Annotated in this window: 53 protein-coding genes (2 of these 53 running past the window's edge); 18 read left to right on the top strand and 35 right to left on the bottom strand. The window is 70.8% G+C overall.

The features are described 5' to 3' along the window. The 3 genes in view from ABT078_RS11430 to ABT078_RS11420 are tightly spaced (at most 43 nt apart) and all read left to right on the top strand, a layout consistent with a single transcriptional unit that may run on beyond the window. On the top strand, positions 1 to 528 hold the final stretch of the coding sequence (locus tag ABT078_RS11430; RefSeq protein ID WP_351226316.1) for a magnesium transporter MgtE N-terminal domain-containing protein. Its footprint begins 744 nt before the window's first position; the window shows 528 of its 1,272 coding nt (coding positions 745-1,272); its start codon lies beyond the left edge, outside the window; the stop codon is at positions 526 to 528. After that, positions 518 to 1,156, top strand: coding sequence for a DUF1003 domain-containing protein (locus tag ABT078_RS11425; RefSeq protein WP_351226314.1), 639 nt, complete (start codon positions 518 to 520; stop codon positions 1,154 to 1,156). Before ABT078_RS11430 ends, ABT078_RS11425 begins: the two co-directional genes overlap by 11 nt. Positions 1,157 to 1,199: 43 nt before the next feature. Then, a complete protein-coding gene (locus ABT078_RS11420; protein WP_351226312.1) occupies positions 1,200 to 2,333 on the top strand; it encodes an Mrp/NBP35 family ATP-binding protein in 1,134 nt (377 codons plus the stop codon). A gap of 43 nt (positions 2,334 to 2,376) precedes the next feature. Here the strand turns inward: ABT078_RS11420 and ABT078_RS11415 are convergent, their stop codons facing one another. The 5 genes from ABT078_RS11415 to sigE form a co-directional block, all read right to left on the bottom strand. Then, positions 2,377 to 3,063, bottom strand: a complete 687-nt coding sequence (locus tag ABT078_RS11415; RefSeq protein ID WP_351226310.1) for a hypothetical protein — start codon at positions 3,061 to 3,063, stop codon at positions 2,377 to 2,379. 129 nt (positions 3,064 to 3,192) lie between these two features. Further along, positions 3,193 to 3,633, bottom strand: coding sequence for a sec-independent translocase (locus tag ABT078_RS11410; protein WP_351226308.1), 441 nt, complete (start codon positions 3,631 to 3,633; stop codon positions 3,193 to 3,195). A gap of 187 nt (positions 3,634 to 3,820) precedes the next feature. After that, entirely contained in the window at positions 3,821 to 5,581 is a 1,761-nt protein-coding gene (locus ABT078_RS11405) for a S1C family serine protease (protein ID WP_351226306.1), read from the bottom strand. 105 nt (positions 5,582 to 5,686) lie between these two features. Next, entirely contained in the window at positions 5,687 to 6,514 is an 828-nt protein-coding gene (locus ABT078_RS11400) for an anti-sigma factor family protein (RefSeq protein ID WP_351226304.1), read from the bottom strand. After that, complete coding sequence (gene sigE, locus ABT078_RS11395; protein WP_351226302.1) at positions 6,511 to 7,272, bottom strand: RNA polymerase sigma factor SigE; 762 nt, start codon at positions 7,270 to 7,272, stop codon at positions 6,511 to 6,513. Before sigE ends, ABT078_RS11400 begins: the two co-directional genes overlap by 4 nt. Before the next feature lie 141 nt (positions 7,273 to 7,413). Here sigE and ABT078_RS11390 point away from each other — a divergent pair, with 141 nt between their 5' ends. After that, positions 7,414 to 8,079, top strand: a complete 666-nt coding sequence (locus ABT078_RS11390) for an O-methyltransferase (protein ID WP_351226300.1) — start codon at positions 7,414 to 7,416, stop codon at positions 8,077 to 8,079. A gap of 228 nt (positions 8,080 to 8,307) precedes the next feature. On the opposite strand, the gene ABT078_RS11385 is transcribed toward ABT078_RS11390, so the two are convergent. After that, positions 8,308 to 8,475 carry a DUF3117 domain-containing protein gene (locus ABT078_RS11385; protein ID WP_003966491.1) on the bottom strand — a complete coding sequence of 56 codons (168 nt, stop codon included), beginning with the start codon at positions 8,473 to 8,475 and terminating at the stop codon, positions 8,308 to 8,310. Positions 8,476 to 8,805: 330 nt separating this feature from the next. On the opposite strand from ABT078_RS11385, the gene chcB reads away from it, so the two are divergent. Beyond that, positions 8,806 to 9,606, top strand: coding sequence for a 2-cyclohexenylcarbonyl CoA isomerase (gene chcB / locus ABT078_RS11380; RefSeq protein ID WP_351226298.1), 801 nt, complete (start codon positions 8,806 to 8,808; stop codon positions 9,604 to 9,606). Between the two features lie 81 nt (positions 9,607 to 9,687). Here the strand turns inward: chcB and ABT078_RS11375 are convergent, their stop codons facing one another. Together ABT078_RS11375 and ABT078_RS11370 are read right to left on the bottom strand one after the other, a co-directional pair. Continuing rightward, positions 9,688 to 10,275 (bottom strand): DNA-3-methyladenine glycosylase I, encoded by a 588-nt coding sequence (locus ABT078_RS11375; RefSeq protein ID WP_351226296.1) that lies wholly within the window; start codon positions 10,273 to 10,275, stop codon positions 9,688 to 9,690. Beyond that, positions 10,272 to 10,730 carry a DivIVA domain-containing protein gene (locus ABT078_RS11370; RefSeq protein ID WP_351226294.1) on the bottom strand — a complete coding sequence of 153 codons (459 nt, stop codon included), beginning with the start codon at positions 10,728 to 10,730 and terminating at the stop codon, positions 10,272 to 10,274. Before ABT078_RS11370 ends, ABT078_RS11375 begins: the two co-directional genes overlap by 4 nt. A 109-nt stretch (positions 10,731 to 10,839) precedes the next feature. Between ABT078_RS11370 and folP the strand changes: the two genes are divergently transcribed. Then, positions 10,840 to 11,712, top strand: coding sequence for a dihydropteroate synthase (gene folP, locus ABT078_RS11365; RefSeq protein WP_351226292.1), 873 nt, complete (start codon positions 10,840 to 10,842; stop codon positions 11,710 to 11,712). Between the two features lie 120 nt (positions 11,713 to 11,832). Here folP and ABT078_RS11360 read toward each other — a convergent pair whose 3' ends face one another. After that, a complete protein-coding gene (locus ABT078_RS11360; protein WP_351226290.1) occupies positions 11,833 to 12,615 on the bottom strand; it encodes an LOG family protein in 783 nt (260 codons plus the stop codon). Between the two features lie 117 nt (positions 12,616 to 12,732). Beyond that, a complete protein-coding gene (gene dapE, locus ABT078_RS11355) occupies positions 12,733 to 13,812 on the bottom strand; it encodes a succinyl-diaminopimelate desuccinylase (RefSeq protein ID WP_351226288.1) in 1,080 nt (359 codons plus the stop codon). A 97-nt stretch (positions 13,813 to 13,909) separates the two neighbouring features. Between dapE and ABT078_RS11350 the strand changes: the two genes are divergently transcribed. Together ABT078_RS11350 and ABT078_RS11345 are read left to right on the top strand one after the other, a co-directional pair. After that, a complete protein-coding gene (locus ABT078_RS11350) occupies positions 13,910 to 14,875 on the top strand; it encodes a VldE C-terminal domain-containing protein (RefSeq protein ID WP_351226286.1) in 966 nt (321 codons plus the stop codon). 572 nt (positions 14,876 to 15,447) lie between these two features. Next, positions 15,448 to 15,948 carry an ATP-binding protein gene (locus ABT078_RS11345; RefSeq protein ID WP_351226284.1) on the top strand — a complete coding sequence of 167 codons (501 nt, stop codon included), beginning with the start codon at positions 15,448 to 15,450 and terminating at the stop codon, positions 15,946 to 15,948. A 69-nt stretch (positions 15,949 to 16,017) separates the two neighbouring features. Here the strand turns inward: ABT078_RS11345 and ABT078_RS11340 are convergent, their stop codons facing one another. Together ABT078_RS11340 and fdxA are read right to left on the bottom strand one after the other, a co-directional pair. After that, entirely contained in the window at positions 16,018 to 17,112 is a 1,095-nt protein-coding gene (locus tag ABT078_RS11340) for a bifunctional succinyldiaminopimelate transaminase/glutamate-prephenate aminotransferase (RefSeq protein ID WP_351226282.1), read from the bottom strand. A gap of 77 nt (positions 17,113 to 17,189) precedes the next feature. Next, the gene (fdxA, locus tag ABT078_RS11335; RefSeq protein WP_010474859.1) at positions 17,190 to 17,510 is read right to left on the bottom strand and encodes a ferredoxin; all 321 of its coding nucleotides are present in this window, start codon (positions 17,508 to 17,510) and stop codon (positions 17,190 to 17,192) included. Between the two features lie 139 nt (positions 17,511 to 17,649). Here fdxA and ABT078_RS11330 point away from each other — a divergent pair, with 139 nt between their 5' ends. Then, positions 17,650 to 18,654: a GNAT family N-acetyltransferase gene (locus ABT078_RS11330; RefSeq protein ID WP_351226280.1), complete on the top strand. Its 1,005-nt coding sequence runs from the start codon at positions 17,650 to 17,652 to the stop codon at positions 18,652 to 18,654. A gap of 17 nt (positions 18,655 to 18,671) precedes the next feature. Further along, positions 18,672 to 19,514, top strand: coding sequence for a transglutaminase family protein (locus tag ABT078_RS11325; RefSeq protein WP_351226278.1), 843 nt, complete (start codon positions 18,672 to 18,674; stop codon positions 19,512 to 19,514). Positions 19,515 to 19,807: 293 nt separating this feature from the next. Here ABT078_RS11325 and pip read toward each other — a convergent pair whose 3' ends face one another. The 8 genes from pip to ABT078_RS11285 all read right to left on the bottom strand — a co-directional run bounded on the left by pip (position 19,808) and on the right by ABT078_RS11285 (position 26,474). Continuing rightward, entirely contained in the window at positions 19,808 to 20,767 is a 960-nt protein-coding gene (gene pip, locus ABT078_RS11320; protein ID WP_351226276.1) for a prolyl aminopeptidase, read from the bottom strand. Beyond that, positions 20,760 to 20,969, bottom strand: a complete 210-nt coding sequence (locus ABT078_RS11315; protein ID WP_351226274.1) for a DUF397 domain-containing protein — start codon at positions 20,967 to 20,969, stop codon at positions 20,760 to 20,762. The genes pip and ABT078_RS11315 overlap by 8 nt, the downstream gene beginning before the upstream one ends. Continuing rightward, complete coding sequence (locus ABT078_RS11310) at positions 20,956 to 21,312, bottom strand: DUF5753 domain-containing protein (RefSeq protein WP_351226272.1); 357 nt, start codon at positions 21,310 to 21,312, stop codon at positions 20,956 to 20,958. The genes ABT078_RS11315 and ABT078_RS11310 overlap by 14 nt, the downstream gene beginning before the upstream one ends. Before the next feature lie 176 nt (positions 21,313 to 21,488). Further along, complete coding sequence (locus ABT078_RS11305; RefSeq protein WP_351226270.1) at positions 21,489 to 22,472, bottom strand: NADP-dependent oxidoreductase; 984 nt, start codon at positions 22,470 to 22,472, stop codon at positions 21,489 to 21,491. A gap of 141 nt (positions 22,473 to 22,613) precedes the next feature. Continuing rightward, entirely contained in the window at positions 22,614 to 24,752 is a 2,139-nt protein-coding gene (locus ABT078_RS11300; RefSeq protein ID WP_351226268.1) for a hypothetical protein, read from the bottom strand. Positions 24,753 to 24,938: 186 nt separating this feature from the next. Next, positions 24,939 to 25,340, bottom strand: a complete 402-nt coding sequence (locus ABT078_RS11295) for a DUF6113 family protein (RefSeq protein WP_351226266.1) — start codon at positions 25,338 to 25,340, stop codon at positions 24,939 to 24,941. Beyond that, positions 25,337 to 26,230 (bottom strand): N-acetyl-1-D-myo-inositol-2-amino-2-deoxy-alpha-D-glucopyranoside deacetylase, encoded by an 894-nt coding sequence (gene mshB, locus ABT078_RS11290; protein ID WP_351226264.1) that lies wholly within the window; start codon positions 26,228 to 26,230, stop codon positions 25,337 to 25,339. Before mshB ends, ABT078_RS11295 begins: the two co-directional genes overlap by 4 nt. Positions 26,231 to 26,279: 49 nt before the next feature. Beyond that, entirely contained in the window at positions 26,280 to 26,474 is a 195-nt protein-coding gene (locus tag ABT078_RS11285; protein WP_351226262.1) for a hypothetical protein, read from the bottom strand. Between the two features lie 164 nt (positions 26,475 to 26,638). Here ABT078_RS11285 and ABT078_RS11280 point away from each other — a divergent pair, with 164 nt between their 5' ends. Continuing rightward, a complete protein-coding gene (locus ABT078_RS11280) occupies positions 26,639 to 28,819 on the top strand; it encodes a S9 family peptidase (protein WP_351226260.1) in 2,181 nt (726 codons plus the stop codon). A 339-nt stretch (positions 28,820 to 29,158) separates the two neighbouring features. Here the strand turns inward: ABT078_RS11280 and ABT078_RS11275 are convergent, their stop codons facing one another. Continuing rightward, a complete protein-coding gene (locus tag ABT078_RS11275; protein WP_351226258.1) occupies positions 29,159 to 29,887 on the bottom strand; it encodes a siderophore-interacting protein in 729 nt (242 codons plus the stop codon). A gap of 66 nt (positions 29,888 to 29,953) precedes the next feature. On the opposite strand from ABT078_RS11275, the gene ABT078_RS11270 reads away from it, so the two are divergent. Both ABT078_RS11270 and ABT078_RS11265 read left to right on the top strand, forming a co-directional pair. After that, on the top strand, positions 29,954 to 32,029 hold the full coding sequence (locus tag ABT078_RS11270) for a penicillin acylase family protein (RefSeq protein WP_351226256.1): 2,076 nt from the start codon (positions 29,954 to 29,956) through the stop codon (positions 32,027 to 32,029). Continuing rightward, entirely contained in the window at positions 32,019 to 32,618 is a 600-nt protein-coding gene (locus tag ABT078_RS11265) for a GNAT family N-acetyltransferase (protein ID WP_351226254.1), read from the top strand. The genes ABT078_RS11270 and ABT078_RS11265 overlap by 11 nt, the downstream gene beginning before the upstream one ends. 152 nt (positions 32,619 to 32,770) lie before the next feature. Here ABT078_RS11265 and ABT078_RS11260 read toward each other — a convergent pair whose 3' ends face one another. The 13 genes from ABT078_RS11260 to ABT078_RS11200 all read right to left on the bottom strand — a co-directional run bounded on the left by ABT078_RS11260 (position 32,771) and on the right by ABT078_RS11200 (position 51,031). After that, positions 32,771 to 33,886 carry an ABC transporter ATP-binding protein gene (locus ABT078_RS11260; protein ID WP_351226252.1) on the bottom strand — a complete coding sequence of 372 codons (1,116 nt, stop codon included), beginning with the start codon at positions 33,884 to 33,886 and terminating at the stop codon, positions 32,771 to 32,773. Continuing rightward, complete coding sequence (locus ABT078_RS11255) at positions 33,879 to 34,853, bottom strand: ABC transporter ATP-binding protein (RefSeq protein WP_351226426.1); 975 nt, start codon at positions 34,851 to 34,853, stop codon at positions 33,879 to 33,881. Before ABT078_RS11255 ends, ABT078_RS11260 begins: the two co-directional genes overlap by 8 nt. 16 nt (positions 34,854 to 34,869) lie before the next feature. Next, complete coding sequence (locus tag ABT078_RS11250) at positions 34,870 to 35,877, bottom strand: ABC transporter permease (protein ID WP_351226250.1); 1,008 nt, start codon at positions 35,875 to 35,877, stop codon at positions 34,870 to 34,872. Next, positions 35,870 to 36,793, bottom strand: a complete 924-nt coding sequence (locus tag ABT078_RS11245) for an ABC transporter permease (RefSeq protein ID WP_351226248.1) — start codon at positions 36,791 to 36,793, stop codon at positions 35,870 to 35,872. Before ABT078_RS11245 ends, ABT078_RS11250 begins: the two co-directional genes overlap by 8 nt. A gap of 48 nt (positions 36,794 to 36,841) precedes the next feature. Next, on the bottom strand, positions 36,842 to 38,470 hold the full coding sequence (locus ABT078_RS11240; RefSeq protein ID WP_351226247.1) for a peptide ABC transporter substrate-binding protein: 1,629 nt from the start codon (positions 38,468 to 38,470) through the stop codon (positions 36,842 to 36,844). A 309-nt stretch (positions 38,471 to 38,779) separates the two neighbouring features. Next, entirely contained in the window at positions 38,780 to 39,730 is a 951-nt protein-coding gene (locus tag ABT078_RS11235) for a GNAT family N-acetyltransferase (RefSeq protein ID WP_351226245.1), read from the bottom strand. 148 nt (positions 39,731 to 39,878) lie between these two features. After that, positions 39,879 to 41,027, bottom strand: a complete 1,149-nt coding sequence (locus ABT078_RS11230; protein ID WP_351226243.1) for an ABC transporter ATP-binding protein — start codon at positions 41,025 to 41,027, stop codon at positions 39,879 to 39,881. Then, positions 41,020 to 42,078: an ABC transporter ATP-binding protein gene (locus ABT078_RS11225; protein WP_351226241.1), complete on the bottom strand. Its 1,059-nt coding sequence runs from the start codon at positions 42,076 to 42,078 to the stop codon at positions 41,020 to 41,022. The genes ABT078_RS11230 and ABT078_RS11225 overlap by 8 nt, the downstream gene beginning before the upstream one ends. A gap of 11 nt (positions 42,079 to 42,089) precedes the next feature. Continuing rightward, complete coding sequence (locus tag ABT078_RS11220) at positions 42,090 to 43,052, bottom strand: ABC transporter permease (RefSeq protein WP_351226239.1); 963 nt, start codon at positions 43,050 to 43,052, stop codon at positions 42,090 to 42,092. Beyond that, on the bottom strand, positions 43,045 to 43,974 hold the full coding sequence (locus tag ABT078_RS11215; RefSeq protein WP_351226237.1) for an ABC transporter permease: 930 nt from the start codon (positions 43,972 to 43,974) through the stop codon (positions 43,045 to 43,047). The genes ABT078_RS11220 and ABT078_RS11215 overlap by 8 nt, the downstream gene beginning before the upstream one ends. Before the next feature lie 132 nt (positions 43,975 to 44,106). After that, positions 44,107 to 45,723: a peptide ABC transporter substrate-binding protein gene (locus tag ABT078_RS11210; RefSeq protein ID WP_351226235.1), complete on the bottom strand. Its 1,617-nt coding sequence runs from the start codon at positions 45,721 to 45,723 to the stop codon at positions 44,107 to 44,109. Positions 45,724 to 46,207: 484 nt separating this feature from the next. After that, entirely contained in the window at positions 46,208 to 48,115 is a 1,908-nt protein-coding gene (gene typA / locus ABT078_RS11205) for a translational GTPase TypA (RefSeq protein WP_351226233.1), read from the bottom strand. A 354-nt stretch (positions 48,116 to 48,469) separates the two neighbouring features. Further along, positions 48,470 to 51,031 (bottom strand): ABC transporter substrate-binding protein, encoded by a 2,562-nt coding sequence (locus ABT078_RS11200; RefSeq protein ID WP_351226424.1) that lies wholly within the window; start codon positions 51,029 to 51,031, stop codon positions 48,470 to 48,472. A gap of 294 nt (positions 51,032 to 51,325) precedes the next feature. On the opposite strand from ABT078_RS11200, the gene ABT078_RS11195 reads away from it, so the two are divergent. From ABT078_RS11195 to ABT078_RS11180, 4 genes are read left to right on the top strand one after another with little or no spacing between them, the layout of a single operon-like run. After that, positions 51,326 to 51,556, top strand: coding sequence for an Rv0250c family protein (locus tag ABT078_RS11195; protein ID WP_351226231.1), 231 nt, complete (start codon positions 51,326 to 51,328; stop codon positions 51,554 to 51,556). Positions 51,557 to 51,565: 9 nt separating this feature from the next. Further along, positions 51,566 to 52,384, top strand: coding sequence for a succinate dehydrogenase subunit SdhC (gene sdhC, locus ABT078_RS11190; protein WP_351226229.1), 819 nt, complete (start codon positions 51,566 to 51,568; stop codon positions 52,382 to 52,384). 15 nt (positions 52,385 to 52,399) lie between these two features. Continuing rightward, a complete protein-coding gene (locus ABT078_RS11185) occupies positions 52,400 to 54,358 on the top strand; it encodes a fumarate reductase/succinate dehydrogenase flavoprotein subunit (protein ID WP_351226227.1) in 1,959 nt (652 codons plus the stop codon). Beyond that, on the top strand, positions 54,355 to 55,131 hold the full coding sequence (locus ABT078_RS11180) for a succinate dehydrogenase/fumarate reductase iron-sulfur subunit (protein ID WP_351226225.1): 777 nt from the start codon (positions 54,355 to 54,357) through the stop codon (positions 55,129 to 55,131). Before ABT078_RS11185 ends, ABT078_RS11180 begins: the two co-directional genes overlap by 4 nt. A gap of 344 nt (positions 55,132 to 55,475) precedes the next feature. Here the strand turns inward: ABT078_RS11180 and ABT078_RS11175 are convergent, their stop codons facing one another. Continuing rightward, a complete protein-coding gene (locus tag ABT078_RS11175) occupies positions 55,476 to 56,147 on the bottom strand; it encodes an SMI1/KNR4 family protein (RefSeq protein ID WP_351226223.1) in 672 nt (223 codons plus the stop codon). Positions 56,148 to 56,288: 141 nt separating this feature from the next. Here ABT078_RS11175 and ABT078_RS11170 point away from each other — a divergent pair, with 141 nt between their 5' ends. Next, positions 56,289 to 56,372 carry the beginning of a TPM domain-containing protein gene (locus ABT078_RS11170; RefSeq protein WP_351226423.1) on the top strand. The gene runs 1,971 nt beyond the window's last position, so 84 of the gene's 2,055 nt are visible here — the first part of the coding sequence; its start codon is at positions 56,289 to 56,291; the stop codon falls past the right edge of the window.

Here is a 56,372-nt window from a genome sequence, read left to right as displayed (position 1 = left end):
GAACTGCCGGAGGAGGACAAGGAGCGGCTCCTCCGGCTGATGCGGCCGGACGACGCCGCCGACATGCGCCGGCTGATGTCGTACGAGGAGAGGACCGCCGGCGGCCTGATGACGACCGAGCCGATCGTGCTGCGCCCGGACTCGACGGTCGCGGACGCGCTGGCGCGGGTGCGCCAGCACGAACTCTCCCCGGCGCTCGCGGCCCAGGTGTACGTGTGCCGGCCGCCCGACGAGACACCGACGGGCAAGTATCTGGGCACCGTCCACTTCCAGCGGCTGCTGCGGGACCCGCCGTTCACGCTGGTCGCCTCGATCGTCGAGAGCGATCTGCCACCGCTCCCCCCGGACACCCCGCTGCCCGCGATCACCAGCTATCTCGCCGCGTACAACATGGTCGCCGCACCGGTCGTGGACGAGAGCGGCTCGCTGCTGGGCGCGGTAACCGTCGACGACGTGCTCGACCATCTGCTGCCGGAGGACTGGCGCGAGGCCGAGTTCGAGGGAACGGTGACCGCCGATGGGAAGTGAGTACGGGCTCAGCAAGCGCGGTGAGGGCCGCAAGGAGGGCAGGGAGCAGGAACGGGAACGGGAACGGGAGCGGGAACGGGAACGGGAACGGCTGAGTGGGGGGCCGCGGCCGCGCAACCGGCTCGACGTGCCGCGGGCCCCGCGGCGGAAGGTGCTGCCGGAGTACGACCCCGAGGCCTTCGGGCGGTTCTCCGAGAAGATCGCCCGCTTCCTGGGGACGGGACGCTTTCTGGTCTGGATGACCGTGACCATCGCCGCCTGGGTCCTGTGGAACGTCTTCGCGCCGGCCGGGCTGCGCTTCGACCCGTACCCGTTCATCTTTCTGACGCTCATGCTGTCGCTCCAGGCCTCGTACGCCGCCCCGCTGATCCTGCTCGCGCAGAACCGCCAGGCGGACCGCGACCGGGTCGAGATGGAACAGGACCGGGCGCAGAACGAGCGCTCCATCGCGGACACGGAGTATCTGACGCGGGAGATCGCGGCGCTGCGGATGGGGCTCGGCGAGGTCGCCACCCGCGACTGGATCCGCTCCGAGTTCGAGGATCTGCTGAAGGAGCTGGGAAACCGGGAACACGAGCCCGTATTCCCGCCCGGCTCCCCACGCCGACGTGACGAAGGCGACCGCTGACGCACGTCCCCGGGGTGGTATCCGGCGCCGTACCATCGTCCGTATGGCTACGGAAGACTCGGTGCGCGAGGCACTGGCGACGGTGAACGACCCCGAGATCAACAAACCGATCACCGACCTGGGCATGGTCAAATCGGTGGAGATCGGGGAGGACGGCGCCGTTGCCGTCACGGTCTATCTCACCGTCTCGGGCTGTCCGATGCGCGAGACCATCACCCAGCGGGTCACGGATGCGGTCTCCCGCGTCGCAGGCGTCTCCCGCGTCGATGTGTCGCTGGACGTGATGAGCGACGAGCAGCGGCGCGAACTCACGGCCTCGCTGCGCGGCACCAGCGCCGAGCGTGAGGTTCCGTTCGCCAAGCCCGGCTCGCTGACCCGCGTCTACGCGGTGGCGTCCGGCAAGGGCGGCGTCGGCAAGTCCTCCGTGACCGTGAACCTGGCGGCCGCGATGGCGGCCGACGGCCTGAAGGTCGGTGTCGTCGACGCCGACATCTACGGCCACAGCGTGCCGCGCATGCTGGGCGCGGACGGCCGTCCGACCCAGGTCGAGAACATGATCATGCCGCCGTCGGCGAACGGTGTGAAGGTCATCTCGATCGGCATGTTCACCCCGGGCAACGCGCCGGTGGTGTGGCGCGGGCCGATGCTGCATCGCGCGCTGCAGCAGTTCCTCGCGGACGTGTACTGGGGCGACCTGGACGTCCTCCTGCTCGACCTGCCCCCGGGCACGGGCGACATCGCGATCTCCGTGGCCCAGCTGGTGCCGAACGCGGAGATCCTGGTCGTCACCACCCCGCAGCAGGCCGCGGCCGAGGTCGCGGAGCGGGCCGGCTCCATCGCCGTACAGACCCACCAGAAGATCGTCGGCGTCGTCGAGAACATGTCGGGCCTGCCGTGCCCGCACTGCGACGAGATGGTCGACGTCTTCGGCACGGGCGGCGGTCAGAGGGTCGCCGAGGGCCTGACGCGGACGACCGGCGCGACGGTGCCGGTGCTGGGTCAGATCCCGATCGACGTGCGCCTGCGCGAGGGCGGCGACGAGGGCAAGCCGGTCGTCCTGACGGACCCCGACTCCCCCGCGGGCTCGGCCCTGCGCGCCATCGCCGACAAGCTCGGCGGCCGCCAGCGCGGCCTCGCGGGCCTGAGCCTGGGCATCACCCCGCGCAACAAGTTCTGAGCCCGACCGTGGGCAGAGCTTCCGCAGAGGCTCTGCCCACCCGTCAGCCGCCCGGGCCGCGCTCCTGGAGCGCGTAGTCCCCGAGGTCCCGCACGACCGAGAACCCGAGCCCGTACGCGCTCATCCCGCGCCCGTACGCACCCACGTGCACCCCGCTCCCCGTGGAGCCGGCCAGCACCCACCCGAATTCCGACTCCCGGTAGTGGAACGGCATCGGCACCCCGTCCACCGGCAGCGACAGCTCCGACCACGCCGGGCCGTCCATGTCGTCCGCGAGCTCGAACGCGGTCTCGGTCTGCTGGTCCAGCCAGTCGTCCCGCAGCGAGTGGTCCAGCTGCCCGGGCCAGGTGTACGCCAGCAGACCCGAACCGGCCAGCCACGCCGCCGAGGCGACCGTCGTCGCGTCCAGCATGCCCGTACCGTCGCTGGTGCGCCGCACGGGGCTCGCACCGACCGTCACGACGACCGCGAAGCGCTCCTTCTCGGCCCCCGCGGCGTCGGACTTTATCGACGGCTCGTCGCCGTGACCCATGGAACCGTGCTGCACCGTGCCGTCCGCCGTGGTGGCGACCTGCATCAGCCAGCGCGGTCCCGTGAAGGCCTCGTCCAGTCCGTACCACGGGAAGGACGCGCGCAGATAGCCGTCGACCGTACGCCGGGCCACGGGCACCCCCTCAGCAGCAGATGCGCTGGGCGTGCTCTGCGTCCCTACCCGACTCGTCGTCTCCATCTAGCCGGCCGCCTCCTCGATCCTGTGGTCCGGAACGGCCCACCCCCCGCGGGCGTCCTCGTTTCCGGACAGATGGAGAGGATAGCCATCTCGCACCGGCTCGTTGGGATTGGTGGCGCTCCGGGGCACTCAGGTGGCGTCTGCGTCGAAGGGCGGGCGCTCGCCCTGATCGACGGTTTCGCGCTTCTTGAGCAGGTCGGGGGCGGCGCCGGGCGAGCCGTTGACGGCGGCCGGGACGGAGGTCTCGGGTTCCTTGCCGTTGACCGCGTCCGCGACGTCGTTGATTTCCTTCTTCAGGTCGAAGCTGCTCCGGATTTCCTTGAGATCCTCGTTGTCGGAGAGCTGCTTGCGGATGAAGCTCTTGGGATTGAGGTCCTCGAACTCGAAGTCCTTGAATTCCGGGCCGAGTTCGCTGCGAATGTCGTGCTTCGCGTTGTCGGAGAATTCCCGGACCTTGCGCACGAACCGCGAAACGTCCTGGATGACCTTCGGCAGCTTGTCCGGGCCGAAGACGAGCACGGCGAGGACCACGAGCGTCATGAGCTCGAGCGCGCCTATGTCATTGAACACCCTGCTGCTCCTTGTGTTCGCGTTCTCCGTGCCCGCCGGTCATGGGTGCGGTGCGACCCGCTCCACGGTACCCGGCCAATCTGTCCTGGCGGTACCTTCGGGTGTCTCTTCGGGTGTCACTCCGAAGGGCCTGGCGGGCGACCTGCCCGGGCCTGCCGGGCCCCGGCAGGGGGCGGTGCGACGTCCGTCACGAGCCGCTCGACGAGCCGAGCGTCAGCGTCTTGGTCTGCTCCTTGCCGTCCCGGAGCAGGGTCAGTTCCAGCCGGTCGCCGGGGCGGTGCGCGCGGATCTTGACGATGAGCTCCTCGCCGCTGTGCACCCGCTGACCGTCGACCTTGGTGATGACGTCGCCGGGACGGATGCCGGCCTTGGCGGCGGGTCCTCCGGAGGTGATGGGCGGGGTGCCGTCCCTGCCCTTCTCGCCGACCCGGGCGCCGTCGCCCGTGTACTTCATGTCGAGACTGACGCCGATGACGGGGTGGGTGGCCTTGCCGGTGTTGATGAGCTCCTCTGCGACGCGCTTGCCCTGGTTGATGGGGATGGCGAAGCCGAGGCCGATGGAGCCGGCCTGACCACCGTCGGGGCCGGCGCCGCTGTCGGCGGCGCGGATGGCGCTGTTGACGCCGATGACGCGGGCCTTGGAGTCGACGAGCGGGCCGCCGGAGTTGCCGGGGTTTATCGGGGCGTCGGTCTGCAGCGCGTCGACGTAGCTGATGTCGCTGCCGTCGCCCTTCTCGCCGCCCGCGGTGATCGGACGCTCCTTGGCGCTGATGATTCCGGCGGTGACGGTGTTCTGCAGGTCGAAGGGGGCGCCGATGGCGACGACCGGGTCACCGACACGGACGTTGTCGGAGTTGCCGAGGGGCAGGGGCTTGAGCCCGGACACGCCGGTGACCTTGACGACGGCGAGGTCGTAGCCGCTGTCCTTGCCGACGAGCGTGGCGCGGGCGGTCTCGCCGCCGCTGAAGGTGACGGAGATGTCGCCGGAGCTGCCGGCCGGGTCGACGACGTGGTTGTTGGTGAGGATGTGGCCCTGCTTGTCGAGGACGAAGCCGGTGCCGGTGCCCTGCTCACCGCCGCCGCTGACGTGCAACGTCACCACACTGGGGAGGGCGCTGGCGGCGATTCCCGCGATGCTCTCGGGGGCGCGGCCGGAGTCCTCGGGGCCGGTCTGGGGCAGCTCGACCGTGGTGATGCCGCCGTTCCGCTCCAGGTACGCGCCGACGCCGCCACCGAGCACCCCGGTGAGCAGTGCGAAGAGCAGGGCGCCGACGAACGCGGTGCCGCGCCGGGACTTCTTCTTCGACGGCTCCCCGGCCTGGCTCAGGGAGACCGTCCCGGGGGCGCTCCAGGGGTCGTACTGCGCCCACTGGACCGGCGTCGCAGGCGCAGGCGCGGGGGCCGGCACAGGCGCAGGAGCGGCTGCGGCCATGGATGCGGGGGCCGGAGCCGGGACAGGGTACCCGTTGCCGTTGTTCACGTGGTGCTGCGCCGGGACGGGCGTCCCGTGCGCCGGAGTGCCCACGGGCCGCTGTACGGGCGGGGCCGGGGCCCACGGCCCGGGACCTCCGTAGGGCGGCGTCCGGTACTCGTCGGGCTCGTGCAGCGGCTGTACGCGGGCACCCTGCGGCGGGGCGGCATCGGCCACCGCCTCGTCCACCGGGTCGGCATGTGCGCGCTCACGAGCGGGTGCCGCAGCCACGGCGGCGGGAGCAGGTACGGGCGTCGCCTCCGGAGCATCCGCAGGAACCGGCGCGGCCAGCGTGTACTCGGACCGGTCGTCGGTGATGGTGGCGGAAGCAGGCTCCGGAGCAGCCGGTGCGGCGTCCGTCCGGGGAGCGTCGGATCCGTGCTCTGCGGGGGCCGGGGGCGTCTCCGGCGTTGCGCTGTGGCGGGGAGGCCGGCTCCACCACTTCGGCTTGGGATCCGTCTGCTTCCCGTTCTCCATGCTCTCCCCGCAACTGGCCGATCCACGCGCCCCGCCGGGCACCCCTCCCTGGATTCAACCAGGTTTGCGGAAGGCATCACACAGCGCGGCGGGCGCCGCTCGGCGTCAGCGCCCGGTCGGGGCCGCGAGCTGGGTCGGGTGCGGGGTGGCCGTAGCGGTCGGGCCTGGCGCGGTGGCCGGCTGGAACGCCGAGCCCGTGGGTCGTATCCACGCCGGGGGCGCGCCCGTGAGCAGGCTCGACGCCGCGAACGGGTGCGTCTGCATCAGGGCGGGCGAGACCACGCCCACGGTCTGCTCGCTGGTCGCACCACCGCGGCGCCTCCCGGCGTCCGCGCTCGACGCGGCCGACGTGGAGGCGCTTCGCTGGGGCGTCACATTGTTCCCCCGCTGGTCACCGCGGGCGGCGGTGTCGCCCCCTGCGCCGAGCGGCAGCGTCCCGCCGAGGGCGATCGCCGCGAACGACACCGCGCTGGCAGCCGTGAGCGCGAATCTGCGTCCACGCCACACCGAGCGCTCGGCCTCCTGGCGCCCCACGTCGTGGATGCGGAATCCGGAACCGTGCTGCCCGGGACCGGGTGCGTACCCGAAGCCCTCCGGTGTTGTCATACCGAAGACGCCGTCGCCGAAGCGTCCCCCTCCGGCGCCGAACGGGCCGCTTCTGTCGTCGTCACCGCTGGCGGGCGGCCCTCCGGGCGGCCCGCCGGGCAAGCCCTGCAGCCGGGCGAGGAACCCTTCGGACGGCGGCGGCGGGGCGGTCGCCGCGAACACGCTCTTCAGCCGGCGCTGGGCGTCGGCCTCGGCCTTGCATTTGGAACAGGTCGCCAGGTGCGCGAGCACCCGGTCACGCACGTCGTGTTTCAGCTCGCCGTCGATCAGAGCAGCGAGCCGGTCCCCCAGGTGCTGCTCCGCGGGGGTCGGTCCGATACCGCTCACGCCGAACCGCCCTCCCCGGCCACGCCCGCCATGGTGCGCTGCTCGGCACGCGCCTCCGGAGAGCGGTGCTGAAGGGCCTTGCGCAGATGCGAGCGGCCGCGGTGAATACGGCTGCGGACCGTGCCGAGCTTGACGCCGAGCGTGGCCGCGATCTCCTCGTACGACAGTCCCTCGATGTCGCACAGCACCACGGCGGCGCGGAACTCGGGCGCCAGGGTGTCCAGCGCCTGCTGCACGTCGGCGTCGAAGTGCGTGTCGTGGAAGACCTGCTGCGGGGACGGCTCACGGCTGGGCAGCCGCTCGGCGGCGTCGTCGCCGAGCGCGTCGAAACGGATCCGCTGCTTGCGGCGGACCATGTCCAGGAAGAGGTTCGTCGTGATCCGGTGCAGCCAGCCCTCGAACGTCCCCGGCGTGTATGTCGAAAGGGAGCGGAAGACGCGGACGAAGACCTCCTGGGTGAGGTCCTCCGCGTCGTGCTGGTTTCCGGTCAGACGGTAGGCGAGACGGTAGACCCGGCCGCTGTGCGTGCTGACGATGTCCTCCCAGGAGGGAGGCGTCCACGCCTGCGATTCCGCATCCGATGCGAACGTCGCGGTGGGCACGGAGTCGGTTTGGGCGGAACGGGCGTCAGCGGTGTCTGTCACGGATTTCGGCTCACCCATCGATCCGAGGAGGCGCCTCAGCACCCCTCTCCGATCCACAGGCGCAGCCGCACCTCCCCTATCGGCTCTGGTGGAGTCCAGTGGAGTCCCTACCATAGCCACCTCGCCCGTTAGCTCCGGATAAGAATCTTTACGCGAATTTGGGTGCGGCCGACGGTCACCCGCACGTTTCTCCCCGCCCCTCGATAACGCCCGGTCCCATCTGCGGGTTCCCGGGCGCAGCGGATACAGTCACCGTTGCGCCAACTACGGGGACAGGAGAGGGTCATTACCGCCAACCGGCAGACGAGCTGGGCGTTCGCCGACGCCTTTGTCGCCGAGGACGAAGCGCTGCGCTGGGCCCGTGAGCGGGCCCGGGAATCAGCGCTGCCCTCGGTGTCGCCAGGCACCGGCGCCGCGCTGCGACTGCTGGCCGCGACGGCCGACGCCAAGGCGGTGGCGGAGATCGGTACCGGCACCGGCGTCTCGGGGATCTATCTGCTGCAGGGCATGCGGCCCGACGGGGTGCTGACGACCGTGGACCCGGAGCCGGAGCGTCAGGGCTTCGCGCGGGAGGCGTTCCGCGCCGCGGGCTTCGCGGGGAACCGGGCGCGGTTCATCCCCGGCCGCGCCCTGGACGTACTGCCCAGGCTCGCGGACGGCGGGTACGACCTCGTTTTCTGCGACGGCGACCGCCTGGAGTCACTGGACTACCTCGCTGAATCGTTGCGCCTGCTGCGACCTGGGGGTCTTGTCTGCTTCGAGGGCGTCTTCGCGGACGGCCGCACGGTCGACTCGGCGGCTCAGCCGGCCGAGGTGCTGCGGATCCGCGAGCTGCTGCGGGCGGCACGGGAGAGCCAGGAACTGCTGCCGTCGCTGCTGCCGGTGGGCGACGGGCTGCTGTGCGCGGTGCGCCGCGGCTGATCGGCGGCCGCCGAGCAACCTCAGCGACCGGGCGACCGAGCAACTTCAGCGGCTGAGCAACCGAGCAACCTCAGCGACCGGCGACCGAGCGGCTGAGCGGCTGAGCGGCTGAGCGGCTGAGCGGCTGAGCGGCTGAGCGGCTGAGCGGCTGAGCGGCTGATTCACAACTCTGCCCCGGCACGGTCGTACCGTGCCGGGGCAGTGCAGAAAGTGAGGGCGCTCTTCGCGTCAGCCGACGACCTTCTTGAGGGCGTCGCCCAGTGCGTCGGCCTCGTCCGGAGTCAGCTCGACGACAAGCCGACCGCCGCCTTCGAGCGGAACGCGCATGACGATGCCCCGCCCCTCCTTGGTCACCTCGAGCGGGCCGTCGCCCGTCCGCGGCTTCATGGCCGCCATGCTCGTTCCCCTTCCTGAAACCAGCTCATCGTCAGCCGACAGCCCCTTGGGTGGGCACACGTCACCGGCATCGAACACATTCCTTCCCAGCCATTATCCCGCATGGCGGGACCCGATGACCAACATCGGTCGGCATCGCTTGCGCAACGCGCTTTCGCAAAACCACCCAATTCGGCGATCCGCCTGCGATACTTCGCCACCGCGCTCACACAAGTGACCCACAATTCTTTGACGCACGTCACATACCAGGGCGTATGTCAGGCCTCGGCGATCTCCGCCATGCTGGGCCCGACACGATCGCATCGCCCGAGCCGCAAAGGGGACCCTGCCATGGCCGACACCGTTCTGTACGAAGTGAAGGACGGACTCGCGACCATCACGATCAACCGGCCCGATGCCATGAACGCGATGAACGTCGAGGCCAAGGAGGCCCTCCGGGACAGCGTCCAGGCCGCCGCGGCCGACGAGGCCGTAAGGGCGGTGCTGCTGACCGCGACGGGCCGGGCGTTCTGTGTGGGCCAGGACCTGAAGGAGCACGTCTCTCTGCTGCTCTCCGACAAGGAGGCGGGCACCAGCCACACGATGAACACGGTGCGTGACCACTACAACCCCATCGTGCGGGCCATCACCGAGATGCCGAAGCCGGTCGTGGCGGGCGTGAACGGGGTCGCCGCGGGCGCGGGCCTCGGCTTCGCCCTCGCCGCCGACTACCGGGTCGTCGCCGACTCGGCGAAGTTCACGACGTCCTTCGCCGGGGTCGCGCTGACCGCCGATTCGGGCGTCTCCTGGACTCTGCCGCGGCTGATCGGTGCGAGCCGCGCCGCGGATCTGCTGCTCTTCCCGCGGTCGATCTCGGCTCAGGAGGCGTACGACCTGGGCATCGCGAACAAGCTCGTGCCGGCGGAGGAGCTCGCCGCCGAGGCCGCGGCGGTCGCCCGCGCACTCGCCGAGGGCCCGACCGTCGCGTACGCCGCGATCAAGGAGTCCATGGCGTACGGCGCCGGGCACTCGCTCCACGAGACGCTCGAGAAGGAGGACGAGCTGCAGACCAGGGCCGGAGCCTCCGAGGACCACGGGATCGCGGTCCAGGCCTTCCTCGAGAAGGCGAAGCCGAAGTACCTGGGGCGGTAGGGCCCGGTCCGGAAGACAGGCCTGGTCCGGACCCTCGGTCCGGACAGGCCTGGTCTCGACGCCCGGTCCTCGGTGCCTGGTCTACTCGGCCGCGCCGCGGGCCACGCAGTCGGCCAGATGGTCGTCGACCAGGCCGCACGCCTGCATCAGGGCATAGGCCGTCGTGGGGCCGACGAAGCGCAGGCCGCGCTTCTTGAGGTCCTTGGAGAGGGCCGTGGACTCGTCCGTGACCGCCGGGACCTCCGCGAGGGTGCGCGGCGCCGGGCGGGCGGCCGGGTCCGGGGCGTACGACCAGATCAGCGAGTCCAGCTCGCCGGCCGACCAGTCCGCGAGCACCCGCGCGTTGGCGAGCGTCGCATCGATCTTCGCGCGGTTGCGGATGATCCCCGGGTCGGCGAGCAGGCGCTCCCTGTCGGCGTCCGTGAAGGCCGCCACCGACGCGATCTTGAACTGGTCGAACGCCTGCCGGAAGCCCTCGCGGCGGCGCAGGATCGTGATCCAGGACAGCCCGGACTGGAAGGCCTCCAGACAGAGCCGCTCGAACAGCGCGTCGTCCCCGTGGACCGGGCGGCCCCACTCCGTGTCGTGGTACGTCACATAGTCCTCGGTGGACAGACCCCAGGGGCAGCGCAGCCGCCCGTCCGGACCTGCGATCGCTCCGTCGCTCATCGCTCCCCCTCGGAGTCCGGCTCCGGCCCCGCTCCAGGTCCCGGCCGCTCGTCCCCGGAACGCTCGACGGACCGCTCATCGGGGCGCTTGTCGAAGAAGCCACCGGGCCGGTCGCCCCGATGGTCACCGAACAGCTCGGACGGCTGCCCCGTCTCCGTCGCGTGCCGCCCGGCCAGCGCCGACTCCAGCTCGGCGATGCGCGCGTCCCGCTCCGCGAGCTCCGCGCTCAGCCGGTCGAGGACGTCGTCGACATCCGCCATCCGGTAGCCCCGCGGCGACACCGGCAGCCGCAGCGCGTCGATGTCCGCACGGCAGACCGGCCGCGCGGCCGGCAGCGGGTCCACCAGCTGCTCGGGCGCCACCTCCGGGAGAACCGCGCGCTCACCGCCGCCGACCACCGCCAGGGTGACTGCGGCCACCACCACGACCATCGCGATCAGCAAGAACCAGAACACAGCGCCTCTCCCCGGAGCAGGAAACCATCCGCTGCCGATCGTGCCATGCGCCACCGACAGTTAAGGTCGCAGGCGACCGATCGCGAGGAGGAAACAGCAGATGCAGGGGATGCGCAGCGGGACTCTGCGACTGGGGCGGCGCGAATTCGGCGCACACGAGCCGGTGATCATGGCCATCGTGAACCGGACCCCGGACTCCTTCTACGACCAGGGCGCAACGTTCCGCGACGAGCCCGCCCTGGCCCGCGTCGAGCACGCGGTGTCGGAGGGGGCCGCCATCATCGACATCGGTGGCGTGAAGGCCGGTCCCGGGGAGGAGGTGACGGCCGAGGAAGAGGCTCGTCGCACGGTCGGCTTCGTCGCCGAGGTGCGCCGGCGCTTCCCCGATGTGGTGATCAGCGTCGACACCTGGCGGCACGACGTGGCCGAAGCCGTCTGCGAGGCCGGTGCGGATCTGCTGAACGACGCGTGGGGCGGCGTGGACCCGCAGCTGGCCGAGGTGGCGGCCCGCTACGGGGTGGGTCTGGTGTGCACGCACGCCGGCGGAGCGGAGCCGCGCACGCGCCCGCACCGCATCGCTTACGACGACGTCATGGCGGACATCCTCCGGGTGACCACGGGCCTGGCCGAGCGCGCGGCGGAACTCGGGGTGCGCCGGGACGGCATCCTCATCGACCCCGGTCATGACTTCGGGAAGAACACCCGCCACTCGCTGGAGGCGACCCGCCGGCTCGGCGAGATGGTGGACACGGGCTGGCCGGTGCTGGTGTCCCTGTCGAACAAGGACTTCGTCGGCGAGACGCTCGACCGCCCGGTGAAGGAGCGGGTGATCGGCACGCTCGCGACGACCGCGGTGTCGGCGTGGCTGGGCGCCCAGGTGTACCGCGTCCACGAGGTCGCGGAGACCCGGCAGGTCCTGGACATGGTGGCCGCCATCGCCGGCCATCGGCCTCCGGCGGTCGCCCGCCGGGGCCTGGCCTGAGGTCGGCCGGCGCGAACCGGCACGGGTGCGGCCTTGGGCGGGGCCGGGCCCGTCCCGGCCCGAGGCGGTGGGACCGGTACGCGGACGGGCCCGGAGTGAGCCCGTCCGGAAGCCGGGACCCTACGCCTCGTAGCCCTCGAACGGGATGGGCGGCGGGGGGCCCGTCTCCTTCGTGACCAGCTTGACGGCCTCCTCCACGTCGTCCGTGACGTGGAAGAGCAGCATGTCGCGCTCGGACGCCTTGCCCTGTGCGACCACCGTGTGACGCAGCCAGTCGACCAGGCCGCTCCAGTACTCCGAACCGAACAGCACGATCGGGAAGCGGGTCACCTTGCCGGTCTGGACGAGGGTGAGTGCCTCGAAGAGTTCGTCCAGGGTGCCGAGCCCGCCGGGCAGGACGACGAAGCCCTGGGCGTACTTCACGAACATCGTCTTGCGGACGAAGAAGTAGCGGAAGTTCACGCCGATGTCGACGTGCGGGTTGAGCCCCTGCTCGAAGGGCAGCTCGATGCCGAGCCCGACGGAGATGCCCCGGGCCTCCCGTGCGCCCCTGTTCGCGGCCTCCATCGCGCCGGGCCCGCCGCCCGTGATCACGGCGAAGCCCGCGTCGACGAGGGCCCTGCCGATACGGACTCCGGCCTCGTACTCGGGGCTGTCGGGAGCGGTCCGCGCGGAGCCGAATACGCTGATGGCACTGGGCAGTTCGGCCAGCGCTCCGAAGCCCTCGACGAACTCCGACTGGATGCGCATGACCCGCCAGGGATCCGTGTGCACCCACTCGGAGTCGCCCTCGGTGTCCAGCAGTCGCTGGTCTGTGGTGCCGGCCTGGATCTGCTCTCTGCGGCGCAGCACGGGTCCCAGCCGCTGTTCCTCCGGCCTCCGTGCTTCGTCGGGGTTGCCCATGACCTGCTCCCTCCGCTGCGGTGCTCGTTCCAGGTCAGCGTAGGTCCAAGGAGATGGACGGGAGCGAAATTCCCGAGGTCGGGCAGTGAGAGGTCCGGCGGTGGGGCCGCTGCGAGGTCAGGCGGTGAGCCAGTCCCGCAGCCGCACCTCGCAGTGCGTGATCTTGTCGACGGCCACGTGCTCGTCGCGCTTGTGGGCGTAGATCGCGTCGCCGGGTCCGTAGTTCACCGCGGGGACGCCCAGCGCACTGAACCTCGAAACGTCGGTCCAGCCGAACTTCGGCCGCGCCGTGCCGCCGACGGCCTCCATGAACGCGGCGGCCGCCGGGTGCGAGAGCCCGGGCAGCGCCCCGCCCGCGTGGTCGTCGACGACGAGCTCGGTGATCTCGCAGTCCGCGAAGACCTCGCGGACATGGGCCTCGGCCTCCGCCATGCTGCGGTCCGGTGCGTAGCGGTAGTTGATCACCACGGTGCACTCGTCGGGGATGACGTTGGTGGCGACGCCGCCCTCGATCGCGACGGCGTTGAGCCCCTCGTGGTACTGGAGCCCGTCGATCACCGGGCGGCGCGGCTCGTACGCGGCGAGGCGGGCGAGGATCGGGCCGGCGGCGTGAATGGCGTTGGACCCCATCCAGCTGCGCGCGGAGTGTGCGCGCTCCCCCTTCGTACGAAGCAGGACTCGCAGTGTGCCCTGGCAACCGCCCTCGACCTGGGCGTCGGACGGCTCCAGCAGGACGGCAAAGTCCCCCTCCAGCCAGTCGGGGTGGGCTTCTGCCACATGCCCCAGTCCGTTCAGGTGTCCGGCGACCTCTTCGTTGTCGTAGAAGACGAAGGTCAGGTCGCGGTTCGGGGCCGGGACGGTCGCGGCGATCCGCAGCTGGACGGCGACGCCCGACTTCATGTCCGAGGTGCCGCAGCCCCACAGGATGCCGTTGCCGTCCAGCTTGGAGGGGACGTTGTCGGCGATCGGCACGGTGTCGATGTGACCGGCGAGGACGACCCGCTCGGCGCGGCCCAGGTTCGTACGGGCCACGACGTTGTTGCCGTGCCGGTCGACCGTCAGGTGCGGCAGCGGGCGCAGCGCCTGCTCGATCGCGTCGGCCAGGGCCTTCTCGCTGCCGCTGACAGACGGGAAATCGACGAGTCGGGCGGTCAGCGCCGGGGCATCCAGAGTGAGGTCAAGCGTGGTGTCGGACATGGCACCGACCCTAGCGCCCCACCTGCCCAGGGCCTGATCCACAAGACGGACCCTGGGCCCCGGTGGGCCAACGGCGAGGGCCCGGTACGGTGGCCCCGTGACCGAGACCGCCTCCCCCACCCGGCGCGGCCGCGTTCTGCGCAGCACGGCCGCACTCGCCGTGCTGCTGGCGCTGGTCGCGTATGTCGTCGTGCAGTACATGAGCGGCGGGGGCGCCCCGCGGTGCGTCGTGCGCTCCGTCGACCGGGTGGACTCCGACTCGTCCGGCTCCGGCTCCGGTACGTCGTACGAGCTCACCCCGGAGATGGCCGCCAACGCCGCCACGATCTCCGCGGTCGGCACCACCCGCGGGATGCCGGAGCGCGCGGTCACCATCGCCCTGGCGACGGCCCTGCAGGAGTCCGCGCTGCGCAACATCAGGCACGGCGACCGGGACTCGCTCGGCCTCTTCCAGCAGCGCCCCTCGCAGGGCTGGGGTACCCCGCAGCAGATCCTCGACCCGGTGTACTCCGCCGGGAAGTTCTACGACCACCTCGCCGAGGTCCCGGGCTACTCGCGGCTGCCGCTGACCGTGGCGGCGCAGCGCGTCCAGCGCAGCGGTTTCCCGCAGGCGTACGCGAAGCACGAGCCGGACGCCTCCCTGCTGGCGGCCGCGCTCACGGGCCGTGCGTCCGCGGCTCTGACCTGCACGGCGGGTCGGCAGACCGGTCCGGGCGACCCGGCCAAGCTGCGCGCCGAGCTGACCCGCTCCTTCGGCGCGGGCGTGCTGCCCGCGTCCGGGAGCGGGGGCGCAGGCGCGGACCAGCTCACCGTGCCGGTGATCGCGAAGGCCGGGGCGGCGGGCGCGGGCAAGGGGAAGAGCACCGGCGCGGCCGCCGGCTCCGCTTCCCGGCGCGGCTGGGAGCTGGCCCACTGGGCGGTGGCCCAGGCGTCCGTGCTGCGGATCGAGGAGGTCTGGTACTCGGGCCAGGTGTGGCGCGCGGACGAGGCGGACGAGGGCTGGACGCCGACGGACACGAACGCGGCCGCGGACGCGGTCAGGATCCGCATCGCGTCACGGTAGGCCGCGGGCGCGGGGCGCCCGGGCGGGCTTTCTCCCGCCTCCGGTGTCGATGAGCCGCCGCCGCGTGAGGACAAGGCGTCCGTGCTGGGATCGTGCCGGTACCGCCCCGTGTGCCCGGACGTCCGTCCTCAAACGCCGGAGGGGCCGAACCGAGCCCCTTCGGCGCTTCAGGCGCGCGGATTCCGGGTGAGCCCGAGGAAGGGGCGTACGGGCGGAGCCCGGTTCGGAAAGCGCGGGGTCGGGGAGATTCCGCCGCCCCCGTTTTCGTATCGCGCAGGCGTCCGGGGCATCACTCTCCCGTGGGGACCGTTTCGCGGACGGGCGAGGTTTCCGCGGGGCGTTCGGGCACGTTCGAGGAAGGCCCGGAATTCCCTTGCAGGAAAAGGGAAGTGACGGTTCGGCAGGCTGCCTGGACGCGCAATGTTCGCCCGTTTTTGTCCGCAGCCGATTATGCGATGCATTGCCAACTCTTTACCTCTGCCCACCGCAACCATTCCGGCCCCCAAGGCGGTTGTCACTGCGTCCGATCGCCGGACAGGCAACACCCAACGTTCTCTCGTCGAAGGAGCATCATGTCCCTCCCCCTGACCCGCCGGATCGCCCGTGCCGCGCTGCTCGTCGCAGCTGGTGCAGCTCCCGTGGTCGGTGCGGCCGGCTCCGCAAGCGCCGTGGACCTCTCCCAGGCCCCGAACCTGGGCGGCGGGCTGACCCGGCTCGACAGCGCCGCGGCCGCCGACACCGCGAGCGGTGCCGCGCAGCAGGCGACCGGTCTGGCGAGCGAGACCGGCGGCAAGCTGGTCGGTACGGGCCTGCCGACCGCGAGCAAGACGGCTGGGCAGGCGGTCAAGACAGGCACCCCCGCCGCGCAGGACGCGGCCGGCCAGGCGGTCGGCAGCGCCTCCGACCTCGCGGGCCGGACCGCGGGCACCGCGGCCGAGCAGGCCGTGCCCGCCGCCGGGGGACTGACGGGCGGTGTGCCCGTTCCGGACGCCGGCACCACGCTCCCGACCGACCAGCTCCCCACCGGCCAGCTGCCGACGGGCCAGCTCCCGACCGGCGGACTGCTCGGCTGAGCACCAACGCGGAAGGGCCCTCGGGAGCGTGCTCCCGAGGGCCCTTCCGCATGTCGTCGGCCGAGGCCGTCAGCCGAGGCGCTTGACGGCCGCCTCCACCCGCTCGTCCGTCGCCGTGAAGGCGACGCGCACGAACCGCTCGCCCGCCGCCCCGTAGAAGTCTCCGGGTGCGACGAGGATGCCCAGCTCCGCCAGGTGCGCGACCGTGTCCCAGCAGGGCTCGTCGCGGGTCGCCCACAGATAGAGGCTCGCCTCGCTGTGCTCGATCCGGAAGCCGTGCTTGAGCAGCGCCTCGCGCAGGGCGTCGCGCCGGGCCGCGTACCGGGCCCGCTGCTCCGCGACGTGCGTGTCGTCGCCGAGCGCCGCGACCGTCGCCGCCTGCACCGGCGCGGGCGTCATCATCCCGCCGTGCTTGCGGATCTGCAGCAGCTCACCCAGGACGGCCGCGTCACCGGCCACGAAAGCGGCCCGGTAGCCCGCCAGGTTCGAGCGCTTGGACAGCGAGTGGACGGAGACGATGCCCTCGTACGAGCCGCCGCAGACGTCCGGGTGCAGCACGGAGACGGGCTCGGCCTCCCAGCCCAGCTCCAGGTAGCACTCGTCGCTGAAGACGAGGACGCCGTGCTCGCGCGCCCACGCGACGATCCGGGTCAGCTCGTCCTTGGACAGGACCCGGCCCGTCGGGTTCGACGGCGAGTTCAGCCAGAGCAGCTTCAGCCCGGTCGGGTCGAGCTCGGTTGGGTCGTCGTACACGACGGGAGTCGCCCCGCACAGCCGCGCGCCGACCTCGTACGTCGGGTAGGCGAGCCGCGGGTACGCCACCTTGTCGCCCGCGCCGAGCCCCAGCTGCGTCGGCAGCCAGGCCACCAGCTCCTTGGACCCCACCACCGGCAGGACATTGGGGTGTCCGAACGACACCGCTCCGAGCCGCCGCTGGCACCAGCCCACGAGTGCGTCCCGCAGCGCGGCCGTCCCCCACACCGTCGGATATCCCGGCGAGTCCGCTGCCGCGACCAGTGCCTGCTGGACCAGCGCCGGGACCGGGTCGACGGGCGTGCCGACGGAGAGGTCGACGATGCCGTCCGGGTGGGCCGACGCCGTCTTCTTGTACGGCTCGAGCTTGTCCCAGGGAAAGACGGGCAGGCGGGACGATACGAGGGACACGGTGCTCACTCTCTCGTGCGTACGAAACGCCACGGCCCCGTACGGCGGACGAACCGTACGGGACCGAGGTGGCGCGATCAGCCGTTCTGCGGCGGCAGAGCGGCGATGAAGGGGTGGTCGCGCTCGATCAGGCCCAGCTTGGACGCGCCACCGGGCGAACCGAGCTCGTCGAAGAACTCGACGTTCGCCTTGTAGTAGTCCTTCCACTCCTCGGGAGTGTCGTCCTCGTAGAAAATTGCCTCAACCGGGCAGACCGGCTCACATGCTCCGCAGTCGACGCATTCGTCCGGGTGGATGTACAAGGACCGCTGGCCCTCGTAGATGCAGTCGACGGGGCACTCCTCGATGCACGCCTTGTCCTTGACGTCGACACAAGGCTGCGCGATGACGTAGGTCACGCTGTCGTTCCTCCTCGGTAGGGCGCGGCGTCCGATCTGCGGCTCGCCGCGGGGCTGCGCGGGAGCGCGGCGTCGTCGATGCCCGCATCTAGTATCTCCGTTCCTGGGGATGATCCGAACAGGAGGGGAGGACTGAGCTGTGGAATTCACCGCGGGCGGACGCATGGAGGTCCGCATCACCCCCTCTGACGTGGGAAAACGCGTTTCCGTACGGCGGCTCGCCGACACCGGGCCCGCGTCGGAGAAGTTCACCGACACGATCGGCGTTCTCACATCATGGAACGAGGGTGTGCTGCTGATCACACGGAGGACCGGGGAAACCGTCCGTATCCCGGAATCCTCGCTGGTCGCGGGCAAGGTGGTCCCTGCCGCACCGGCCCGCCGACGGGGTCCCGCGGCGTCCTTCGAGGAGCTGGCGCGGGTGTCGGCGCGGGCGTGGCAGCCGGTGGAGAGCGAGCCGCTCGGGGAGTGGGTACTGCGGGCGGCGTCCGGGTTCACGAGACGGGCGAATTCGGTGCTGCCCCTCGGGGATCCCGGGGTGCCGCTGGACGATGCGCTGACGCGGGTGCGGGCCTGGTACGCGGAGCGCGACCTTCCGGCGTACGTCCAGACCGCGACCGGGGCGGAGGGCACCCAGGAGGCGCTCTGCGCGGAGCTGGAACGGCTCGGCTGGCAGCGCGAGGTGACGGCGGAGCTGCGGACGGGCGGGCTCGTGCCGGTGGGGGACGTGGATGCCGATGTGTCGCGGGTGCGGCTCGCGCGATCGGTCGACGATGCGTGGCTCCGGCGCTACCAACGGTTCGCTGTGCCCGGCCCCCATGTGGTGAAGGTCCTGTCCAGCGGCCCCTCGGTGTGGTTCGCAACCGTGCCGGGCGAGGGCGATGCGCCCGCAGCGATCGGTCGCTGTGTGGTGGACGGCCGCTGGGCGGGATTCATGGCCGTGGAGGTGGCTCCGGAGCAGCGCAGGCAGGGCCTGGCGACGGCCGTGATGGCGGCACTCGCGCGGCGGGCCATGGAGGAGGGCGCATCGGCGGCGTGGCTTCAGGTCGAGTCGGACAACGGCGGTGCGCGCGCCCTGTACGAGGGGATGGGTTTCGCGATCCATCACCTCTATCACCATTTCCGATACTCCCGATCTTCCTGAGCGGGTACGAGACGCATATGCACCCGCCGCATCCCGACGCCACACGCCACTGGCGCCGCCGGTTCGCCGAGGAGGCACGCTCCGCGCGGCCCGACCTGGCGACGCTGTGCCTGCTCGTGGGCGCGGAGGCCGACGCGGCGCTGGACGAGGCGGGGATCGACGCCGCCGAGATCGAGCTGGACCGCCTGGCGGGCCTGGTCCCGTACGGCATCAGCGGGCCGGAGTCCTGGGTGGCGGCGCTGGCCGGGCTGCTCGGGGAGCGCTGCGGCTTCCACGGCACGCCCGGCTGCTACCAGCGCCTGGAGTCGTCCCTGCTCCACCACGTACTGCAGCGCCGACGCGGCCTGCCGATCCTGCTCTCCGTCGTCTGGCTCGAGGTGGCCCGCCGGGCGGGGGCACATGTGTACGGCGTCTCGCTCCCCGGCCACTTCGTCGTCGGCTTCGGCGACCCGGCGAAGCCCGTCCTCGCGGACCCCTTCGCGGGCGGGCGTCTGCTGACCGGTTCCGACGCGGAGCTTCTCGTCGTCGGCTCGACGGGCGAGGCGCTCGACCCGTCGATGCTGGTCCCGACAGACCCGCTGGAGATCGTCGTGCGGATCCTCAACAACATACGCGCGTGGGCGGCCGCCCGGCCGGAGCGTACGGACGTGGCGCTGTGGGCCGTCGACCTCTCCCTCCTCCTCCCCTCCCATCCGGCCCGTCTCCGCTTCGACCGCGCCCAGCTCCTCGTCCAGCGCGGCGAGTTCCTCGCGGGCGCGGCGGAGATGGACGCGTACGCGGACATCGTCTCCGCGGTCGAGCCGGCGACGGCGGAGAAGATCAGACGCCGGGCGCACGCGGCGCGGTCGATGCTGAACTGAGCCGAGCCGGCCGGGGCTCGGCCGAACCCCGGGCCGCGCCTCGGGCCGAGCTCCCGGACAGAGGACCGCCGAGCCGGTCCTGACTGGATGGACATCGCGACGCTCCGCAGCGCCCGGCGCACCACGGCCGACGACATCGAGGACGGCAACGGGGACGAGCAGGTCACAGAAAGTCCCGCTGATCGGATTCGCCGCACGGCCGGCCCTGCAGTCGCCCTGAGCCGCCCCGAGGCGCCCTGGACACCCCGAACCGGTTGGACCGACGACGTCCGGAAGATTGAGGCCGGGCGCCGTCACTGGCCGGCGAAGCGGTCCAGCGCTTCCAGGACGTGGGCGCGGGTCGTGGTGGTGCCCAGGTGGCCCGCGTCCTCGACGACGATCAGCTGTGCGTCGGGCCAGCCGCGGGCGAGGTCCCACGCGGTGTCGAGCGGGCTGGAGAAGTCGAGGCGGCCGTGGATGAGGACGCCCGGAATGCCGGTCAGGCGGTGGGCGTCACGCAGCACGGCTCCTTCCTCCAGCCAGGCGCCGTGGGAGAAGTAGTGGGAGCAGATGCGTACGAGAGCGAGGCGGTCGGCCGAGGGGCGGTCGCCGTACGGGTTGGAGGCGCCCTTCGTCTCCCCGGACAGGACGGCATCCTCCCAGGCGCACCAGTCGGCCGTGGCCCTGGCCCGGACGTCGGCGTCGGCGTCGGCTGCCAGGCGGGCGTAGGCGCCGACGACGTCCCCGTCGGAGGGTGTGCCGGGGGCACCGGCGAGGAAGCGTTCCCACTGTTCGGGGAAGAACCGGCCGACGCCGCGGTAGAGCCAGTCGGTCTCCGAGCGCCGGGTCGTGGTGACACCGGCAATGACGATCTCGGACACCCGCTCGGGGTGCTGCTCGGCGTAGGCCAGGATCAGCGTGGAGCCCCACGATCCGCCGTGCAGCAGCCAGCGATCGACGCCCAGGTGCTCCCGCAGCCGCTCCATGTCGGCGATCAGGTGCTGGGTGGTGTTGTGCCGCATGTCGGTCGCGGGATCGCTCGCATGCGGGGTGCTGCGACCACAGCCGCGCTGGTCGAACAGGATCAGCCGGTAGCGGTCCGGGTCGAAGAACCGGCGCATGCCGGGGACGCACCCTGACCCCGGACCGCCGTGGACGACGAGAGCGGGTTTGCCGTCGGGATTGCCGCATGCCTCCCAGTACACGAGGTTGCCGTCGCCGACGTCGAGCATGCCCTTCTCGTACGGCTCGATCGTCGGGTACAGCTCAACCACGTCCGGACTCGCCGCCCTTGAGGGAGCTGACGAAGGCGGTCCAGGCGGCCGGGGCGAAGCGGAGCGCGGGGCCGTGGGGGCGCTTGCTGTCACGGACCGGGATCGCCGTGGGGTGGGAGTCATTGACTTCGAGGCATTCGCCGCTGCTGCCGCCGCTGTAGCTGGACTTCCGCCAACCCGCTGAGTGTTCAGTGAGCTTCATGCTCGTAATCCTCCGCGACGGACCTGATCAGCGCCAGGGACTTGCGGTGCGACAGCGCGTCGCCCAGGGCATGATCGTAGACCTCCTGGATCTGGCGTACCACGGACGGAAGTTCCCAGACCCTGCCTGACTTCAAGCCTTCCACATAGGCGATCGCCGGAAGGTCGTCGAACCTCATGAGCGAGACGAAGCCCTCCAGCAGCGCGTGAGCCCCGACCTCGTACGGGAGAACATGCACGCGGATACGGCGACTCTCCCCCAGCGCCAGGATGTGCCTGAGCTGCTCGCACATGACGGCCGGTCCGCCGATCGGGCGCCGCAGCACCCCGATCCGTGTGAACACGGCCGGCTGCGTCCCGGTCGAGACCGGTCTGTGGCTGGGTGGTGGGGGCTGGCCGCCACCGTGTCCCAGGCGACCGGGACGGCACCGGAGGAGACGCCCCCTCGCGGTCCGCCGATGTCGCGGACGTGGTGCCGGTGCCGGCCTGTAGCGGCTACCCGTTCACCCGTCTTCCCGGCTCACCCGGGCTCCCCTGCCTCCCCGGCTCCTCCGTGGTCGACGTGCAGGACGACCTTGCCGCGCGGGTGCTCCGTCACGAGCGCCTCGTAGGCGGCTCGTGTCTCGGTGAACGGTACGACGCGGTCCACGACGGGCCTGAGCCTGCCGGTGTCGATCAGTTCCTCGATGGCCAGGAGACCGGGCCGGTCGGGTCGGACGGTGAAGAACACTCCTCGCGCGCCGTGGGCGGCGGCCTTCTCCGGATCCGGCCGCTGCACGACGCTGATCACGATTCCGCCGCGCCGCACCGACGCCCAGGAGCGGTCCAGCGTCTCGCCGCCGACGAGGTCGAGCACCACGTCGGCGTCGTGGACGAGGTCCTCGAAACGTTCGTTGTGGTAGTCGATGACCTGCTGCGCGCCGAGGCCGGTGACGAATTCCCCGTCCCGCGCCGAAGCGGTGGCCGTCACCCGCGCGCCGAGCGCCGCGGCGATCTGCACGGCGAAGGTGCCGACGCCTCCCGCGCCGCCGTGCACCAGCACATGCTGCCCGGGCCGCAGTGCGGCGTGGTCGACGAGCGCCTGCCAGACGGTGAGCGCCGCGAGCGGGACGGCCGCCGCACTGTCGTGGTCCAGGCACTCCGGCTTCGCGGCGAGCATGTCCGCGGGAACGGTGACGTACTCGGCGGCCGCGCCGTCGTGCGTGAGCGGGATCAGCCCGTAGACCTCCTCGCCGACCGCGAGATCGGTCACCCCGCTGCCGAGCGCGGCCACGATGCCCGAGACCTCGTGCGAGGGGACGGTGGGCGTGCGGTCGTGCCCCGTCCCGTCGAGCCTGTCGGTCCAGGTGGCGTCCCAGTCGAGTTCGCCGGCGGTGATCGACGCGGCGCACACGGCGACGAGCGCTTCGCCGGGAGCGGGTTCGGGGCGCGGGGCCGATTCGTACGCGAAGCGTTCGGGGCCGCCGCGCTCGTGGGCTCGCACGGCATGCATCGTGGCAGTCATGACGGATCACTCCCGATTCGTCCGCATACCCCGGCCCTGAATGTACTCGGATGCCCCGGAGCCCGCATGCCCGAGAGCCCCCGCCCGTGGTCGGGTGGGGGCTCTCGGTAGCGGATGCGCCGGGCGAAGCCCGACCGCGCGTCAGCCCTGCGGGTTGAGCTCGATCGTCTGGGTCCGTTCGGCCGCGGTCTTGCCGAGCAGCGCCTTCTGCATCGCGGAGGCGACGTCGCTGGCGGTGACCGGGTGCTGCTTGCCGTCGCCCTTGGTGATCAGGATGCCGTCGAAGACGCCGTCCAGGAGCTCCTCGATGGCCTTCTTGTCGTAGACCTCGACGAGCCGGCCGTTGATCGGCTTCATGGACAGGATCTGCGGGAGCGACCGGGCGGGGCCGAACTTGATCTCCTTGCCGCCCGCCTTGATCGTGACCAGGCCGGACATCGCGGGCTCGGCGAAGTCCTTCATCGCCCGGTCCAGTTCAGCCTTGGTGATGGTGGGCTGGCGGATGCCGAGGGGCAGTTCGACCTCGTTCGTCCTGCCCGTCTCGACCTGGGCGCGGTACGCGTCCTTGACCGAGATCATCGACTGCTGGACGTCCAGCGTCTGTCCCGCCTTGCCCGGTACGGCGACGGCCCTGCCCGGCTCGAACCGGATCGTGCCCTCGGTGGCCGAGCCGGAGGTGCCCGCCAGATCGGTCAGCGCGACCTGGAGCTTCTCCCCGTCGACCGGGATGACCGGCTGGGCCACCCGCTCGCCGCCGAAGAGGGAGCCGATGACCGAGACCGGGTTGTAGTCACTGCCGGCGGCGTCCCGGACGGTCGCCTGGCTGTCGAGGGAGAGGCCCGCCTTGTCCGGGGCGAGCTGCTCCTTCTTGGCCCCCACCGCGAGCCGGAGCGGGGCGGCGGCGCGCTCGCCGAGGGCGGCGTCGAGCTTGGCGACCGCGTCCTCCTTGGTACCGCCGCCGATGTCGACGCCGAGGACGGTGGTGCCCTTGGGGACCTCGGAGTGGTTGAGCAGCAGGCCGGCGCAGTACGCGACGCCGAGCAGTCCGAACACGGCCGCGCCCGCGAGGACCAGCTTGGACCGGCCCTTCTTCGGAGCGGTGCGCGACGAGGACGAAGGGGCGCCGGCACGAGCACCGGCCGAGGGGGACGGCGAGGAGCCGGGCGGACGGTGCGCCGGGCCCGCCGGGCCGGGGAAGTCGGGCGCCGAGAAGTCCACACCCGGCCCGGCTGAGGGCCACGGACCGCCGTCAGGGCCGGCCGACGGGCCGCCCGGCACCGAGGGCGCGAAGGGTGAGCGGTGCTCCGGCGGGACCACCGGGATGCCGCTCGTGAGCGTGTCGCCGGAGACATTGGCACCAGGGACCGAGGGGCCGGGCACGAGGGGCCCCGGGCCGGACGGGCCATGCCCCTGATCGGGCGCGGGCTTCTGCGGAGTCAGTACGGCCGTGTCGTCGCTCATCAGCGGCCCGCCGCCGCCCGGGGCGAACGGCGAAGTGCCGGTGACCGGACCGGCGGTGGGGCCGGCGGGGCCCTGCGCGCCCTGCGGTGTGGGGGAACCCCCTGGCGGGCGCAGACCGAACTGAGGCGTGGACCGGCCGGGCCCGGGGCCGTCCGCGTTCGCCGCGACGTCGCTGAGCGAGCCGCCGGGACGCGGGGCAGCGGCGCCCGGCCCGGTGGGCGCGCTCGGGGCGCCCGTACCGCCGGGCCTGGTCGGCAGACCGGGCGTGCGCGGCGCGCCGGCTCCGCTCGGCGTCTCGGGAGCGGACGGTGCGGGGGCCGGTGAAGGCGCCGGCGCCTTGCGCGGCGCGAACCAGTCGCTCGTCTTCTCCTCGGCCGGCTTCTCCGGCGCGGCCGGGGCCTCCTCGCGCGGAGCAGGAGCGGCCGGCGGCCGGGTGGCGGCCGCGGGCCGCGGCGTGCTGCCCGTACGCTCGGCGGGCCGCTCGCCCTGTGCATCCCTGGCGCCGTTCGCGCCGTTCGCACCCGCGGCGCCGGCAGCGTTCTCCCGCGGGTTCACATCGCTCATCGGCGTACGCATGACGACCGGCGGAATGGGCCGCGAGCCCGGGATGTTGATCCGGATACGCGTGGTCAGCGTGGTCTCGGTCCTGGGCTCGTCCGGCTGCGGAGGGGCCGCAGGCTCGGCTCTCTCGTCCGGGGCGTCCTGCGTGGGATGCAGCGACGGATACTGGCGGGATCCGTACGGCGGCGTCCCCGACGGGTACGCGGCTCCGCCGCGCCCCTGGGGGCCGGAGGACGAACTGTCAGTTTCACGACTCAATGCAGGTTCTCCCGATCGGCTCCGCCGCCCGTTCTTACTGTTTTCACTGCTACGGGCGGCTCGGCGGCGCGCACCACCATACTGGCCGCCGCCGATCCGCACCCGGCGACTGCGGGAAGCGGTGCTCCGCATGCGCTCCGCGGGGCGTGGTCATGGCATGGTCATTTCGGCCTGAGACAGGACACGTCACGTGCCAAGTCGGCCTGTTCGACCGCCTGGTTGCGACAGGCGCGCCATGGTGGCACAGATCACAACGACCACCATTCCTCCCAGCAGGAAGACGATCTCACCGACTCCGCCGGCGAAGAGGCCGTCGCCCTCCGGCCGTCCGGCGCTCAGCAGCAGCACCGCGACGATCCAGCCGGCGGCCGGTGCGACCGCCCCCAGCTGGGTGCCGGTGGCGCGCATCCCGCCGTAGAAGAGCCCCGCGGCGCCGAGCAGCGCCAGCAGCAACCCGACCGGGAACCAGGCGGCTTGGACCAGCGAGCCGGCGGTTCCGACGACGAAGCCGAGGACCGCGAGGCCGAGGTATGCGGCGATGCGTCCGGGTTTCGGGGACTTGGTCATCCAGGCTCCGGGCTCGGTCATGAGGCCATCCCCTCGAACAGGTCGTGCTCGCGCGCACCGGCCGGTGCGCCGGATTCGCCACGCACCAACTGGTAGTACTCGGTGGTGAACACCGGCTGGCCGAGGTCGTTGGAGAGTGCGAAGAACGGGCCGTCCACCGCGATCTGGGTGGCGTGGGCGCGCATCGCGGCGGACTTCCGGCCGGCGTACGCGGTGCCGTCGATCTCGGTGGTGATCTCCGCATCGTCCACGACGCCCGGGATGTCACCGATGTCCGCGATTCCGGGGAAGGTCTGGGAGCCGTCGGCGGCCCGCAGGTGTGCGAAGGCCTCCTCCGCGACCGAGCGCGGCACCCGGTTCCAGTAGATCTTGGCGATGGTGTGCGGGCGGCCGAGGTCTCGCCGGAAGGCCGGTTCTGCGGCGAGGTCGGCCGCCCGCATCGCGACGCGGTGCGCCTGGATGTGGTCGGGGTGGCCGTAGCCGCCGCGGGGGTCGTACGTGACGAGGACCTGCGGCCGTACCGAACGGATCACCTCGACGAGATACGGGGCGGCCTCGTCCACCTCCGAGTTCCAGAAGGCGCCGGGGCGGCGGTTCTGCGGCAGACCCATCATCCCGGAGTCGCGGAAGCGGCCCGGGCCGCCGAGGAAACGGTGGTCGGTGACGCCGAGCTCGGCCATGGCTGCGGCCAGTTCCCCGATCCGGTGCGGGCCGAGGCTGTCCTCCTTGTCGGCGGCCAGATGGGCGAGCTCGGGCGGGATGACCTCGCCCTCCTCGCCGAGGGTGCACGTCATCAGCGTGACGCGGGCGCCTTCGGCGGCGTACCGCGCCATGGTGGCGCCGTTGTTGATCGACTCGTCGTCGGGGTGCGCGTGCACCAGGAGCAGACGACGAGCTGGCAGGTCCGTCATGGCCCCAGCCTACGAGGCCCGGGGCCAGGCCCTGCCTACCGGATCGGCTCTAGAACTTGATGCCGCCGATCATGCCCGCGACATTGGTGGTCAGCTCACTGATCGTGGGCGCGATGGAGGAGCTCGCCAGATAGAACCCGAGCAGCATGCACACCGCCGCGTGCCCGGCCTTGAGCCCCGATTTCTTGACCAGAAGGAAGACGACGATCGCCAGCAGCACCACCGCCGAAATCGAGAGTGCCACGGCGGTTCACCTCCACAGATATTCGGTCCGCAACGGTCAGCATGCATGTGCCCCTGTGCCGGAGGTTTCCTACCCACCTGGCGACACGGATCATAACTATCCACACCCACGCATCGATCGGTGCACAGCAGCACACGGGGGCGCACGGCACTAGATTCGGCCACATGACCTCGAGGCAGCAGCTCCCCCATCCGCCCGCCGATCGACCTTCCGTTCCGCTCTCCTTTCCCCGCCAGTACGCCAGGACCCAGCGCTTCGGTCTGGGCGCACCGCGGGCGTTCACGGTGGCGCCCGACGGCTCCCGCGTGGTGTTCCTCCGCTCCCCGTCGGGGACGGAACGGGCCCACCGGTTCTGGGTCCTCGACCTCGAAGGCGAGGTGCGTGAGCGCGTCGCCGCCGATCCGGAGGCGCTGCTGCACGGGGCCGTCGAGGAGTTGCCCGCCGAGGAGCGGGCGCGCCGGGAGCGCAGCCGTGAGGGGTCCGGGGGCATCGTCGGCTATGCCGTGGACCAGGCGGTGGAGTTGGCGGCTTTCGCGCTGTCCGGGCGGCTGTTCACGGCCGAGTTGCGGGCCGGCACGTCCCGCGAACTGCCCGCCGCCGGGCCGGTGATCGATCCGCGGCCCTCACCGGACGGGCGGTACGTCGCGTACGTGGCGCGGGGGGCGCTGCGGGTGATCGGCGCCGAGGGGGACGGGGACCGCGCGCTCGCCGAGCCGGAGGACGGGCAGACGGCGTACGGCGTGGCGGAGTTCCTGGCGGCCGAGGAGATGAGCCGCACGCGCGGGTTCTGGTGGGGGCCCGGGAGCGACCGCCTGCTCGTGGCGCGCGTGGACGAGTCTCCCGTACAGCGGTGGTGGATGGCGGACCCGGCGCAGCCGGACCGGGAGCCCGCGCCGGTCGCGTATCCGGCGGCGGGAACGGCCAACGCGGACGTGCGGCTGTATCTGATCGGGCTCGACGGGGAGCGCACGGAGGTCGCCTGGGACCGGACGCGCTACCCGTATCTGGCGCGTGTGCACTGGTCGCCTTCCGGGGCTCCGCTGCTGCTCGTGCAGTCGCGGGACCAGCGCACGGCGCTGTATCTCGGCGTGGACACCGATACGGGCGGGACGCGCACGGTGCATGTGGACGAGGACCCGGTGTGGATCGAACTGCCGTCCGGGGCTCCCGCGTGGGCGCCCGACGGGCGGCTGGTGAGGATCGCCGACGAGGGCGGTGCGCGGGTGCTGGCGGTGGGCGACCGGCCGCTGACCGGGGCGCAGTTGCATGTGCGGGCCGTGCTGGACATCGGGGATTCGGATGTCCTGGTCTCGGCGTCGGCGGGTGCGGAAGCGGCCGGGCCGGAGACCGGCGAGATCCATGTGTACCGGGTCAACGAGCTGGGCGTGGAGCGCGTCTCCGAGGAGATCGGGGTGCACTCCGCCGTGCGGTCCGGGGCGGTGACCGTGCTCGCTTCGGCGAGTCCGGAATCGACCGGCTCGACGGTGCAGGTGCTGCGGGAGGGGAAGTTGCTCGCCGTGATCTCCTCGCACGCGGAGGAACCCGTGCTGTCCGCCCACGTCAACCTGACCGAGGGGGGCGCACGGCGTATTCCGTGCGCCGTGCTGCTGCCCTCCGGACACCGGGAGTCGGACGGTGTGCTTCCGGTGCTGCTGGATCCCTATGGCGGGCCGCACGGACAACGTGTGGTCGCCGCGCACAATGCGCACCTCACGTCGCAGTGGTTCGCCGACCAGGGCTTCGCGGTGGTCGTCGCGGACGGGCGGGGCTCCCCCGGCCGCTCCCCCGCGTGGGAGAAGGCGATCAAGGACGACTTCACGCTCACGCTCGACGACCAGATCGAGGCACTGCAGGACCTCGCGGACCGCTTCCCGCTCGACCTCGGCCGGGTGGCGATCCGGGGCTGGTCGTACGGGGGTTACCTTGCCGCGCTGGCGGTGCTGCGGCGCCCCGACGTCTTCCACGCGGGGATCGCGGGAGCGCCGGTCACGGACTGGCGGCTGTACGACACCCACTACACCGAGCGCTATCTGGGCGTGCCCGACGAGCGGCCCGAGGTGTACGCCGCGAACTCACTCGTCACGGACGACGGGCTCAGCGGAGCGGCGGAGACGGCGAGACCGCTGATGATCATCCATGGCCTCGCGGACGACAATGTGGTGATGGCCCACAGCCTCCGCCTCTCGTCGGCGCTGCTGGCGGCAGGGCGCCCCCATGAGCTGCTTCCGCTCAGTGGGGTCACCCATATGACGCCTCAGGAGCAGGTCGCGGAGAACCTGCTGCTGCTCCAGGTGGAATTTCTCAGGCGGTCGCTGGGCCTGGGCCAGGGCCGGAGCCAGGGCTAGAGCCAGGCGTGGGGGTCGGCGGGTCCTCGCGGCGGAACCACACATCGGCACAGCGCACGCCGCGCCCCTTCCGGCATCGCGGCTTCGCCCCGAACCCGCGCCCCGCACCCCGATCGCCGGCGAGGCTTTCGCGTGAGCCCGCCCGCTCCGCCCCGCTCCACGCGTAGGGCGGGGCTGTGGGGCCACGGGCGACCGGCCGGGGCGATTGGCGCGCCCCGGCCGGTCTACGGCACCCGCACGGCCGTACGGAGTTCAGCGTGACGCGTTCGTATATCGGTGCTGCGTCGGTGGAGTTGCCTGGACGTTAACGAATTTGACGGACAATAACCGCTTATCGGACTACATCGCGCGCCAGTAGCCCAGGGAGTGCACCCGGTCCTTGGGCACCTCGAGCTCCTTGCGCACGTAGGACGTGAGGGTGCGCGTGGTCGTCGTGTCGCAGGCGATCCACACGTACGCCTTCGCCGGGTCGTCCCCGAGCAGGTCCGGCAGTGCGGCCCGCACCTCCTCGACCAGATGCGCCCCCGCGTCGCGACGCGGGACCGTGCGCAGATCGTGGAGGGCGGGGTCTGTCCGTATCGGAAGTTCGGCGTCGGACTCGTGCGGCGTCTCGAACCAGATCGTGGCCGGGGTCTCCGGCATGGCGCCGAGCAGCGAATTGATCGCGGGCAGCGAGGCCGGGTCGCCGATGACGAGCAGCCGGGACGGCAGCGGATCGGGCACGCCGAAGCCGGTGCCCTGGACGGTCGCGTCGATGGTGTCGCCCGGTTGGGCCTTGCGGGCCCAGTCGCTCGCGCACCCGTCGTGCAGAGCGAACTCCAGGCCGAAGGTGCCGGCCTCCGGGTCGGGGTCGACCAGGGTGTAGGCACGCTGGTGCGGCTTCCCCCCGTTGTCGAACCAGAGCCGCACCCACATGGTCGGATGCACTCCGGTCGCGCCGAGCATGCCGCCGTCGGTGAGACGGACCCGACGGTACCGCTCGCTGACCTGCTCCGCCCCGGTCACCGTGAATGCGAAGTCCTTGCCCCGCATCAGCTTGAGGACCACGCCCTCCCAGCCATGCCCCACCCTGTGCTCCTCACGTAAGGTCGACCCCGTTAAGGTTAGGGAAGCCTAACCTAAAGGAGGAATGGCGTGACGACCAGGACCGAGGTCCACCGGGATGCGTGGGGCATCCCGCACCTGCGCGCGGGCAGCGCGAGCGAACTCGCCTACGCCCAGGGGCACAACGCGGCCGTGGACCGGGCCTGGCAGCTGGAGGTGGAGCGGCACCGGACGCAGGGAACGACGGCCGTGTTCCTGGGCGAGGAGGCCGTCGCCTGGGACCGGTTCGCCCGGCAGGCACGGCTCGACGACACTGCCCGGCGCTGCTACGAGGCGCTCGACGCGGAGACCCGCGACTGGGTCGGGGCGTATGTCGACGGGGTCCGCGCCGGCCTCGCGGAAGGCGCGGCGGCCGCACCCGAGTTCGCGAAGGCCGGGCTGGCCCCGGGGGTGTGGAACCCCTGGACCCCCCTGGCGGTCTGGCTCTCCACGCACATCCTCTTCGCGGGCTTCCCGACCAAGCTGTGGCGCGAGGAGGTCGCGCGACGGCTCGGCGACGAGGCGATCGACCTCTTCGCCACGGACGGCCCCGGCACCGCGGGCTCCAACGGCTGGCTCGTCCCGGGCACCCGCACCCGCACGGGCGCCCCGATCATCGCGGGCGACCCGCACCGCTTCATCGAGGACCCCGGCGTCTACCAGCAGGTCCATCTCGTCTGCCCCGAGTTCGACGTCGTCGGCCTGGCCTTCCCCGGCGTCCCGGGCGTCGCCCACTTCGCCCACACCGGCACCGTCGCCTGGGCGATCACCAACGCGATGGCGGACTACCAGGATCTGTACCGGGAACGGCTGCGGCGCACGGACGACGACGGGATCGAGGCGTTCGGCCCGGACGGCTGGCGCCCCGCCACGCACCACACCGAGACCGTCGAGGTGGCGGGCGGCGGTCCGGTCGCCGTCGAGGTGATCGAGACGGACCGCGGCCCTGTGATCATCGGTGCCGCGCCGGACGTCGACGAGACCGTGGAGGCCATCAGCCTGCGCTACGTCCCGCGCGTCACCGCCGACCTCGGCTTCGCGGCGATCCCCGCGCTGCTCCGCGCCCGGAGCGTCGCCGACGTCGACCGGGCGTTCGACCGCTGGGTCGAGCCCGTGAACGTCGTCCAGGCCGCCGACACCTCCGGCGGGCTGCTGCACCGCACCGCCGGACGGGTGCCGCTGCGCCACCGGGACAACCGGCTGCGGGTCGTGCCCGCTTGGGAGCAGGGGCACGAGTGGCAGGGCTGGTACGAACCGATGCCGCGCGCCGAGGTCGAGGACTTCGCCGTCATGGCGAACGAGCGCAGGCTCGCGGGCCCCCTCGGCGTCGAGTTCGCGCCCCCGCACCGCGCGGACCGCATCGCCGAGCTGCTGCGGAAGTCGAAGGGCTGGACCGCCCCGGAGATGGCGGCCGTGCACATGGACACCCATCTCGCCTCCGCCGGCCCGCTCCTGGAGCTGATCGCCGGTCTCGAGGGGCTCGCCCCCGACGCCGCCGGGCTGCGGGAGCGGCTGCTGCGCTGGAACCGCCGGATGGATGCCGACAGCGCCGACGCCGCCGCCTATGCCGCGGTACGGCACGCCGTCGTACGGCGGCTCGTGGCGCAGCCGGAACTGGCGGACCTCGCCGGGCCGCTGCCGTACCCCGCGGTGTTCCAGCCCTGGCTCGCCCTCGTCGCGAAGGTCGGCTACGCGCTGGAGGGGCTGCTCACGACCGAGCTGCTGCCGGGCGTCGACCGCGCCGAGGTCGTCCGTCAGGCCCTCGACGAGGTCGCCGCGGACCCGCGGGAGGTCCCGTGGGGCGAACTGCACCGGCTCGCCCCCTGGCAGGCGCTGCCGCCGGCGGACGAGGAGTGGCCCGGGACGGCCGGCGACCATGACTGCGTACTCGCCACGTCCAGCGTCCCCGGCGTGACGGACCGCGCTGCCCGCGGTCCCGCCGCCCGCTATGTGTGGGACCTCGCCCGGCGCGACGACAGCCTCTGGGTGGTCCCGCTGGGCGCCCGCGGCATCCCGGGCGACGCCCACCACCGCGACCAGCTGCCGCTGTGGCTGCGCGGCGAACTCGTCCCCGTCGTCACCGACTTCGCACAGCTCACCGAGGAGATCCACCACCATGACCACTGAGGCCGTGTACGAGAAGGCCGTCGACGGCTTCGGGACGGTGCACGTCCGCCCCCTGGACCCGGAGCGCGACGTCGACACCGTCCACTCCTGGGTCTCCGAGGAGCGCGCCCGCTTCTGGGGCATGGGCGAGGCGAGCCGTGAGGAGGTGCTGGAGATCTACCGGCACATGGACTCCCTCACCACGCACCATGCGTGGCTGGTGGAGTGCGAAGGCCGGCCCGCGATGCTCTTCCAGACCTACGAGCCGGAGGCCGACCGCGTCAGCGAGTGCTACGACGCCGAGCCCGGCGACATCGGCGTCCACCTGATGACCGGCCCCGCACAGGGCACACCGCGGCCCGGGTTCACCGCGGCCATGCTGACGGTCCTCACCGGGTTCGTCCTGTCCGATCCGAAGGTCCGGCGGATCGTCGCCGAGCCGGACATCCGCAACGCCAGGGCGGTCGAACGGCTGGCCCGTACCGGCTTCGAGGTCGGGCCGGAGATCGTCCTGCCCGAGATCGACCTCCCGGAGGTCTTCCTGCCGGAGAAGAGGGCGCGACTGGCGATCCTGCACCGTGAGACGGCCGAGGCACAGGGGCTGGTCTGACGGCCTGGCGCCATGAGGCCCTGACAGAGCGTCGGACGTGACGCCGGGCGATCGGAACAAGATCATCGATGCGAACCGGCAGGAGCTCGACTCCATCAGGCAGAGGTGACAGGACGCCCTGGGAAAGGCCGCCCAGGTCCACCGCCGAGCGGTCACTGAGAGGGACCTCGCGATGTCGTGCGGGGCGGGCAGTCCTCATCGGATGCTCTCTCGGCGGGCCCGGGCCCGCCCGGCTGCTCCCCCTCCCCGGGCACCACATGCTTCTCCTCCGCGAAGTGGCACGCCGAGTCGTGCTTCGCCGGTCCTTCGGTGAGCCGGAAGACCGCCGGAACCGCCAGCTCCGGCACTTCCAGGGCACATCGCTCCTGTGCCTTCCAGCAGCGCGTGCGGAAGCGGCAGCCGGACGGGATGTCCGTCGGTGAGGGCACGTCCCCGGTGAGGATGATCCGCTCCCGGTGCTCGCGCGCGTCCGGGTCGGGCACGGGGACCGCCGACAGCAGCGCCTGGGTGTACGGATGCGTCGGGTGGTCGTAGATCTCCGTGTCCCTGCCGAGCTCCACGATCCGTCCCAGGTACATCACGCCCACCCGGTCGGAGATATGACGGACGATCGACAGATCGTGCGCGATGAAGATGTACGACAGATCGAATTCGCCCTGGAGCTTCTCCATCAGATTGACGACCTGTGCCTGCACGGAGACGTCGAGCGCCGAGACCGGCTCGTCGCAGACGATGATCTCCGGATTGAGCGCAAGACCACGGGCGATGCCGATGCGCTGGCGCTGGCCGCCGGAGAACTGGTGCGGGTACCGGTTGATGTACTCCGGGTTCAGACCGACGACGTCCAGCAGCTCCCGCACCCTGCGGCGCCGGTCGCCCTTCGGAGCCACCTCGGGGTGGATCTCGTACGGCTCGCCGATGATGTCGCCGACCGTCATACGCGGGTTGAGCGAGGTGTACGGGTCCTGGAACACCATCTGGATGTTCCGGCGGACCGCCTTCAGCGCCCGCCCGGACAGCCGGGTGATGTCCTCGCCCTTGTAGCGGATCGTCCCGCTCGTCGGCCGCTCCAGACTGACCAGCAGCCTGGCGAGCGTGGACTTGCCGCAGCCGGACTCGCCGACAATGCCGAGGGTCTCGCCCTGGTAGAGGTCGAGGTCGACACCGTCGACCGCCTTGACCGCACCCACCTGCTTCCTGAAGACGATCCCGCGCGTGAGCGGATAGTGCTTGTACAGGTCGCGCGCCTCGATGAGCGGCTCAGCCACGGAGGCACTCCCCCCAGAAGAAGCAGGCACTCGCCCGGTCCCGGTTCACGAGGAACAGCTCCGGCTCGTCCGTCGTGCACACCTCCTGCGCCATCGGGCAGCGCGGGTTGAAGGCGCAGCCGGACGGGATGTTCATGAGGTTGGGCGGCAGACCCTTGATCGCGTACAGCTCCTGGCCCTTCTGGTCCAGGCGCGGGATCGAGTCGAGCAGACCCCGGGTGTACGGATGGGCCGGCGCCTTGTAGATGTCATGTACGGGCGCGGTCTCGACGATCCGGCCCGCGTACATCACCGCGATCCGGTCGGCGACGTCCGCGACGACACCGAGGTCGTGCGTGATGAGGATGAGCCCCATGTCGAGCTCGCGCTGCAGCTCGGCGAGCAGTTCCATGACCTGCGCCTGGACGGTCACGTCGAGCGCGGTGGTCGGCTCGTCCGCGATGATCAGGTCCGGCTCCAGCGCCAGCGCCATGGCGATCATGATGCGCTGGCGCATACCGCCGCTGAACTGGTGCGGATACTGGCCGATCCGCTCCCTGGCCGCGGGGATCCGCACCCGGTCCATGAGCTCGACCGCCCGGGCCCTGGCGTCCTTGCGCGACATCCCGCGATGCACGGTGAACATCTCGCCGAGCTGGTCGCCGACGGTCAGCACCGGGTTCAGGGACGACAGCGCGTCCTGGAAGATCATCGCCATTCCGGCGCCGCGGATCTTCCGCCGCTCGTCCTCCTTGAGCCGCAGCACGTCCTGGCCCCGGAAGAGGATCTCGCCGCCGGTGATGCGGCCCGGCGGAACGTCGAGGATGCCCATGACGGCCTGCGCCGTGACGGACTTGCCCGAGCCGGACTCGCCGAGCACGGCGAGCGTCTCACCCGCGTCGACCGCGTAGGTGACACCGTTGACGGCCTTGGCGACCCCGTCCCTGGTCCGGAACTCCACGTGCAGATCGCGCACTTCGAGCAGCATCGCGGCCATCGCCTCCTCAGCGCAGCTTGGGGTCGAGGGCGTCGCGCACCGCGTCGCCGAGCATGATGAACGCGAGCACGGTGACGGCGAGCGCCCCGGCCGGCCAGAGCAGCATGTGCGGGGCGTTGCGGATGTACGGGGACGCGGCGGAGATCTCGATGCCCCACGACACGGTGGGCGGCCGCAGCCCGACGCCGAGGTACGACAGGGTCGCCTCCAGCGCGATGTACGTGCCGAGCGCGATGGTCGCCACGACGATGACCGGCGCCACCGCGTTCGGCGCGATGTGCCGCAGCAGCAGCCGGGAGTGGGACGCGCCGAGGGCCCGCGCGGCCTGGACGTAGTCGTTCTGCTTGGCCGTGATGACCGCGCCGCGCGCGATGCGGGAGATCTGCGGCCAGCCGAGCAGCACCATGAAGCCGATCACCGGCCAGACGGTGTTGCTGGTGACGACGGACAGGAGCACCAGGCCGCCGAGGACGACCGGGATGGCGAAGAAGACATCGGTGAGGCGGGACAGCAGCGAGTCCGGGACTCCGCCGAAGTATCCGGCGATCCCGCCGAGCGCGGCCCCGAGGAGCGCCACCCCGACGGTCGCGCAGACGCCCACGGTCACCGAGGTGCGGGCGCCGTAGACGACTCGGGTGTACACGTCGCAGCCCTGGCCGTCGAAGCCGAACGGGTGGCCCGGCTGCGAGCCCTCCTGGGCCTTGGCGAGGTCGCAGCTGAGCGGATTGCCGGAGGCGATCAGCGACGGCCAGATCGAGATGATCACCAGGAAGACGATGACCAGCCCCGAGACGAGGAAGACGGGGTTGCGGCGCAGATCGCGCCAGGCGTCGGACCAGAGGCTGCGTGCCCGTCCGCCCTGGGCGGCTGACGGAGGCAGCCCGGACGGCCCTGTGCCCGGCGGGCCGCCGGGGGTCCGCTCCAGCGTCCTGCCTTCGCTCGTGGCGAGGTCCATCGCGCCGCCGGCGCCGGTCGGGGCGATGGCTCCCCCGTCCTCGTACTGCGGCTCAGGCATAGCGGATCCTCGGGTCGAGTACGGCGTACAGGAGGTCGACGAGCAGGTTCACCGCCAGGAACACCAGCACCAGCACGGTCACAAAGCCGACGACGGTCTGGGTGTTCTGGCGGAGGATGCCCTGGTAGAGCTGGTAGCCGACACCATGGATGTTGAAGATCCGTTCGGTGACGATGGCACCGCCCATCAAGGCGCCGATGTCGGCGCCGATGAAGGTGACCACGGGGATCAGCGAGTTGCGCAGCAGATGGCGGCCGATGACGCGGTGGCGCGGCAATCCTTTGGCGATCGCCGTGCGGACGTAGTCGGCGCGTTTGTTCTCGGCGATGGACGTCCTCGTCAGCCGGGTCACATAGGCGAGGGACACGGAGGCGAGGACGAGTCCCGGCACGATCAGTTCGCCGAGCGGCGCCTCGGAGGAGACGGAGGGCCTGATCCAGCCCCACTGCACCCCGAGGAGCAACTGGAGCAGCAGGCCGGTGACGAAGGTGGGGACGGAGATGACCACCAGTGTGAGCAGCAGGACCGAGGTGTCGACGGGGCGGCCGCGGCGCAACCCGGTGAGCACGCCCAGGCCGATGCCGATGACGATCTCGAAGAAGATCGCGACGAGGGTGAGCCGGATGGTGACCGGGAAGGCCGTGGCCATCAGCTCGGTGACGGGCTGTCCGTTGAACGCGGTGCCGAAGTCCCCGGTGAAGACGTTGCCCATGTAGGTCAGGTATTGCTGCCACACGGGCTTGTCGAGGCCGAACTCCTTGCGCAGCTGGGCCGCGGTCGCCGGGTCGCACTCGCGGTCGCCGCAGAGCCCCGCAATGGGGTCACCCATCACGTTCACCATCAGGAAGATCAGCAGCGTCGCGCCGATGAAGACGGGGATCATCTGGAGCAGACGCCGGATCACATAACGTCCCATGGGGGCTCCTGGGGGTGCGGGTCCGGACGAACAGCGGCCGGGCGGCCGTCAGCTGACCTTGATCTCGTTGTAGACGGGGACGCTGAACTGGTTCAGCGCGACGTTGCTGATCCGGTCCGAGTAGCCGGCGCTGCCGTTCTGGTACCAGAGCGGGATCGCCGCCATCTGGTCCCGTACGACCCCTTCGGCCTGCTTGAACGTGTCGATCGCCTTCGCCGTGTCGGACTCGGCGTTGGCCTCGTCGACGAGCCGGTCGAACTCCTCGTTGCTCCACTTGCCGTCGTTGGAGGAGGCGTTGGTGTAGTAGAGCGGCTGGAGGAAGTTCTGGATGAGCGGGTAGTCCATCTGCCAGCCGGCCCGGAAGGGGCCGGTCAGCTTGGACTGGGTGATCTGGTTGCGGAAGTCGGCGAAGGTGCCGACGGGGTTGCCCACGCAGGCCTTGTCGTTGCCCAGCGCGTTGTTGATGGAGTTGCAGACGGCGTCCACCCACTCCTTGTGCGAGCCGGCGTCCGCGTTGTACGTGATCTTCACCTGGCCACCGGGGAGTCCGCCACCCTCCGTGATCAGCTTCTTCGCCTCGGCGGGGTTGTACGTGCAGGCGTCGCCGCAGAGCGACTCGTCGAAGCCGCCGTCCGCCCCGAGGACGGGGGACGTCCAGTCCTTGGCGGGGGTGCGGGTCCTCCGGAAGATCGTGTCGGTGATCTGGTCGCGGTTGATCGCCATGGACAGGCCCGTGCGGACCTTCTCCTGACCGGGCTTGTTCCAGGCCGGGTCGTAGTAGGGGAAGGCGAGGGTCTGGATGATGCCGGCCGGGGTGTTGATGTACCGGTCGCCGAGGTCGGACTTGACGTTCTTGAGCTGGGACGCGGGGACGTCGTCGACGAGGTCGAGGTTTCCGGCCGTCAGATCGGTGTAGGCGGTGTTGTTGTCCGTGTAGACCTTGAGGTCGATGCCGCCGTTCTGCGCCTTGTCATCGCCGGGGTACTGGTCCCAGCGGCGCAGGGACATCTGGGAGCCCCTCGCGTACGAGTCGACGGCGTACGGACCGTTGCCGACGGGCTTCGCGAGCCAGCCGCTGTGATCGGTGAAGAAGGCCTTCGGGAGCGGGGCGAAGGCGGCGTAGCCGAGGGTCTCGGGCCAGGTGGAGAACTTCTGGGACAGCTTGACCGTGAAGGTCCGGGGACCTGTGACCTTGAGGCCCGACATCGTCGCGGCGGTGGGCTCGCCGGATTCGGGGTGGACCTGGTCGTAGCCCTCGATGTAGCCGAAGAAGTAGGCGTTGCGCTGGTTGTTCTTGAGGTGGGCGCCGTAGTTCCAGGCGTCGACGAAGGACTTGGCGGTGACCGGCTCGCCGTTGGAGAAGGTCCAGCCGTCCTTGACGGTGACGGTGAAGCTGGTGGAGTCGCTGGTCTCGATCTTCTCGGCGAGCATGTCCTGTGCCTCGCCGGTCTTCGGGTCGTAGCGCTTGAGGCCCCGGAAGATCATGTCGAGGACCTTGCCGCCCTGGACCTCGTTCGTGTTCGACGGCTCCAGCGGGTTCTGCGGGTCCCCCCAGGAGGAGCTCACGATCCCGTCGGCACCGCCACCGCCCCCGGTGCCCCCGCCGCCGCAGGCCGTCGCGGCGAGCACGGTGGCGACGGCGCATGCGGTCGACTTGGCGTGCGTGGCTCGGCGCATGGGGTGCCTCCTCGGGTCGAGGGCGATACGTAGATCCCCATATCACCCCATACGCGAACAGACTGCACGTCAGCAACGCCGGTGTGTGCGCCTGCGGCGAGCCTTCTCCCCACCCCGTCCCGGGGCAAGCCCCGGCCCGTGCCGAGGGCCGCGCCCCCGCACCCCTGCGCCTCGAACTCCTCCTACGCCCTGCCGGGCCCCGGACCGTGGGGCACGGGCGGCCTCCCTCAGGCCCGTCCGGCGCTCGAGCACGGACACCCGGCCCCACCCACCGGTACCGGTGACCGGCCACCGCTCACCGTTCACCGTTCACCGCTTCAGAGGCAGCGTCAGCTCCCAGGTGTCCGCCGCATAGTGGAGCGACATCCCGCTCCGCTCGTACAGCCGAAGCGCACCCGTCGCGTTTCCGGTGTCGACCGCGAGGCCCACGGTCGTCCTGCCCCTGCGGGCGAATACGGCGAACGCCTGCCGCAGCAGCAGTGCGCCGAGGCCGCGCCCGCGGGCCGCGGGGAGCACCCCCAGGGAGCGCACCCAGCCCATGGCGGCGCGGTCGTCGCGGGCCAGCAGCACCGCCACGTCGCCCGCGCCCTCCTCGCGGGCGATCCAGCAGAGGGACCAGTCGATCGGCCTGCTCTCCTCCATCCGCGCCAGCCACGCCTCGTACGCACGTGCGCGATGGTCGTAGTGCTCGGCGAACGCCTCCTCCAGCACGGCATGGGCGATGCGCCGGTCCTCCTCCGTACGGCACTCACGGAGCACCGGCCCGGCGGGCAGCTCCTGCGCGACGTCCGCCCCGTCGACCTCGCGCGTCAGCACGTTGTAGCGGCGTACGGGCCACCAGCCGCGGGACCGCACCTGCCCGGTGTCCACGCTGGTGGCCGTCGACAGGCCCAGGTGGACCACCGCATGGGTCGCCCCGGCCGCCGCCGCGAGCTCGGCGGCCCTGGCCTCCATCGTCGCGAGGAGCGCGGCGGTCGCCGCGGCCCTTCCCGGCAGCGCGTACAGATCGGCCTCGATCCGCTCCCTCCCGGGAGCGTCGGGTTCCACGGGCTCCCCGGTCTCCTGCCAGACCATGCCGAGGGCGACGGGCTCGTCGCCCTCCTCGACGAGCCAGGCCTCGGTTCCCGCGAGGTCCGCCTCGACGGTGTGGAGGTCGGTCTCCGGGTGTCCGATCTCGATCGTGTCGATGGCGTTCAGGAGCCGGTGCACGGCGTGGGCGTCGGCGGGGGTGGCGCGACGCAGCGCGGGTGTCGAGTTCATGAGTGCACCCTGACGCGGCCTCCGGGCGCCGGGCAACGCCTTATCGACAAGGGCACCCGCGACGCGTCCGAGACTCCCGGGAACGGCGAAGGCGCCCGGAACCCCAGGGGTTCCGGGCGCCTTCACGGCGTACGGGCGCGGGCGCGGATCACACCGCGTGGACGACGTCCTTCTCCTCGGCGAAGTGGCACGCCGACTCGTGCGCGGCCGGGGTGTCCCGACCGACGAAGTGCTCCGGGACCGCCAGCAGCGGAACCTCGGTGGCGCACCTCTCCTCGGCCTTCCAGCAACGGGTGCGGAAGCGGCAGCCGGACGGCGGGTTCGCCGGCGACGGGACGTCACCGGTGAGGATGATCCGATCGCGACCCTCACGGGCCGCCGGGTCGGGCACGGGGACCGCCGACAGCAGCGCCTGGGTGTAGGGGTGCGTCGGGTGGTCGTAGATCTGCGTGTCCGTACCGATCTCGGCCATCTTGCCGAGGTACATCACGCCGACCCGGTCGGAGATGTGCCGGACGATCGACAGGTCGTGGGCGATGAAGAGATAGGACAGGTTGAACTCGTCCTGCAGCTTCTCCATCAGGTTGATGACCTGTGCCTGCACGGAGACGTCGAGCGCCGAGACCGGCTCGTCGCAGATGATGATCTCCGGGTTGAGCGCAAGACCACGGGCGATGCCGATGCGCTGGCGCTGGCCGCCGGAGAACTGGTGCGGGTACCGGTTGATGTACTCCGGGTTCAGACCGACGACGTCCAGCAGCTCCTGCACCTTGCGGCGCCGGTCGCCCTTCGGAGCCACCTCGGGGTGGATGTCGAAGGGCTCGCCGATGATGTCGCCGACCGTCATACGCGGGTTGAGCGAGGTGTACGGGTCCTGGAACACCATCTGGATGTTCCGGCGGACCGCCTTCAGCGCCCGCCCGGACAGCCGGGTGATGTCCTGGCCCTTGTAGAAGACCTCGCCGGCCGTCGCCGTCTCCAGCGACATCAGCAGCTTGGCGACCGTGGACTTGCCACAGCCGGACTCGCCCACGATGCCGAGGGTCTCGCCCTGGTAGAGGTCGAACGAGATCCCGTCCACGGCCTTGACCGCGCCGACCTTCTTCTTGAAGAGGATGCCCTGGGTCAGCGGGAAGTGCTTGACCAGATTGCGCACCTGGAGGATCGGCTCACCGCGGTCCACCGGCGCATCGAGTGCGGCCACGGCCTCCGCCTCGGTGGCCGCGTCGACCGTCTCGACCTCGGTGACGTTCGGGGTCGCGTCCACGGCCTCATCGTTCTTGCTGAGCTCAGCCATGGATCGTCTCCTTCCAGAAGTGGCACGCGCTTCCGCGGCCGGGCAGCTCGGTGCCGTCCTGCTCGGTCACCGGGTGCAGAGCCGGGATCTCCGTACGGCAGATGTCGTCGGCCTTCGGGCAGCGCGGGTTGAACGCACAACCGGTCGGGATACGCGTCAGGTTGGGCGGCAGACCCTTGATCGCGTACAGCTCCTGGCCCTTCTGGTCCAGGCGCGGGATCGAGTCGAGCAGACCCCGGGTGTACGGGTGGGCCGGGCGCTTGTAGAGCTCGTGCACGGGCGCGGTCTCGACGATCCGGCCCGCGTACATCACGGCGATCTTGTCCGCGACGTCGGCGACGACACCGAGGTCGTGGGTGATCAGGATCAGACCCATGTTGTACTCGCGCTGCAGCTCCGCGAGCAGGTCCATGACCTGTGCCTGGACGGTCACGTCGAGCGCGGTGGTCGGCTCGTCCGCGATGATCAGGTCCGGCTCCAGCGCCAGCGCCATGGCGATCATGATGCGCTGACGCATACCGCCGGAGAACTGGTGCGGGTAGTCGTTGACCCGCGCCGCGGCGGCCGGGATCTTGACCCGGTCCATCAGCTCGATGGACTTGGCCTTGGATTCCTTCTTGGACAGGCCGTGGTGCACCCGGAACATCTCGCCGAGCTGGTAGCCCACGGAGAGCACCGGGTTCAGCGACGACAGCGCGTCCTGGAAGATCATCGCCATCTTGCGGCCACGGAGCATACGGCGCTCCTCGGAGGACATCTTGAGCATGTCCTCGCCGCGGAAGAGGATCTCGCCCTTGGGGATGCGCCCCGGGGGCATGTCCAGGATGCCCATGATCGCCTGGGCGGTCACGGACTTGCCGGAGCCTGACTCACCGAGCACGGCGAGGGTCTCGCCGGCACTCACCGAGTAGTTCACGCCGTTGACGGCCTTGGCGACGCCGTCACGGGTGTGGAACTCCACGTGCAGGTCGCGGACCTCGAGCAGCGGGCCTTCGTTTTCGTCGCTCCCGCGCGGAGCGGGTACATCCGCTGTTTTGTCGATGATGGTCATGTACGCCTCCCTCAGCGCAGCTTGGGGTCGAGGGCGTTGCGTACCGCATCGCCGAACATCAGGAACGAGAGCACCGTGATCGACACCATCACCGATGGAACGATCAGCACATGGGGCGCGTTGCGGAGCTGCTCACGTCCACTGGACACGTCGACGCCCCAGGAGACCGTCGGCTCGGCGAGGCCGACACCCAGGAAGGACAGCGTCGCCTCGGCCGCGATGTAGCCGCCGAGGGCGATCGTCGCGACGACGATGATCGGGGCGACCGCGTTGGGCAGGATGTGCCGCATCATGATGCGCCAGGTCGAGGAGCCGAGCGCCTTGGCCGCGACGACGTAGTCGGCGTGCTTGATGGTGATCACCGAGCCGCGGGCGACACGGGCGATCTGGGTCCAGCCGAGGAACGCCAGGGCCAGGATGACGACCCAGACCTCACGCTTCTCGAAGCTGGTGAGGATCACCAGGGTGCCGAGCAGGAACGGGATACCGAAGAAGATGTCGGTGAGCCGCGACAGCATGGTGTCGATCCAGCCACCGAAGTAGCCGGCCATCATGCCGATCAGCGTGCCGAGAACGGTCACCAGGGCGGTGACGCCGACACCGACGAGGATCGAGGCGCGGGCGCCGTAGATCACACGCGCGTAGATCGACCGGCCCTGGCCGTCGTAGCCGAACCAGTCGGGAGAGAAGAAGTGGCTCCAGTTCGGCGGCGACAGGTAGTGGTTGACCAGGTCCGCGTCGCGCGGCGATGCGCTGGTGAACAGGCTCGGCCAGGCGGAGACGGTCAGCAGCAGCAGGATGAGCACCGCCGACACGAGGAACAGCGGGTTGGTGCGCAGGTCGTGCCACGCGTCGGACCAGAGGCTGCGCGGCTTGCCCGGAGCGGGACCCGCCTCGGTGGCGGGCACGCCGGTGGCGGCCGCGACAGTGATCGTGTCCGTGGTCGCCGGGGTCTCGGCGGTCTTCTCAGGCATACCGGATCCTCGGGTCCAGGACCGCGTAGAGCAGGTCGACAAGCAGGCTGGTGAGCAGGTAGACGAGGACGATCAGCGAGGCGATGCCCACGACCGTCGCACCCTCGCGGCGCGTGAGCGCGTCGAAGATGGTCTTTCCGACTCCCTGCACGTTGAAGATGCCCTCGGTGACGATGGCGCCGGTCATCAGGTTGCCGATGTCGGTACCGAGGAAGGTGACCACCGGGACGAGGGAGTTGCGCATCAGGTGGACGCCGACGATCCGGCGGCGCGGCAGGCCCTTGGCCACCGCCGTGCGCATGTAGTCCGCGCGCAGGTTCTCGGCCATGGACGTACGGGTCAACCGGGCCACGTAGGCGAGCGAGAGCGAGCCGAGGACGATGGCCGGCAGGAGCAGGTCCGCGATGTTCTCGGAGTCCTGCACCGTCGCCGTGGTGACGCCGAGCTGGAACGCGAAGATGTACTGCATCAGGTAGCCCAGCACGAAGGAGGGCATCGAGATCAGTACCAGGGTGAGGGCGAGGAGCCCCCGGTCCCGCACGGAGTCGGGGCGCAGGCCCGCGATCACGCCGAGGCCGATGCCCACGAGCACCGTGAAGGTGAACGCGAAGAGCGTCAGCCGAAGAGTGATCGGGAACGCCTGGGCGATGATGTCGGCGATTTCGCGCTTACTGGCGATCTCGGTACCGAAGTCACCCTGCACCAGGTTGCCCAGATAGGTGAAGTACTGCTGCCAGAGTGGCTGGTCGAGACCGAGATCAGCGCGGATGGACGCCACGACCGCTGGGTCGTAGGCCTGGTCTCCCATGAGCGCTCTGACGGGGTCACCGGGCAGCGCGTACATCATGGCGAAGATCAAAAAGGTTGACCCGATGAACACCGGGATCATCTGGAGCAGTCGTCGTGCGACGTAGCGCCCCATGGGTGCCTCCGTGAGGGGTTAACTGCGGTCAGGGGGCCGCCCGTGACAGGCGACCCCCTGACCTCCGCCGCCGCCGGATCTCCGACGGCGGCGGGTGACGGCCGAGTGGGGATGAGGCCCGCAGGCTGGGTGTTACTTGACGGTGACGCCGGTCAGCTCGAGGTCGCCGTGGAAGTCGACCGCGACGTTGTCGACGCCCTTACCGTGACCACCGTTGATGCGGTAGTACCAGAGCGGGATCGCCGGCATCTTGTCGAGGAGCTTCTTCTCGACCTCCTGGTAGGCCTTGACGGTCTCGTCCAGGGAGTTCGCCTTGTCAGCGGTGGCCATCAGCGCGTCGATCTCCTTGTCGGAGAAGCGACCGTTGTTGGACTCGGCGCTGGTGTGGTACAGCTCCTTGAGGAAGTTGACGTTGACCGGGTAGTCGGCGACCCAGCCGCCGCGGTACATCCCCTTGACCTGGTTGTTGTCGCGGGCCTCGAGGTCGGTCGCGAAGTCCGGCTTCGGGTCGCCGACGCAGTCGACGCCGGTGGCCTTGCGGATGGACTCGCAGACCGCGGTGATCCACTCCTTGTGGCCGCCGTCGCTGTTGTACTGGATGGACAGCTTGTTCTCGGGGACGCCGCCGCCCTCGGTGATGAGCTGCTTCGCCTTCGTCGGGTTGTACGTGAAGACGTCCGTGCCCAGGTCCTGGTTGCCCTTGACCTGCGGCGGCGTGAAGCTCGTCGCGGGGGTACGGGTGTTGTTCAGGACGGTCTTGGTGATCGTGTCACGGTCGATCGCCATGGACAGACCCTGGAGGACCTTCGGGTCGATGTCCTTGAACGTCTTGGTGTAGAAGGCCGGGACCAGCGTCTGGATGGCCGCGTACGGCTGCTCGATGGCGCCTTCGCCCAGGTCCTGCTTGTACTTCGGCAGGTCCGTCGGGCCGACCTGGCGGATGATGTCCAGGTTGCCGGAGACGACGTCCTGGTACGCGGCCTCGAGGGTCGTGTAGCTCTTGAACTGGATGCCCTTGTTCGCCGCCTTGTTCGGGCCCTGGTAGTCAGGGTTGGCCGCGACCTGGATCAGCTTCTTGTGGGTCCACTTCTCGAACTTGTACGGACCGTTGCCGACCGGCTTCTGGCCGAACGCCTTCGGGTCGTCGTAGAAGACCTTCGGGAGCGGGGCGAAGGTGGCGTAGCCCAGCTTGTAGTTGAAGTACGGGACCTTGTCGGTCAGCGTGATCGTGAAGGTGGTGTCGTCCACGACCTTCAGACCGGACATCTTGTCGGCCTTCGGCTCACCCTTCTCGGGGTGGACGTCGGCGTAGCCGGCGATGTCGCCGAACCAGAAGCTGTTCTGCTGGTTGTTCTTGATGTTGGCGTACCAGTTCCACGCGTCGACGTACGACTGCGCGGTGACGGCCTCGCCGTTGTGGAACTTCCAGCCCGACTTGAGCTTGACGGTCCAGGTCTTCGAGTCCGTGGTGGAGACCGACTCGGCGTTCGTGTAGACGATCTCGCCCTTGGCGTCGAAGTCCAGCAGCTGGGTGAAGAGCGACTGGATGACGTAGGAGCCGTTGGTCTCGTTGGTGTCGGCCGGGATGAGCGGCTTCTGCGGCTCGCCGACGTCGATGGAGACATAGCCCTCGGGCTTGCCCGACGGGTTCTTCTTGCCCTCGTCACCACCACCACTGCCACAGGCAGTGGCCGCCAGGGCGACGACGATCGCACCGGCGACCCACTTGGCGCTCTTGGCACCGCGCATGGGTTTCCTCCTCATGAGTCCACTTGTCACTACAAGAAGGGCACTGTTCTACGCGCGCTGACACCCCTGACAGCGTGCTCGTCAAGTACCACGAGTGTGCTCGTGAGTCGGCGCTCCCCACAGCGCGTGACCCATTGACCCGAGCTCAATGGAGCCAACTATTAAGGAGAGGAGGGCTGTAAACCACACTTAAAGGGTCTCGTTTTGACAACATCGGCGCGGCCGCCCTGCCCGAAATCCGGACAAAGCGAGCACAGACAGACACCCGCGAAACGGACCCTTGACACAAGTTCCGGAGAGTGGACTCCGATATACGGACGTATGAGTCAGGACCGAGGGCCGAAATGAGGTTGACGAAAGGCCCGGCCCCCCGCAGTGTCTGCGAGGAGCCGGGCCTCTGTCGAAGAGTTGACCCGGAATTGACCCGGATCAGCCGATCCTACGGCGCCGGCCGCCCGTGCGGGCCGCCTCGGCCGTGACGGGCTCAGCCGTGCTTGGCGCGCGAGGCGGCGCGGGCGCGCTCGCGGGCGTCCAGGTTGACCTTGCGGATGCGGACGGCCTCCGGGGTCACCTCGACGCACTCGTCGTCGCGGCAGAACTCCAGGGACTGCTCCAGGGAGAGCTTGCGCGGCGGAACGATGGACTCCGCGACATCGGCCGTGGAGGAGCGCATGTTGGTGAGCTTCTTCTCCTTGGTGATGTTCACGTCCATGTCGTCGGAGCGGGAGTTCTCGCCGACGATCATGCCCTCGTAGACCTCGGTGCCCGGCTCGACGAAGAGGACGCCGCGCTCCTGGAGGTTCGTCATCGCGAAGGCGGTGACGGCGCCGGACCGGTCGGCGACGAGCGAGCCGTTGTTACGGGTCGTCAGGGTGCCGAACCACGGCTCGTGGCCCTCGTGGATGGAGTGGCCGATACCCGTACCGCGGGTCTGGGTCAGGAACTCCGTGCGGAAGCCGATCAGACCGCGGGACGGCACGACGAACTCCATGCGGACCCAGCCGGAGCCGTGGTTGGACATGTTGTCCATGCGGCCCTTGCGGACGCCCATGAGCTGCGTGACCGCGCCCATGTGCTCCTCGGGCACGTCGATGGTCATGCGCTCGACGGGCTCGTGCAGCTTCCCGTCGACCTCCTTGGTGACGACCTGCGGCTTGCCGATGGTCAGCTCGAAGCCCTCCCGGCGCATGGTCTCGACGAGGATCGCGAGCGCCAGCTCACCGCGGCCCTGGACCTCCCAGGCGTCCGGACGGTCGGTCTCCAGGACGCGAAGCGAGACGTTACCGATCAGCTCGCGCTCGAGGCGGTCCTTCACCTGGCGGGCGGTGACCTTGCGGTCCTTGACGGCGGCCTTGTTGTCGGCGCCCTTGCCGGTGCCGCCGCGGCCGACCAGCGGCGAGGTGTTCGTACCGATGGTCATGGAGATCGCGGGCTCGTCGACCGTGATCAGCGGCAGCGCGACCGGGTTCTCCGGGTCGGCCAGCGTCTCACCGATCATGATGTCCGGGATACCGGCCACGGCGCAGATGTCACCCGGGCCCGCAACCTCGGCGGGCTTGCGGGTGAGCGCCTCGGTCATCATCAGCTCGGTGATGCGGACGTTGGCGATCGAGCCGTCGCGCTTGATCCAGGCGACGGTCTGGCCCTTGCGCAGCTCTCCCTGCTCGACGCGGAGCAGCGCGATACGGCCGAGGAAGTTGTCGGCGTCGAGGTTGGTGACGTGGGCCTGGAGCGGGGCCTCCTCCTCGTACGTCGGGGCCGGGATGTGCTCCAGGATGGTGGAGAAGAACGGCTCCAGGCTGTCGCTGTCGGCCGGGACGGTGCCGTCCTCCGGCTTGGTCAGCGAGGCGATGCCGTCACGACCGCAGGCGTAGACGATCGGGAACTCGATCTGGTCCTCGTCGGCGTCCAGGTCGAGGAAGAGGTCGTAGGTCTCGTTGACGACCTCGTCGATCCGGGAGTCCGGGCGGTCCGTCTTGTTGATGCAGAGGATGACGGGCATCCGCCGCTGGAGCGCCTTGCGGAGCACGAAGCGGGTCTGCGGCAGCGGGCCCTCGGAGGCGTCCACCAGCAGCACGACACCGTCGACCATCGACAGACCGCGCTCGACCTCACCGCCGAAGTCGGCGTGGCCGGGGGTGTCGATGATGTTGATGGTGATCGGGGCCTCGCCGTTCTTGGGGTGGTACTTCACCGCCGTGTTCTTGGCGAGGATCGTGATGCCCTTCTCACGCTCCAGGTCGTTCGAGTCCATCATCCTGTCGTCGACGGAGTCGAGCTGGTGTGCGGCGAAGGCACCGGCCTGCTTCAGCATGGCGTCGACGATGGTCGTCTTGCCGTGGTCGACGTGGGCGACGATGGCGACGTTACGGATGTCGTGGCGCGTGGGCATGGGTGGCTTGCGCTTCTCTCGGATCGTGGGATGCGGCGTCTGTTTGCTCGTACGCCCGCCGGGCGGACGCGCCACGGCTGTGTCCATGGTACGGGGCTGCCGCGAAAGGGGCTTCCCGGCCCGATCCGAGAGCGGGCTGAGGTCGATCGTGGGGGTTGCATGGGGGCAAGCGGTGGGGGCGAGAAGTGAGGCAAGAGGGTGCGGAAAGAGGCCCGGGTCATGGGCTGATACGCAAGAACGACCTTGCCCGCCGGGGGCTCCGGCGGGCAAGGGACTTGAGCTGGTTCTGAGGTTCTCGGGCGTCCGGGCAAGGGCGGCCGGGCTCCTCCGGACCGCGCCCCAGGGGCTGACCGGCTATTTCTTGTCGTTCGTCGTGGTTTTCGACTTCGTGAAGCCGATGTCCTGATAGCGCGGTGAGGCGAAGCCGAAGGCGCCCGCGTTCACCAGATCCCGCTTCACGGCCACCAGCTGCGGGCGCTGGTAGAGGGGGATGGACCCGGCCGCGGCCCAGATCCGGGCGTCGGCCTGCTTCACGAGCTCCAGGGACTGCTTCTCGTCCAGCTCGGCGGCGGCCTGGTCGAAGAGCTGGTCGATGTGGTCTGTGCCGACCCGGGTGTAGTTCTGCTCCACCAGCAGCGAGCCGTCGGTCGCGGGCTCCGGCTTGGCGAAGATCGGGCGGGCGTCGGTCGCGGGGTAGGCGGTGGCCGGCCAGGAGTAGAGGGCGAGGTCGTAGTTGCCGGAGGCGATGTGGTCCTTGAAGAAGTTCTCGTCGGCGACCTTGGCGATCTCCGTACGGATGCCGACCCGGTCCAGCATGCGGGCGATCTTGTTGCCGACCGTGCGCAGGGGCTCGGAACCGGGTCCTGAGGGGAGGACGAAGCGCAGGGTGAGCGCCTTGCCGTCCTTGCCGAGCGGGCCGCGGGCCGCGCTCCTCGACTCGTCGGCGGGGGCGGGCGCGGGGGCACGGGTCCCGACCGGGGCGTAGGCGCCGGCGACGCCGCCCTGCTTCCCGTCCCCGGAGGCGGAGTCGTCGCGGGGGCCCAGGGAGCGGTTGCCGCGGTGCCGTGCGGGGGCGTCGCGGTTCTCGGAGTCGTCACGGTCACGGTGGAGGGAATCGGCCTGCCGGCGCAGGGCGGCTCTCTGGAGGGCGGCGGTCCTGGCGGGGGCCAGGACGTTCCAGCCGGCCTCGCGGCCGGGGACGGCGTCGCCCGGCTTGCCGTCGCCGACGACGTAGAGGCCCTCGTCCGATGAGGTGTCCGCGGCGCGGTTCCCGGCGCCCGCGGCGGCCGGGGGCTTGGGCGCGGGGCTGGTCGCGGGTGGCTCGGTGGCCGGGCCGCTCGCCGGGGGCTTGACAGCAGGGCCGCTCGCCGGGCTCTGGGCCACCGGGGGCTTGACAGCGGGGCCGCTCGCCGGGGGCTTGGCGGCCGGGCCACTCGCCGGGCTGCTCGCCGGGGGCTTGACAGCAGGACCGCCGGCAGGGCTCTCGACCGCCGGGCTCGCGCCCGTGCTCGACTCGGCGCTCGCCTCGGCGCCCGCCTTGGTCCCGTCCTCCGACGTCTGCTCGCGCGCCCCCTCCGGCGTCCAGCCCGCGTCGGAGAGCAGCGCCTGCGCCTCCTGGGTGTCCTGGTCGCCGAGCGCCCCGCTGTTGTCGGCGTACGCCGGCTGCCCGGCGAGCGCGAGATGACTGCCGACCGGATGCGCGGGCAGCCCCAGCGGCTTCAGTACGGCCTCGGCGAGCTCCTTGCGGTCGAGCGCGCGGGCCACGGCACGGCGTACCCGGTCGTCCGCGAGCGGCCCGGCCTCGCCGTTGAGCGCGAGCTGGGTGTACGCGGGCTCGAGCGTCTTGCGGACGACGAAGGCCCGCAGCGCGATCTGCTGGTTCGCGTACTCGGCGAGCATGGCCCTGTTGTGTTTCCGGGCCGGCAGGACTCGCTCCGCCTGGTCCTCGTCGGAGCCGAACGCGTGCGACCTCGGCTTGTACGCCGCGGGCCGGGCGCCGTCGGCGCCGGAACCCTGCCCCGCGGGCTGCTTCTCCCGCGAGGCCACCGCGATACGGTCCGCGACGCTCCGATCGATTTCGGCCAGGTCGACGTTGCCCGTGGCGAGCGCGGCGGCGCGCTGGTCGCGGGGCACGGCGCGCATGACGAGCGAGTCGAGCTTGGCGGGCTCCCCCCACCAGCGCGGGTTGCGGACGAGGGTCGCGGTGCCGGCCTTGCGGTCGAGATCCTCGAATTTGAACGGCCCTGCGGTGGAGACGAGCCGGGTCCGGGCGCCCTCGTTGAAGGCGGACGGGGTGCCCATCACCTCCTTCGGGTAGAGCGGGGTGAAGAGCGACCGCCAGTCGGTGTACGGCCTGGCGAAGGTGACACGCACCTCCAGATCGCTCGCGCCGCGCTCGATCTTCTCGATGCGGTCGTAGCCCGCGTTGCGCGCGGTCCAGTAGGCCGTGTCCTTGCCGCTGAGCGCCCGCCACTGGGCGAGGAAGTCGGGTGCCCCGATCTCGCGGCCGTCGCTCCAGACCGCCTCCTGGTTGAGCTTGTAGAGGACGACCTGCTTGGGCTCGCGCTCGACGACCTCGGCCGATTCCAGATAGTCGGGGTTGCGCTGGGGGCGACCGCGCTCGTCGAAGGTGAAGAGGGAGGGGAGCGCGGCGCCGGCGATCCGCGACGTGGCGCCGTCGGCGTCGGCCTGGAAGGTGTTGAGCGTCACGGGCACGGCGTCGACGGCCCAGCGCAGGGTGCCGCCGTCCTCGACCAGGTCGCGGGCGGCGGGGCCGATGTCCGCGGGGACCGGCTTGGCCTCGGTCCCGGGCTTCGCCGTGCTGCAGCCGGCCAGCACGGGGAGCGCGAGCACACCGCTGGTGAGGAGGGATACGGAACGCAGGGTCCTCCGGCGTGAGGCGACGACGTAGGGCATGGCCTGTACCTCTTCGTCCTGGTTCGGGAATTTGGAGATGATCACACCTATTGCGCCTTCACTGAAGGCCACGGCGGTCAGGGCGTGACGCCGACACGGCGGAGCGGCCCGTAAACCCCACCCATGCGGCCCATCGGGGATGCCCCCTTACGGGTGGCGCGCGCGGGAATCGGTGCACACGCCTTCACAACAAGGGATGTGACGCGCAACACTCGCAGGCGCACACAAGAGCCCTCTGGGGAGCACCCCCAGACCCCCGCATGCCACCCGCGACCGCGGAAGTGAGGGCAACACATGTCCATGCAGGACGAGTTGACGGACGTCAAGCGACGCCTCGACGACCTGGCCCGTACGGTCGAGCGGCTGGAGCGGAACCTCACGCAAACGCGGGAGGACGCCACCCGTGCCCGGCCGGCCGGCCGCCCCGAAGACCTGGTCACCATTCCCGACACTCCGTACGACAGCTCGCTGTGGACGGATTCGGACGACGAGGGCCTGGGTGCGCGCGACCGGCACGCGCCCTAGGAGACCTCGTTGGCCACAGGCACCGAACCCCACACCGACACAGGCGTGCGCGGCGCCTCGCGCGCCGCCATCGCCCCCCGCCACCTCAGGACGGACCGCTGGTGGCTGGCGCCCGCCGCGACCGCCGCCGGACTGCTCGCCTTCATCGTCTACTCGACCTGGCGGGCCTTCGCGAACAGCGACTACTACGCCGCGCCGTACGTCTCGCCCTTCTACTCGCCCTGTCTCGCCGAGAACTGCGTGCCGATGAAGGGCGGCCCCAACTGGGAGATCTTCGGAAGCTGGTGGGGGCTCTCCCCCGCGCTGCTGATCCTGATCTTCCCGCTCGGCTTCCGGCTGACCTGCTACTACTACCGCAAGGCCTACTACCGGGGGTTCTGGGCGTCGCCCCCGGCCTGCGCGGTCGCCGAGCCGCACAGCGCGTACACGGGCGAGACCCGCTTCCCGCTGATCCTGCAGAACATCCACCGCTACTTCTTCTACGCGGCACTGCCGGTCGCGGGCATCCTCACCTACGACACCGTGCTCGCCTTCCGCGACGAGAACTACGCATGGGGGCACATGGGGCTCGGCACCCTGGTCTTCCTCGTCAACATCGTGCTGATCTGGGCGTACACCCTGTCGTGTCACTCCTGCCGGCACATCATGGGCGGCCGGCTGAAGCACTTCTCCAAGCACCCGGTGCGCTACCGGCTGTGGGGCTGGGTCAGCAGACTCAACGAGCGTCACATGCTGCTCGCCTGGGCGTCGCTGATCAGCGTCGCGCTCGCCGACTTCTACGTGTACCTGCTGGCCACCGGTGCCTTCGCCGATCCCCGCTTCTTCTGAGGAAGGTGCCATCTGATGACCGAACTGGAACGGCAGGAGTGGGACGTCGTCGTGGTGGGCGCGGGCGGCGCGGGGCTGCGGGCCGCCATCGAGGCGCGCGAGCGGGGCGCCCGTACCGCCGTGATCTGCAAGTCCCTCTTCGGCAAGGCGCACACGGTCATGGCGGAGGGCGGGATCGCCGCCTCCATGGCCAATGTGAACGCCCACGACAACTGGCAGGTCCACTTCCGCGACACCATGCGCGGCGGGAAGTTCCTCAACCAGTGGCGGATGGCCGAGCTGCACGCGCAGGAGGCCCCGGAGCGGGTGTGGGAGCTGGAGACCTGGGGAGCGCTCTTCGACCGTACGAAGGACGGGAAGATCTCCCAGCGCAACTTCGGGGGCCACGAGTACCCGCGGCTCGCGCACGTCGGAGACCGGACGGGCCTGGAGCTGATCCGGACGCTCCAGCAGAAGATCGTCTCGCTGCAGCAGGAGGACAAGGCCGAGTTCGGGGACTACGAGGCGCGGCTGAAGGTCTTCCAGGAGTGCACGGTGACGCGCGTGCTCAAGGAGACTCCATCCGACAGCGCCTCCGCCGCGGGCCGGGTCTCCGGTGTGTTCTGCTACGAGCGCGAGTCCGGCCGCTTCTTCGTCCTGGAGGCCCCGGCGGTCGTCCTGGCCACCGGCGGCATCGGCAAGTCCTTCAAGGTGACGTCGAACTCGTGGGAGTACACGGGCGACGGGCACGCGCTGGCGCTGCTCGCCGGGGCCCCGCTGCTGAACATGGAGTTCGTGCAGTTCCATCCGACCGGGATGGTCTGGCCTCCGTCGGTGAAGGGGATCCTGGTCACCGAGTCGGTGCGTGGCGACGGAGGGGTGCTGCGCAACAGTGACGGCAAGCGGTTCATGTTCGACTACGTCCCGGACGTCTTCAAGGAGAAGTACGCGGAGTCGGAGGAGGAGGGCGACCGCTGGTACGAGGACCCGGACAACAACCGGCGCCCGCCCGAACTGCTCCCCCGGGACGAGGTCGCCCGCGCGATCAACGCCGAGGTGAAGGCGGGCCGCGGGTCCCCGCACGGCGGCGTGTTCCTCGATGTGTCGACCCGGATGCCGGCGGAGGTCATCCGGCGCCGACTGCCGTCCATGTACCACCAGTTCAAGGAGCTGGCGGACGTGGACATCACCGCCGAGGCCATGGAGGTCGGGCCGACCTGCCATTACGTGATGGGCGGCATCGCGGTCGACTCGGACTCCGCCGCCACGGTCGGCGTCCCCGGGCTCTACGCGGCGGGCGAGGTCGCGGGCGGTATGCACGGCTCCAACCGGCTCGGCGGCAACTCCCTCTCCGACCTGCTCGTCTTCGGACGACGGGCGGGGTGGCACGCGGCGGAGTACGCGGCCGGGGCCGCCGGGGCGGCGCGGCCGCTCGTGGACGACGCCCAGATCGACGCGGCCGCGGCGGAGGCGCTGCGTCCGTTCAGCGCGGAGGGCCCGGAGCCGGGCACGGCCCCGGAGAATCCGTACACCCTCCACCAGGAACTCCAGCAGACCATGAACGACCTGGTCGGGATCATCCGGCGCGAGACCGAGATGATGCAGGCCCTGAAGAAACTCTCCGAGCTCCGGGTGCGCGCACGGCGCGCCGGAGTCGAGGGCCACCGGCAGTTCAACCCGGGCTGGCATCTCTCCCTGGACCTGCGGAACATGCTGCTGGTCAGCGAGTGCATCGCCCGCGCCGCCCTGGAGCGCACCGAGAGCCGCGGCGGCCACACGCGCGAGGACTGCCCCGGCATGGACCGCGAGTGGCGCCGGATCAATCTGCAGTGCCGGCTCTCGGATCCGACGGGTGGCCTGGCTGCCAGCGACCCGGCGCGCGGCCAGATCGAACTCGTACGCAGGACCACCGAGCCCATCCGCCCCGACCTGCTCGCTCTCTTCGAGAAGGAGGAGCTGGTCAAGTACCTCGCCGAAGAGGAGCTGTACGAATGAGCACGTACGACGCTCGGTTCAGGGTCTGGCGCGGCGACCAGGAGGGAGGCGGCCTCAGGGACTTCACGGTCGAGGTCCACGACGGCGAGGTCGTCCTCGACATCATCCACCGGCTGCAGGCCACCCAGGCCCCGGACCTGGCAGTGCGCTGGAACTGCAAGGCGGGCAAGTGCGGCTCGTGCAGCGCGGAGATCAACGGCCGCCCGCGGCTGCTGTGCATGACCCGGATGTCGGTCTTCGACCGGGCCGAGACCATCACGGTGACCCCGCTGCGGGCCTTCCCGGTGGTGCGCGATCTGGTCACGGACGTCGCCTTCAACTACGAGAAGGCTCGTGAGGTGCCGTCGTTCGTCCCGCCTGCCGGGCTCGCCGCCGGCGAGTACCGGATGCAGCAGGTCGATGTGGACCGCTCCCAGGAGTTCCGCAAGTGCATCGAGTGCTTCCTGTGCCAGGACACCTGCCATGTGGTGCGCGACCACGAGGAGAACAAGGCGGCCTTCGCCGGCCCTCGCTTCCTGATGCGCGTCGCCGAACTGGACATGCACCCCCTGGACGCGGCCGCCGAGACGGGCCTGGACCGCAAGCGCACGGCCCAGGACGAGCACGGCCTGGGCTACTGCAACATCACCAAGTGCTGCACCGAGGTGTGCCCGGAGCAGATCAAGATCACGGACAACGCTCTGATCCCGTTGAAGGAGCGGGCCGTGGACCGTAAGTACGACCCGCTGGTGTGGCTGGGGAGCAAGATCCGGCGGCGGGACTCCGGCGCGTAGACGGCCGCCGGCCCGGGGCCGGTAACAGGACTCCCGGACCGGGCCCGGGCGGCGCCGACGCCGGACCTTGGCATGAACCCGGGGCGGCGTCCGGATGTGAACCCGGGCCAGGGCCTGGGCATGAACGCCCCCCAGAGCCCTGGCGCAGGTTGCTGTCCGTGACGCGGTGCGTCTGGTGGCGCGGTCGTACGTTCACAGGATCCCCCTGTCAGCAGTGCCGTATGGTCTCCCACCGTAGGCACCGTCACCGACAGTGACGACCGCATTCCGTGATGATGGCGATCACGCGCCACGCACGGACGGGATCGGCCCGCCGCCTGCCGGGTCCGGGGCGGAGCCGGCGGTCACGCCCCGTACGCGGCGGCCTCGGCGCGGGCCAGCCAGGCCAGGTACCAGGCGGCGAAGCTCCAGCCCTTCGGCACGATTCCGGCGTCGCAGGCCCGCAGGTCGTCCCAGATCGTGCCGCGGTGCTCCCCGGTGACGACCAGCAGCGAGTTGTAGCCGCACCCCTGCTCGGTGATGAAGACCGCGCCTGCGGTCTGGGCGTCGTACAGCTCGTCCCCGCGGTCGTCCCAAGCCCGGCAGGCCCGCTGGAACTCCTCCTCGTCCGGACAGTCGTCCGGCTCCGGCTCCTCGCCCTCGTGGGCGTCCAGCAGTCGTTGCACCTCGTCCGGGGCGAAGGGCAGGCCCGCGTCGGAGACGGCCGTGGTGATCCCCTCGTACGCGAGTCCGACGCCCCGCCAGGCCCAACCACCCTCCCCGTGCAGGGGTGTGGCCAGTCCGTATTCGGGCCCGGCACCGCCCGCGCCCACCGTGAGCAGGAAGCTGCGGTACTCGGCCGGGAGCTCTGTGCCCAGCGCGGCCTCGAGCGCGCGTACGTCCCGCTCGCTCATCGGCGGCTGGAGTTCGAAGCCGTGGCCCCGGGCGCCGAAGACCCCGCTCGCTCCTCCGTGCTCTCGCAGCGCGGCCACCCGCTCGCGCACTCCGGTCCATGTGTGCTGCATCCCCTCACCCATGCCCACCAGGCTAGGGACGAGACGCCGGGCGGGCCCTCGATTTTCTGCTGGTCCGGGGCCGTCCGGTCGCGGGGAGCAAACGGCGGACATAATCTCCCAAACGTGACACGAATAGCCGCCCGGGTCCTGCTCGCCGTGTTGATGGCGGCGTGGTGGCTTCTCGTGCCCGCCGGTCAGGGCGCCCACGCCGAGGATCCGGTGCAGCTCTCGCGCGAGGGCCAGATC

Source organism: Streptomyces sp. NPDC002133, assembly GCF_040296405.1.
GTDB lineage: Bacteria > Actinomycetota > Actinomycetes > Streptomycetales > Streptomycetaceae > Streptomyces.
The sequence above is the reverse complement of the archived record's forward strand: the minus strand, read 5'-3'. Positions and strand labels throughout refer to the sequence as shown.

What these genes read in the sequence shown, in the direction of transcription:
- ABT078_RS11425 (WP_351226314.1), top strand. Translation starts at nt 518, where the DNA reads ATGGGAAGTGAGTACGGGCTCAGCAAGCGCGGTGAGGGCCGCAAGGAG.
- ABT078_RS11420 (WP_351226312.1), top strand. Translation starts at nt 1,200, where the DNA reads ATGGCTACGGAAGACTCGGTGCGCGAGGCACTGGCGACGGTGAACGAC.
- ABT078_RS11415 (WP_351226310.1), bottom strand. Translation starts at nt 3,063, where the DNA reads ATGGAGACGACGAGTCGGGTAGGGACGCAGAGCACGCCCAGCGCATCT.
- ABT078_RS11405 (WP_351226306.1), bottom strand. Translation starts at nt 5,581, where the DNA reads ATGGAGAACGGGAAGCAGACGGATCCCAAGCCGAAGTGGTGGAGCCGG.
- sigE (WP_351226302.1), bottom strand. Translation starts at nt 7,272, where the DNA reads ATGGTAGGGACTCCACTGGACTCCACCAGAGCCGATAGGGGAGGTGCG.
- ABT078_RS11385 (WP_003966491.1), bottom strand. Translation starts at nt 8,475, where the DNA reads ATGGCGGCCATGAAGCCGCGGACGGGCGACGGCCCGCTCGAGGTGACC.
- chcB (WP_351226298.1), top strand. Translation starts at nt 8,806, where the DNA reads ATGGCCGACACCGTTCTGTACGAAGTGAAGGACGGACTCGCGACCATC.
- ABT078_RS11375 (WP_351226296.1), bottom strand. Translation starts at nt 10,275, where the DNA reads ATGAGCGACGGAGCGATCGCAGGTCCGGACGGGCGGCTGCGCTGCCCC.
- folP (WP_351226292.1), top strand. Translation starts at nt 10,840, where the DNA reads ATGCGCAGCGGGACTCTGCGACTGGGGCGGCGCGAATTCGGCGCACAC.
- ABT078_RS11360 (WP_351226290.1), bottom strand. Translation starts at nt 12,615, where the DNA reads ATGGGCAACCCCGACGAAGCACGGAGGCCGGAGGAACAGCGGCTGGGA.
- dapE (WP_351226288.1), bottom strand. Translation starts at nt 13,812, where the DNA reads ATGTCCGACACCACGCTTGACCTCACTCTGGATGCCCCGGCGCTGACC.
- ABT078_RS11345 (WP_351226284.1), top strand. Translation starts at nt 15,448, where the DNA reads ATGTCCCTCCCCCTGACCCGCCGGATCGCCCGTGCCGCGCTGCTCGTC.
- ABT078_RS11325 (WP_351226278.1), top strand. Translation starts at nt 18,672, where the DNA reads ATGCACCCGCCGCATCCCGACGCCACACGCCACTGGCGCCGCCGGTTC.
- ABT078_RS11315 (WP_351226274.1), bottom strand. Translation starts at nt 20,969, where the DNA reads ATGAAGCTCACTGAACACTCAGCGGGTTGGCGGAAGTCCAGCTACAGC.
- ABT078_RS11305 (WP_351226270.1), bottom strand. Translation starts at nt 22,472, where the DNA reads ATGACTGCCACGATGCATGCCGTGCGAGCCCACGAGCGCGGCGGCCCC.
- ABT078_RS11295 (WP_351226266.1), bottom strand. Translation starts at nt 25,340, where the DNA reads ATGACCGAGCCCGGAGCCTGGATGACCAAGTCCCCGAAACCCGGACGC.
- mshB (WP_351226264.1), bottom strand. Translation starts at nt 26,230, where the DNA reads ATGACGGACCTGCCAGCTCGTCGTCTGCTCCTGGTGCACGCGCACCCC.
- ABT078_RS11280 (WP_351226260.1), top strand. Translation starts at nt 26,639, where the DNA reads ATGACCTCGAGGCAGCAGCTCCCCCATCCGCCCGCCGATCGACCTTCC.
- ABT078_RS11265 (WP_351226254.1), top strand. Translation starts at nt 32,019, where the DNA reads ATGACCACTGAGGCCGTGTACGAGAAGGCCGTCGACGGCTTCGGGACG.
- ABT078_RS11255 (WP_351226426.1), bottom strand. Translation starts at nt 34,853, where the DNA reads ATGCTGCTCGAAGTGCGCGATCTGCACGTGGAGTTCCGGACCAGGGAC.
- ABT078_RS11250 (WP_351226250.1), bottom strand. Translation starts at nt 35,877, where the DNA reads ATGCCTGAGCCGCAGTACGAGGACGGGGGAGCCATCGCCCCGACCGGC.
- ABT078_RS11245 (WP_351226248.1), bottom strand. Translation starts at nt 36,793, where the DNA reads ATGGGACGTTATGTGATCCGGCGTCTGCTCCAGATGATCCCCGTCTTC.
- ABT078_RS11240 (WP_351226247.1), bottom strand. Translation starts at nt 38,470, where the DNA reads ATGCGCCGAGCCACGCACGCCAAGTCGACCGCATGCGCCGTCGCCACC.
- ABT078_RS11235 (WP_351226245.1), bottom strand. Translation starts at nt 39,730, where the DNA reads ATGAACTCGACACCCGCGCTGCGTCGCGCCACCCCCGCCGACGCCCAC.
- ABT078_RS11230 (WP_351226243.1), bottom strand. Translation starts at nt 41,027, where the DNA reads ATGGCTGAGCTCAGCAAGAACGATGAGGCCGTGGACGCGACCCCGAAC.
- ABT078_RS11225 (WP_351226241.1), bottom strand. Translation starts at nt 42,078, where the DNA reads ATGACCATCATCGACAAAACAGCGGATGTACCCGCTCCGCGCGGGAGC.
- ABT078_RS11220 (WP_351226239.1), bottom strand. Translation starts at nt 43,052, where the DNA reads ATGCCTGAGAAGACCGCCGAGACCCCGGCGACCACGGACACGATCACT.
- ABT078_RS11215 (WP_351226237.1), bottom strand. Translation starts at nt 43,974, where the DNA reads ATGGGGCGCTACGTCGCACGACGACTGCTCCAGATGATCCCGGTGTTC.
- ABT078_RS11210 (WP_351226235.1), bottom strand. Translation starts at nt 45,723, where the DNA reads ATGCGCGGTGCCAAGAGCGCCAAGTGGGTCGCCGGTGCGATCGTCGTC.
- typA (WP_351226233.1), bottom strand. Translation starts at nt 48,115, where the DNA reads ATGCCCACGCGCCACGACATCCGTAACGTCGCCATCGTCGCCCACGTC.
- ABT078_RS11200 (WP_351226424.1), bottom strand. Translation starts at nt 51,031, where the DNA reads ATGCCCTACGTCGTCGCCTCACGCCGGAGGACCCTGCGTTCCGTATCC.
- ABT078_RS11195 (WP_351226231.1), top strand. Translation starts at nt 51,326, where the DNA reads ATGTCCATGCAGGACGAGTTGACGGACGTCAAGCGACGCCTCGACGAC.
- ABT078_RS11185 (WP_351226227.1), top strand. Translation starts at nt 52,400, where the DNA reads ATGACCGAACTGGAACGGCAGGAGTGGGACGTCGTCGTGGTGGGCGCG.
- ABT078_RS11180 (WP_351226225.1), top strand. Translation starts at nt 54,355, where the DNA reads ATGAGCACGTACGACGCTCGGTTCAGGGTCTGGCGCGGCGACCAGGAG.
- ABT078_RS11175 (WP_351226223.1), bottom strand. Translation starts at nt 56,147, where the DNA reads ATGGGTGAGGGGATGCAGCACACATGGACCGGAGTGCGCGAGCGGGTG.